Consider the following 57,671-nt stretch of genomic DNA (forward strand, 5'->3'; position numbering starts at 1 on the left):
CTTTCTTACTTTATTTACCAGAAATAATCCTGACAAAAATAAATGGCATCCCTAAGGGGATTCGAACCCCTGTTACCGCCGTGAAAGGGCGGTGTCCTAGGCCTCTAGACGATAGGGACACTAAAATTGTTTAATGAACAAGCTTGAAAAACAAACTCAATTCCAACTTTAAACTATCTATTATTCGTTTATTTAACATAACGTTTTATAAACCAATAACTAAATTTTTTGGTGGAGCTATGCGGGATCGAACCGCAGACCTCTTCGCTGCCAGCGAAGCGCTCTCCCAGCTGAGCTATAGCCCCACATACTCATTAATTTAAGATGGCCTAATACCTTAAATCAACCTGTCTTCAAAAGTGTTTAACACTTGTTGAAAACGAGGCGCATTCTAAGCAGCCCCCCTGTTTGTGTCAACCCTTATTTTAACTAATATTATAATTTTTTCGAAGAAACGTGCTAAGTGCTCACATAACCAACAAGTTGCTTAAATTTTGCATTAAAATGAACAACCTCAATGGTAATGAGCGCCCCCTTACCTATTGTTTCTTTATCTTTAGATAAATTACAGGTACAGTTTACCTATCATTCCTTAGTTAATAATCACATGCAGCTTAAAAAGCTAAACGTAGTAGCAATTGGTGGCGGACATGGCTTAGGTCGCGTTCTCTCAACACTATCCTTTTTAGGACCCCAACTAACGGGTATTGTAAGTACAACAGATAATGGCGGTTCGACAGGACGCTTAAGAAAACGAAGTAGCTCTATTGCATGGGGTGACTTAAGAAATTGTTTAACTCAATTGGTAGATAATGATTCAATAGGGAGTCAGTTATTTAATTTTCGGTTTGACGGACAAGACGAATTAGGCGGGCATAATTTAGGTAACTTGATCCTTTATGGTTTAGGCCAAATACAATCACGCCCACTAGATTCGATTAAATTAATTAGCCGACTTCTTAAAGTGAAAACCTCCGTATTACCTATGTCTGAAACGCCAACAGATTTAATGGCATTTTACCCTGATCGCCGTTGCCGCATTGGGGAACTTTCTGTCGATGATATGCCTGTAATGCCTGAAAAGTTAATGTTGGCTCCACTCGTCAAATCCTTACCTCATTGTATAGAAGCTATCGCTGAAGCAGATTTAATTATTTTGGGGCCTGGAAGCTTCCTAACAAGCATAATCCCTCCGCTGTTAGTACGTGATATTTCTAACGCATTAAACAGCCGTAAAGGGCATTGTGTCTTTTTAGATAATTTGGTTGATGAGCAAAGTCCCGCGGCTCAGTTATCAATTGACGAAAAGCTCATCTGGATTAAAAATAATATTGGTAGTGTGCCCATTGATAGCGTTATTACTCAAAATAAAACAATAACTTCAAATCAGGTAAAGGTTATTCACCATGAACTGGCAAATGCTAAGGTATCGCACCATCATGATGAAGATAAACTCATTAACGCACTTGAATTATGCATTAATGAGTTAGCGCATATAAACTCAAATAAAGCGACAGGTTAACTTTGGCAGGGCTGTTTATCCCTGCTAGTTATATCATTATTTATTGGCTTTATCTTCACTAATCCTGCTAGCAACCGCCCCTTTCTGGCCTTTATACTTAGCATCTACTCGCATGTTATATGGACGCAATGCAGAACTTGACATCGTTTCAAAATTTAAGGCTGCAATTTTCATTTTAGGGCGTAATGCCAGCGGTAATTTACCACTGTTGTAGAACTCTAAAACAATTTGTCCCGACCATCCTGGGTCAATTCGATGCGCGGTCACATGTACCATTAAACCTAATCGAGCCAATGAAGATCTTCCGTCAAGCCAACCAACAATATTATCGGGTAAAGTTACCGACTCATAAGTTACAGCAAGTGCAAGCTCTCCAGGGTGAAGAAAAAATGCATCTCCGTCTTGAATATATATTTCATCACTCATTACTGCATTCATTGCTTCTTGCATTTCAGATTTAGGTCCACTTAAATCTATATAGGGAGCGGTATGGTCTTGAAAAACACGAAATTCATTGCCTAACCGTATATCAACACTCACACCTGAAATCATTGATTGTTCGGGAGCAGGTTCAATAGTAATTTGCCCTTCTGCTAAAGATTTTTCTATATCTTGATCAGATAATCTCATAATTATTTTTCACTATTATTGTTAATTGTTAGTTGGGTCGTTTTTTTCACAAACCTCAGCTGTTTGCGGACTACGATTATCCAGTTGCAAAAATAACTGCGCTGCAACATTTCGCGCTATATTACGGTACAACAAGGCAATTTCACTAGCGCTATTTTTAATTATTGATGAATTTCCATTATCAGCATCTTCTCGAATAGTAATATTTAAGGGAAGTTGCCCTAATAACTGTGTTTGATGGGCCGTTGCAATACCAACGCCACCACCTTCTCCAAATAAAGAAGAGTGATGCCCACACTTTTCACATTGATGATAGCTCATGTTTTCTATCACCCCAAGCACTGGTACTTGTACTTTATCAAACATGGCAATCCCTTTTACAGCGTCCGCTAAAGCAATATCTTGGGGCGTTGTTATTACTACGGCAGCAGCTACTGGTACTTTCTGCGCTAAAGTTAACTGAATATCTCCAGTACCGGGAGGCATATCAATTAATAAATAATCAAGCTCTGGCCACGCGGTTTCATTTAATAACTGCCCAAAAGCTGAACTTGCCATAGGCCCACGCCATACTGTGGCATCATCTTCTGGTACTAAAAAACCTATCGACATCGCATGAAGTTGGTGTGCAACTAATGGGGTCATTGACTTACCGTCAGCTGAAGAGGGTTTATCACCTTTTATGCCAAGCATTGTTGGAATTGACGGCCCATAAATATCGGCATCTAAAATGCCAACTTTAGCGCCCTCTGCAATCAAAGCATACGCAAGATTCACCGCTGTGGTTGATTTACCAACCCCTCCTTTACCTGATGAAACAGCAATTATATTTTTAACTCCACTAATGGCATGATGCCTAACAGGAGCCACTTGTAATTGAGTCTTAAAGGTAACCGACTTTGTTAAAACACGAGTCAAGCTATCTGCAATAGATTGCAGCTCTCCTTGGCAAGGAAAAGGCATTGTCATCTTAATCACGATATTTTTATTGGTGATTTGAATATCAAGATGACCGCAAACGGCAAATAGTCCATTTGGAAAAGTAGTAGATTGATGATCAACCAGCGTTTTTTCTATAAGATTTTTTGTCTCTTCTTGGGAAATATTGTCAAGTTGAGTGGATGAAGAAGATTCGTTATCTCCACGAGAAGTCGTATTTGAGTTGATACGAGAAAATAATTTTTTAAACATTTGAATAAAGAAGGCAAATTATTAATGAAAATAGGTGTTAAATTCTGTACTATTCGCCTCATTATTACCACCAAAAAAACTGTTAATATCCATGTCATCAGAAAACTCGTCAATTAAAGCAAATAAAAAACGCAAAATCTTAGTGACTTGCGCACTACCCTATGCCAATGGCTCGATTCATTTAGGTCATATGTTAGAACATATCCAAACAGACATTTGGGTGCGATTTCAACGTATGCGTGGTCATGAAACTTATTTTGTTTGTGCTGATGATGCTCACGGCACACCAATCATGCTTAAAGCACAAGAGCTTGGTATTACTCCAGAAGAAATGATTGCTGGAGTGCGTGAAGAGCATATGGCTGACTTTTCAGATTTTCATATCAGCTTTGACAATTACCACTCAACTCATAGTGACGAAAACAAGGCATTTGCAGAAGAAATCTATAATCGCCTTCATGCTAACGGCCATATAAAAACCCGCGTTATTTCTCAGCTTTATGATCCAGAAAAAGGAATGTTTTTACCCGACCGTTTTGTTAAAGGCACTTGCCCTAAATGTAAAAGTGAAGATCAAAACGGCGATAGTTGTGACGACTGTGGTGCTACCTACTCCCCTACAGAGGTTTTAAATCCACGCTCTGTCGTTTCTGGCGCTACTCCGATATTAAAAGATTCTGAACATTACTTCTTCGACTTACCTGCTTTTGAAAGCATGTTGAAAAACTGGACCCGTAGTGGCGCATTGCAAGAAGAAATGGCAAACAAATTAGCAGAATGGTTCGAACAAGGACTCAAGCAATGGGATATTAGCCGAGATGCCCCTTATTTCGGTTTTGAAATACCCAACGCACCCGGTAAATTTTTCTATGTATGGTTAGATGCTCCAATTGGCTACATGGGAAGCTTCAAGCATTTATGTGATAATAACGATCACATAGATTTTGACAGTTTTTGGAATGAAAATTCTGATGCAGAGCTTTATCACTTTATTGGTAAAGACATTATTTATTTCCATAGTTTATTTTGGCCTGCAATGCTCGAAGGCGCAGGTTATCGTAAACCAACCTCTGTTTATGCCCACGGTTTTGTAACCGTAAATGGCGCTAAGATGTCAAAATCTAAAGGTACCTTTATCAAAGGCCGCACTTATTTAGAACATTTAAACCCTGAATACTTACGCTACTACTATGCAGCAAAATTAACGCACCGTATTGATGATTTAGATCTTAACCTTGAAGACTTTGCACAAAGAGTTAATTCTGATTTAGTTGGTAAAGTAGTGAACATCGCTTCACGTTGTGCCAGTTTCATTACCAAACGCTTTGACGGTATGCTATCAACAAATATTGATGATCAAGCGCTTGCTGATGAAGTGATGAATGCCGGTGATTCAATTGCAGCCCACTATGAAGCACGTGACTTTGGTCGTGCAATGCGAGAAATTATGGCGCTTGCTGATAAGGTAAATGAATACATAGCTGTAAAAGAACCTTGGCAGCTAGTTAAAGATGAAACTAAACAGCAAGAAGTTCAAGATATTTGCTCTTTAGGAATTAACATGTTCCGCACCTTAATGATTTATTTAAAACCTGTTCTACCTGTATTAGCCGATAGCACAGCAACTTTTTTAAATGATGAATTAGTTTGGGATGGACACAAAACCTTATTAACAGATCATAAAATCAATAAATTTAAAGCGTTAATGCAACGTGTCGATATGGATAAAATCAATGCAATGGTTGATGCTTCAAAAGAAAATTTAACGACAAAAGAAGTATCGAGTAAAAAGGACAAAAAGAAAGTTGCAACAAAGCCAACGCATAATACGGCTGCGTTAGCTGATCCCTTAGCAAGCGATCCAATTAGTGACGAAATTCAATTTGATGATTTTGCTAAAGTTGACTTACGTATTGTTAAAATTGTAAACGCTGAACACGTTGAAAAAGCGGATAAACTATTAAAGCTAACACTCGCACTCGATTCAAATGAAGAAAACGGTGAAACAAGGCAAGTATTTGCAGGCATTAAGTCTGCCTATCAACCTGAAGATTTAATTGGTAAGCATACTGTTATGGTCGCCAACTTAGCCCCAAGAAAAATGCGTTTTGGTATGTCAGAAGGTATGGTATTAGCCGCAGGACCAGGCGGTAGCGATTTATGGGTGTTAAACCCAGATGATGGGGCTAAACCTGGAATGCGCGTTAAGTAATACTAGATTCACTTCGTTACCTATATAATTTAGTTACTAATAAGTTTATAGCTACCTTGTATAGGTTAACTAAGTTGCCCCCTTATGTATAATCACTAAAATAACGAGTGGAATATAGCGTTAAACTTAAGCCACTCAATTAAACACTAACTAACAAGCACTGGATTTACGTTCCAATTAGCTGAGGAAAAATCAATGTCTACTTATGTAGTAACTGCACTGTATAAATTTGTTCGCCTTGAAAACTTTGAGCAATTACAAAAACCTTTACTTAAAACAATGGAAGATAATGAAGTACGTGGAACTTTATTACTCGCCTTAGAAGGGATTAACGGCACCATTGCTGGTTCAGAAGCTGGAGTTAATACAGTTCTTAACTGGCTAAAAAGTGATGAACGATTGAGTCAACTCTCTTTTAAAAACTCTTATACCCAAACGCCTCCATTTAAGCGCAGTAAAGTAAAACTAAAAAAAGAAATTGTAACGATGGGCGTTGAAGGTATCGACCCACTACAAGTCGTGGGTACCTATGTAAAGCCAAAAGATTGGAATGCCTTAATTTCAGACCCAGAGGTACTAGTAGTTGATACACGTAATGATTATGAAATAGAAATTGGCACTTTTGAAAACGCCTTAGATCCAAATACCAAAACATTTCGTGAATTTCCTCAATACGTGGCTGAAAACTTAGATCCACAAAAGCATAAAAAAGTTGCTATGTATTGTACTGGTGGGATCCGCTGCGAAAAATCAACCGCGTATATGAAAGAACAAGGTTTTGAAGAAGTTTATCATCTTGAAGGGGGTATTTTAAAATATCTTGAAGAAGTTCCTCAAGAAGAAACCATGTGGCAAGGTGAATGTTTTGTTTTTGATGACAGAGTTGCTGTTGATCATCAGCTCAATAAAGGGCAATACGATCAGTGCCACGCATGCCGTATGCCAATAACTGAAGAAGATAAAGCTAAAGACGAGTACCAAAAAGGCATCAGCTGTCATCATTGCATTAATACTGTTACCGACGAGCAACGAGCCCGCTACGCTGAACGTGAAAAGCAAATGACCCTAGCAAGTCAGCGAGGCCATGCACATATAGGTAGTGATGCAGCGATTACCCTGAAAAAACAAAAAGAACTCAAGCAATCTAAAATATTAAGCCAACAAAAAAAAAGCTAAACCTATAGTTGCAACCAAAGATGTATTGTATACTGTATAAATTAATAAATTTTACTTTATTAACATTAACAAATAGCGTATATTTAACAAAATATTTACATTTAAACTGATTTTCTACGCCTCGTTACTAAATCACAATGATTTAAGTATGAGTAACTTCTTTTAGCGTTGTTGCTATAAAAGTTAACAATAAAGAGTAGAAAAGCCGATTAAAATTTGAGATATTTTCATTTCGTTAAAATTATCTGCTAACTTTTAACGAAGAATAGTAGATGAAGAGTCTATAATAAGTTAATGTAGTGTTAGTAAATTTTACAGGGATAGCTTTTTGAACAATTAATAAAGAATTATCACTGGAAAAATTTAACTAATGTAATGATTCACTTGCAAATATTTGAATAATTTATAAATATAGTTAATTGAATCACCGAATTTTACATTTTTTAAGTCACAACAAGATAAGAATTACTATTATGAAAGAATGGTTTTTTTCCAAAGACGGCGAAATTAGCGGACCTTTAGGTTTAGAGAAATCTAATGATTTTATCGCTAAAAACCCTGACGTTTATGCATGGCACCCCTCTTATGCTCAATGGATGCCTGTTAGTGCTGTTGATGAATTCGATGTTTCTGTTCCTTATCCTAAGCCTCCTAATGAAGTACCGAAAGAACTCATTGAAGGTTTTATCTCCAAAGAGCGTGAACTAAGTAAAACCTTAGGGCGAATCGACAACACGCTAAAAGTCACTACTGGCTCAATTTCTGAGTTAGATGACGATATTGATAAATACAAAATGATGACCAAAAAACTCAACGAAGAAGTAAGAAATACGATTCGTGCGATTGAGCAACAGTTTGCGGCACTACAAAAAAATCTTTCCGGTTTTAAAGAAACTGACTAAAGTAGATTAGGTAAAAGTTAATTTCATTACTTTTTAATGTAATGAATAAAGTATTTAACTAACAAATAAGAATGATGATTATGAAAAAATGGTATTTTTCTAAAAATGGTAAAATAAGCGGTCCATTGACTTTAGATGAGTCTTTAAAATTTTTAACTAAAGATCCTGACTTTTATGGCTGGCACCCTTCGTTTAACCAATGGCGTCCTGTTAGTTGTATTGCTGAATTTGATGATGTTGTTCCAACACCGGTGCCACCTGCACAAATACCGCCAGAACTTATTCAAGAATTCGTCGACAAAAAGCAAAGTTTACACGATAAAATAGACATAATTGATGAGAAAATTGATAACTCGTCAACTTCTATGTATGAACTTGAACAAGAAATCAAAATTTATAAAAGAATCACGCAAAACTTAAGTGATGAAGTTAAAGAAAATATTAACAGTATTGAACAGCATTATAGCGGTTTACAGAAAACATTAACTGAACTTAAGAAAGTAACAGATATTGCCAATAATGAAATTGATGAAATTGTTACAGATTTTGACTCTAGAGTTGCTGAAAAGTCGTCTGAGAGTGCTGTACCAGTAAAAAAGAGCAGTAGTAAAGGTAAAAATACTGAGAGTAGCGTAGAAAATAAAATCAAGCTTGCTTCGACTGCCGATAAAAACATTGGTGAATCCAAGCAACAGACCTCAACAGAATCGATGAACGATGGTAAAGGTTTTGGAAGTCGATTAAAGTCTGTATTTAACGAATCAACAGCAAAAAGCAATAAATCAGGTGATGATTTAGATGACGCACTAGCTGATTTAGTTGCGACTGAAGCAGTTAATGGTGATGATGCTTTAGATGAGGCTTCTGAAGAAGAAAATAAAGCCAGCAGAATGAGACGTCGTAGAAGACGTAGATAAGTAAATTAAATACTTATCTTCTCTCGCTAAGTAAATATAGCCCAATGTTTTAATTAAAACATTGGGCTTTTTTTTATCTGTAAATTGTAGTTAATGTATTTTTTTAGTTTGTTTTTATCAATTACTCTGTACACAATATACAATACCTGTATATTGTGTACCTGATAAAACTTATTCCACGATGAATAAAAACATAATACTGGAGCTATATGTAATGTCCGAAACATCACCACTTTCAGAAATGCCCTCTTCTGAAAGGATCACGAACAAAGAGCCGAATGAAGTAACAAGTAAAAAAACAAAACGTTCACCTTTCCCCGCTTCATTTTTTGTCGCAAACACCATGGAAATATTTGAACGGCTTGCCTGGTATGGCTTTTTCACTGTTTCGTCTTTATATATGACCAGTCCAACTATTCAAGGCGGTATGGGTTTTAGTGATACTCAGCGCGGAGCTTTACAAGGCATTGTACCCTTCTTTATATATTTATTACCTGCAATCACAGGGGCGCTAGGCGATCGATACGGTTACCGTAAAATGATGATGCTAGCCTTCGCCATTATGACACCTTCTTATTATATGCTTGGTCAAGTCAGTAGTTATGGTACTTTTTTTGTTGCCTTTATGGGGGTTGCCATAGGGGCAGGTATATTCAAACCACTCATTACTGGTACTGTGAGTCGCTCAACCGATGACAGTAATCGCAGTTTAGGCTTCGGCATATTTTATATGATGGTTAATGTTGGCGGTTTCTTAGGCCCTATCGTTGCTGGTTATATGCGCGACATTAGCTGGGATATGGTGTTTGTGATGGCAGCAGTATGGATTGCTATTAATTTTATTCCTGTGACCTTTTTTTATAAAGACCCAACACAGGCCGATCGAGAAAATTCAACAGGTACAAGCTTTAAACAGACCTTACTTGAAATGCAAGAAGTCCTCGGCAATGGACGTTTAGCATTAACAATACTTCCTATTTTAATCGCCTATATGTTGCCAGGAACAGAGCTAATCACTTTTGATACTGCGATTAACTTTATCATTGCTTGGGCTGCTATCAATCTTGTGTGGAATATTGTCGCTAAAAAAGACAGTCAACACTGGTATGCGAGTAAAATTAAGCTAGGTAATAAACCATTTATAGTGCTTATTTTAATACTCAGTGGTTTTTGGATGGTATATATGCAAATTTTTATCACTTTGCCTTTATTCATTCGTGATTATGTCGATAGTAGTGACTTAGTGCATCTCTTTTACGCAATCCACCCAAGTTTAGGTGAAGCAGTTTCATTTGTTAATGTTGATCAACTCGCAAAAGCAATTCTTGATTTAGCAAGTAAGTTCGACTTAAACCAAACAGATGCTATAAGATTAGCTTATTTAGAACTTAATAATTACAACGTTCGCATTCCACTCGATCAAATTCAATCACTATTACAAAACTCGGCTATTTCAACTACTGATGCGACAACACTTGCGAAAGAATGGGCGACTAACTATCGCCAATTTAAGCCTGAATACATTGCGGCTGTTAATTTTGGTTCAATCGTTTTACTGCAAGTATTAGTCAGTGCTATTTCTGCAAAATTTAAAACTTTTCATGTATTAATTGCTGGCACACTTATGTTAATGGCCAGTTATTTAGTATTAGCTTCTGGTACAAGTGGAGCAATTTTAGGTGGTGCTGTCGCTGTTTTGGGATTATTAATATTCTCAATTGGCGAAATGATGACTTCACCTAAGCAACAAGAATATATTGCCAGCGTAATGCCAAAAGAAAAAGCAGCAATGTACCAAGGCTACTTATTCACTTCATCTGCAATCGGTTTTTTGTTTGCTGGTGATTTGTCTGGTAAAGGTTACAATGCATGGGCGGTACAAAGTAATAGCCCTTCTACTTTCTGGATGTTATGTGCGGCAATTTCCTTAACTACGGCACTGGCATTATATTTATTTAATCGCTTTGCGGCTGATAAATTAGAGTCACAACATAAATAATTTTTCGCACAGGTAACTTAATTTTTATCGCCAATAATTTATCACTATTGGCGATTTTTACTTTTAACAAGGGTTAAAAATGTCAAAAACAGTTTATTTAATTACCGGCGCAGGTAGCGGCATTGGTGCTGCAATAGCGATGAAGCTCGCTCAAAAAAACACGTTATTAATTATTCATACTAAACAAAATAAAGCAGGATTAGGAAATGTCGCTTATGAATGCCAAACTTTAGGCGCTGATGTTATTTGTCAATACGGCGATTTAACACAAAAATCGACAATAGCGCAGTTAGTTGGCACCTTAAAAGAGCGTTGTAACCACCTTGATGGTCTTATTTGCAATGCCGGTTACCCCGACTGGCGTGATTTTGAAGCGCTCGACTCACATGGCCTTCATAAATCTTATGCCATTATTATTGAAGCAACTTTTTCGTTATTAACACAATGCACACCATTATTACTTAATAGTAAAACAGGTAAAGTAGTAGCGGTTAGCTCCTTTTTAGCACATAAATATAAAGTGGGTGAAAGTGTGGTTCCCGCTTCTGCCATGGCAAAATCGGGACTCGAAGCTTTAATTAAATCCTATGCTGCACAATATGCTTCAAAAAATATTAATGCAAACATTATTGCCCCCGGTTATATAAAAAAGAATTCTCCTGACCATCAACCATTAACTCAAGCTTCATTAGATAAAATACTCGCACGTATTCCTTGTGGTCAACTTGGCTTACCTGAAGATGTCGCAAACTTAGCTGAATTTTTATTAAGCGATAAATCCAAGTACATCACCGGTCAATCAATTCAAATCGATGGTGGCTTACTGTTAGGCTAAAATTCACTTTTTCTAGTAAAATCTTATTGAACTAACTTTCTTCTTCTAAAGTTCTATCATGTTATAATCACTGGTTATTAATGGTGCCAAATTCATATAGTGGCAACAACAAAGTTTGATATTCAAAAATGATGAAACATAAAAATAGAAAGCTATCGCTCGTAACTCTTATAATTACTTCATTTTTAATGATGAGCTGTAGTACTAATTACACTGTATCGACCAATGTCGATAGTGATAATTTTAAGAAATATTTTTCTCCCGCTCAAGTCACTATTTATCAAAGTGAACAAGATTTTATATCCTATTATAAATTTATCGGTTTAGTTGAAGGTGAAGACTGCCAATTAAAAGCTCACCATGCTGAGCCTGATGAAATAAACGCAAGAACAAATGCTCGCCGACAAGCATATGAGAAAAAAGCCAATGCAATCATATTCACAGGTTGTGCAGTGATTGATGCTAATAATGTTATTCCCAACCCAGAAAATCAACAATGTTTATCAACAATAGTCTGTTATGGAAAAGCTTATCTGGTAGACAACTCTGAAGTAAACGTTAGCTTGTAATGGACAATATTTCTGAGCTCTCACTTGCCAATATCACTTTAACGCCGATCGGAAAAATTGTTTCCCCTTACCAAGAGAAATTTGCAATTCCACGTCAACCTGGCATCGTAACGGCGGCAAAGGGGAAAATCCTCTTACTATCAGAAGCCAATAATATTGATGCAGTTAGGGGGTTAGAGCAATTTAGTCACCTATGGCTGGTTTTTATTTTTCATGGTACTCAAGATAAACCATGGAACCCTCTTGTTAGGCCGCCACGCCTAGGCGGCAATAAAAAATTAGGTGTTTTAGCAACTCGCTCAACGTTTAGACCTAACCCTATTGGATTGTCAGTGGTAAAACTTGAGGGTATACGACAAGAAAAGTCCAATCATGGCCAACAACAGACTATTATTGATATTTCTGGGTTAGACCTACTTAACAACACACCAATTGTTGATATTAAACCGTATATCCCTTATTGCGATAATATAGCAGATGCTCAAGCAGGTTTTGCACAAAATCAACCATTAGCAACTATAGCGGTGACTTTCAGTGCTAGTGTTGACATTAATTTACAGCACTATAAAAGTGATTTTCCTGAATTAAAACAACTTATTACCCAAGTTCTTGAACAAGATCCTCGCCCGGCTTACAAACAAAATAGCGCAGATAATAAAATATATGGCATGAACTTGTATCACTTTAATATCCAATGGAAAATGACGTCGCTAGCAACTATTGAAGTATTAACTATTGAGCAGTACAAATAATAACCTATATAAGACTAGTCCTTCACTCAACAAATATTTAAAATCAAAGATTGCTTAGAGTTTTAGGCATAAAAAAGGCTAACCACTTTGTTAGCCTTTTAAGTCAAACAATCGATAAATATCTTAGTGTTGATGACCACCAACACCATGAGCATGTCCATGTTCGACTTCCTCATCAGTAGCAGCTCTAACATCAACGACTTCAATATCAAAGGTGAGTACTTTTCCAGCAAGTGGTGAATTCATATCAACCGTGACCATAAATTTACCAGATTTAAGTACAGTCACTTGGCGTTGTCCTTGTTCTGTTTGAACAACAGCGATCATGCCTGCTTTCCACTTAGTTGTGCCAGCACCGTCCTGTAAATGTTTAGCAGGTATGCGTTGAACAGCACCTTCTTGGTATTCACCGTAAGCTTCTTCTGGCTGAAGAGTTACACTAAATTTTTCACCTGCCTCTTTATCTGTAAGCGCTTTTTCTACGCCAACTAACATATTCTTTTGGCCGTGCAAGTAAGCGAGTGGATCGCCACCAAATGATGATTCAAGCACTTCTCCAGCTTCATCTTTTAAAGTGTAATGAAATTGAACAACCGTTTTATCGGTAATTTTCATGGTTTATCCTTTGAAAATAAATTTAAGTAATTGCGTGCAGTGTACCAAATACTTTTATTCTCGCCTATGAGTAAACAATGGCTTTATGCCCAAACGAGTAAAATAACAACGCTTGCAATAATTAAAAACATACCAAAGTATTCAATTAAGCTAATCTTTTCTTTAAAAATGCGGTAAGTCAGTATTAATGTAATAAAAAACTCTACCTGCCCTAACGCTTTAACATAAGCTGCATTTTGATAACTCGCACCTGTAAACCATCCGATAGAGCCAAGTACGCTGGTAACCCCTACAAATACACAGAGTCGCCAATGAGTTATCATTTTAGCTAATTGTGATTTGTCTTGAAGAAAAATCCAGATAAAAGAAATGAGCGATTGCAGTGTGATCATAAAGACTAATGTCACCGCGGCACTGACCATCAAATCGCTATTCAATGCTAAACTCGACTCACGAATTAATAACGTCGTGATAGCTAAGCCTAAACCCGAAGCTAAACCAAAGCCAATCCCTGTAATTGAGCTTGAGTCATTCAATATGGTTTTCAAGTTAAACTTCACTTTTGACACAATAAAAACGCCTACAACACCAATAATGACACTAAACCACCCCATGCCGGTCAAAGGCGCTGAAAATAATAAAGCTCCAAATATAGCAACTTGAATTGCTTCTGTTTTCGCCAAGCTAGTCGCAACAGCAAAATTACGATACCTAAATGCAGCCACCAAACATGCAGTACCAATAATTTGTGCAAAACACGCAATAACCGCATATTGAATAAAACTAGACGTTAATTTAGGCACCTCAACGTCACGAAAATCAACTAACCACAATAAATAAAGCCAAGCAAAAGGCAGCGCATAAAAGTAGCGTACGCCTGTTGTTGCCATTGCATTTAAATGCTGAGATAACTGCTTTTGACCTGCGGTTCTAACAGCCTGCATCGTTGCCGCTAAAAGAGTGAAATAAATCCAAATTTCCACGGAAGAAACGTCCTTCTACTATCCAATAGGTAATTGCGGGCATTATACCTACGCATAGCTATTATTGGCAGATAACTTTCAAAGTCGGCATTTATATGCTGAATCTTTACAATAGTATTTTAATTTAACATCAACATTTAAATAAATTAGCAGCAAACTATTCGATAAATGATAATGCATTCGATAAATCCATAATCAAATCATCTACATTTTCAAGCCCTACAGAAATGCGCATATCAGAGAGAGATATTCCCATTTTTTGAAATTGTTCAGGACTTTGTTCCTGTAAACAACTAATTGCTGGTGCGTAAACCAAGCTTTCGTGGCCTCCCCAACTTACTCCAATTTGAAACAACTTAAGCTGGTTAAAAAATATTTTTATTTTATCGAGATTGTCTGACTTTAAACGAAAGCTCATTAAACCACTAAAACCTGACATTTGCTTTTGGGCAAGCGGTGCTTGAGGAAAATCTGAAAGGCCTGGGTAATTAATATGTGCGATTTGAGGATGTTCAACTAAGAATTCAGCTATTTTAATAGCACTTTGCTGATGTCGAGCCATACGTAAATCTAGTGTTCGAAGACTACGTAAGAGCAGTAATGCTTCAGCTGGTGCCATCTTAGCACCTAAAAGCTCATATTCTCGTACATGAATTGCGTCTATCAACGATTGTTTACCAATTAATACCCCTGAAATAATATCGCTATGCCCACCTAAGTACTTTGAACAAGAATGTATTTCAAGATCGATACCTAACGATAACGGTTTCTGAAACAAAGGAGTAGCCCAAGTATTATCAATAGCTGTTGCAATATTGTGTCGCTTCGCGATGGCAGCTATTTGGGCTAAATCCTGCAAGCTAAAGACAACTGAAGATGGACTTTCTAAATATATTAATTGGGTATTCGGTTTAATCTCAGCAATTATTTCATCGATATTGGTACCTGATACATAACTCACTTGAACATTCATTTTGGGGATTAAAAAGTCATTGATAAGGCTGATAGAAGGCCCATAAATATTTTTTAACGTTATAACATGATCGCCAGCAGATAAAAAATGTAGCATTGCCGCAGACACTGCAGCCATGCCGGAGGCGAATAATTTACTTTTCTCCCCTCCTGCTAAAGTGGCTATTTTTTGTTCTACAAATGCCACTGTAGGGTTATTTCCTCGGCTATAAATTGAGTTGTTAATTTTATCTTCAAATGCCTTTTCTATCGCTTCCCAGCTAGAAAATGTAAAAAGCGAATTTTGATAGAGCGGCGGTACAACGGCGCCAAACTGATCTTGGTATTGATCTTTATCATGTACCATTGATGTGGCTAACTGATGTTTATTTTCCATAACTTAATTCTCTATTTTCTTTGTGTAAAAACAACCAATTCCCATCATTGCACAACCAAATGCAATGGGAATATTAATTAATGATAATAACTGCCAGTGCCAATAATCTTCTATTGCTACGCCAAGTGATGCGTAAATAAAGACTGCTGTAGTGCTCCATGGTACTAGGCTTTCTATCATGGTCCCTGTATCTTCAAGAGAGCGTGATAGTACTTTTCGAGAAACATCCAGTTGATCATATTTATCTCCAAATGCTTCACCCACAATAAAGCTATTGGCGTATTGGCTTGATGTCATTGCATTTGTCATTGCAGAGGAAAATAATGTCGTACAAATAAGTGATGATTTACGTTTAATCCCCTTTAACAATTGATTCACTAACGTTGGCATTGCTGCGATACAATCTAGTGCGCCGACATAAATAAACACTAAAATAGTAATAATAATCGGTTCATTCAGTGCATAAAGACCGCCTCTATTAAATAAGGTATTTATAATTTCAGGTAAAACAATTAACGATCCTTCGCTATTTACCACCGAAGCATTAACCATCGAAATATCAAAGCCTTTATAAAGCGTTTGCACAACATCATCCACTTCTATTGACTGAAATATAAGCGCCAATAAACAAGCCACCAAAGAAGAGAGCATTAAAATGGGTAATGGCGGCTGTTGTTTAATGGAGCCATATAAAATAATGAATGGCGGTAATAATAGTAAAAAATTAAATTTAAATAATGAGTCGATAGCCAAAAGTGTCTGTTCAAACAGCGCAATATCATTTACAGCTGAAGAAGCTAAATCGAGTTGTGCAGGATAAATATAGTCGAGTAAAACAAAACAAATAGCCGCTAACAGAGCTGAAGGTATTGTCGTGTACTGCATTGATTTAATATGTTGATAAAGCTCAACTTTCGCCGCCATTGCGGCAATATTAGTGGTATCAGATAACGGAGACATTTTATCGCCAAAATAAGCACCACCAACAATAGCGCCCGTTACAATACCTAAATTAGCATCAATCACATGAGCAACCGTAATTAATACCAAACCAATAGTGGCAATTGACCCCCACGAAGTTCCTGTACACAGAGAAAAGAAAATAGGTACGATAAAGGCAATAATATAAATATGATCGGGCGACACTATTTTTAACGCATAATAAACCAACATGGGGATTGTGCCCGAAATTAGCCAACTGCCAATTAATAACCCTATAGCGAAAAGGAGAAGAATCGTCGGCAACGCTTGGCTTAATTTATTGGTGATCGCTTGTTGGATACTCAACCAACTAAAGCCTAAATAGAACAATTGCGATATAGCAATAACCGCCGCTGCTATAAAAACGATTTCAAGAGGAAATGCAGCCTGACCAAACAGTAACGGGCGTAGCATCAATCCATAAACCACCAGTATAAGTAAGCTGCCAACAGCAAATAATGCCTGCATTAATGTGGGTTGATTCATTTTTTCCATTTAACATCTCTTTTGCATTAGGAGTTTCATATTATTTTTATTGAACCTGAGACAACCTTGCCGCCCAACCACCACTTGGCGAAAGTTTAATGTTAACTTGAGTTAAACGATTAACAACTTGCTGCTTTATTTGATAATCGCTGGCATATTTTCCAGCATTAACTCCATCAGCAAAGCTTTCAAGTTGATAATCACCAACGGGTAAAAATGATAAATCGATGGTGAACTCGCAAGCGTTACTATTTCCCATCGCGCCAATAAACCATTCGTCGCCTGAGCGTCTCGCGGTAATGATATGATCACTGAGCTTAGCTGATATTATGCGAGTTTCATCCCACACCGTTGGAATTTTACTAATAAATTGCGTTGTTTGATGCTCTTTTAAGTAATTAGAAGGACTATCGGCAAGCATTTGTAATGGACTTTCAAAAACAACATACATAGCCACTTGATGCGCTCTAGTGGTTTTACTCATAGGTCTGTCAAAGACAATACTAAAGTTTTTAGCTTGTGCATTGACCATTGCACCAGGCGTATAATCCATAGGACCTGCTAACATACGTATAAAGGGCAAAGTAAGATTATGCTCAGCGGTAATGTAATCAGCCCATTTGTTGTGCTCTAAGCCTCTTACACCCTCTCTGGTGATAACATTTGGGTATGCTCTGCGCAAACCTGCCGGCTTATAGGAACCATGAAAATTTACCAGTAAATGATGTTTGGCCGCTTGTTTGGCAACTTTCCAATAATAATTAACCATGGCTTGATCATCGCGTTGCATAAAATCCACTTTAATGCCAGCCGCGCCCCACTGCTCGTAGGTTTTTAGCGCTAATTCTAATTGTTGCTCTAAACTTTCCCAAATAACCCAGAGAATAACATCAACATTTTTTGATTTTCCATAAGCAATTATTGTTTGTACATCTATCTCTGGTACAACATCTAACACATTACCTAAATGATACCAACCTTCATCCATCACAATATATTCAAGTCCATATTGTGCAGCAAAATCAATATAATATTTATACGTTTGGGTATTTATTCCCGAACTAAAGTCAACACCATGAATATTATTGGCATTCCACCAATCCCACGCGACTTTACCTGGCTTTATCCAAGAAGGATCAGCTATTGCTAACTCATCCGCTAATAAATAAGTCAGTTGATTAGTTAATAGCTCAGCATCTGTTTTGCCGATAGCAATAATGCGCCATGGAAAGTTTCTTTCAGCTTGTTGGCTAGTGACTTCTATTTTTGCTAAATAATTAGCACGTTCAGTAATATTTTCATTTCTGTCTGACTGTTTTTTCAGCTCACTTTTTAGCACTTTTTTAGGAAAGATAGCTGTTAACGAGTTTTTTGCACTTCCCTGTAGCCACATCCCAGGGTAATCACGTAAACCTGACTCTGTTATCACCACTTTGATGCTTTTTTCGTTAGCATTATCTACACCCACTAACAGCGGTAAACTACCAAAGTTATCCCTAGATATATCTGCTAAAGTTTTAGGTAAATATAAACGTTCGTTGTGTGAAATAAAGCTTGTTTCTTCAGGAAATAATACTTGATAATTATCATCAAAATTAAAATTTGCTAACTCTGCATTTATTGTTAACTCACCACTTTTTTGAGTACTAAATCGATACGCCATCCCTTGATCAAACATACGAAAGGTTAAGCTTTGCTGATTATCAAATGCCAATACAATTTCATTATAATGTTCAGCTACTTCTTTAGATTTTTGTTTAACATGTGGCTGTAACACGCGATTAACGCTGTTACGCGTTACGTTGATTATTTGTTGTGAACCTGTTATTCCATTAATAGTTAAGTTAGCCTCGGCCTTTGATATGACAGTACTTTCCAACACTTTTAATGTATAAGTTAGGCTCTTATTTAACGGAGTCTTGCTTTGAATAGTTAATGCCAACTTTCCATCCGGAGAATTAAGATGATATTGCTCAGCATAACAGGTAACAATGATAAAATTACACAGAAAAAGTGTAAATCCGGTAAGGCGTTTACTCGTAGAATTCATGATGAAATATTCTCTATAATAAGCAAGTAAGGGTGAAATTTTAGAGCAGAAAATACAAAATTATTCTGCTCACTACTTTAAAGGACAGACTAATTAATCAGACGAGAAACTGACACTAACAGGTGCATTTCCATCCCAGTTAATTTTCTGTATTTCACCTTTATTATCGCTTACTGTTATTTCAAAGTTTGACGCTTGTCGAGTAACACATAAGTTAAAGTTATTATCAAAGGCACGTATATGATTTAAACACATAGTGTTCCATTCACTCGGAAGATAAGGGGCGACATTAAAGCGATTAAACCCTGTTGGTTCAATACCAAATAAGCCTTCAGTAACTGTACGAGCATATAATGCGCTTTCTGCTGACAAGTGACGTTGATTACCTTCTGGCCAAGCTTCTACCGCATATGGGACATGCTCCCCTAATAATCTTTTACGCGAGTAATATTTAAAGTAGCGCATTGCCGTATCGGTTTCTTGAGCAGTAAATATGCCTCTAAATGCATATAAAGTAGCTCTATCCCAAAAAGTTTTATTACCGGCTTCACTATAAATACCATCAGCGCTCCATAGATGTTCAGACAAGAGTGCGTTTAGGGTTGCTTCTTTACGTTCAAAAAGCCCAAAAGTTAAGGGTAATGCAATCCAAGCGCGTAATTTATCATTACCTTGATAATACTGATAAGTATCAAAACCTTGAACATTGGCGCCAAAATAGTTTTCTATAGCTACTCTTAACGCTTTAGCTTTTTCTTGGTAATCTTGAGCAATCGTATTGCGACCTAATTCACTGTTTAAATGATTTGCCGATATTAATGCACCATAGGTAAGCATATTAGTACTTAAATTAATATCGCCAGCAGGAAAGCGCCCTTCTAATTCATCACTGTCAGATGCAATAACGCCTTCTACACTCATTTTGTTATAGCTATAATCAATACACCAATCAATCAAGGATAATAATTCAGTAGCTTGTGGTTTATCTGCCATGGCTAATGCATAACGACTCGCTCCATAGGCAATCATCGCACAATCACCACGATCTCCTGCGCCATCCCAAATATCATCACCCTCAGCAATAATTGAAGAAGGAATATGCTTACCTTCATCGTTGATAAAGCGAGCAAAGTGGCGGAAGCTATTGATTGCCGATTCGTTACCTGTTTGATTACCTAAAAAAGGAAAGAAAGGATTAATGTATTCTGCTTGATCATTTGCCCAAATAGCCGCGTAATAACGCCCGCCGCCTGGTGCATGCATTAAACCGCCTTTAGTTCGAAAGATACTTTCTGCAGCGCGTAATTTAGCAAAATCGAACATTTTATTTAAAATAGGATCAGGGGTGACCAGTTGCAGATCATTTTTTAAACTGGCCACGTACGAGCGACGCTTTTCAATTTCAATTGCGCTATTAAATACACTACTTTGACCGTGTTTAGTTGCGCTGTAATTGACAAAAACATCAACTGACTCACCTTGTGCTAAATTAATTTCGCCAGAGTTATTACTTTGCGCCTTAATGCTATATACACCATAAACACCTTTGTCTTCAGCCGTTTTTACTTGATAATTTAGTGCATCGGTAGAAAGGGTTACCGCATTGTTACTGTTATTGGTAAAGTGTAACTGTTCTACCATTACCGCAGCTGTTGTGCTTGGAGATAAAGTGCGAGTAAGTGTGACACCATTATCCAATAAGCTAGTTAAAGACAGTATGCCGTCAATACGCACTTGCTTTAATTGCTCTTGCGTTGCTAGTTGACCATTCACTGTTATTTTCGGTGAAATTGAAAGTGGAAAATCGTGTATTAAGCTAGCATGTGTATCGTTAGGTATCGTTCTGAGCATTGGCCAAACAAGTTTACGGTTTAAAGATAAATTGCCTTGTTGATCACTTCCATAATAAATAATAGCGGAAATTTGCTCGCCACTCATTTCAATATGGTCTTCATGGCTATCGGTAACCTGCCACTCGATACCCTGTTGCGTTAATGTCCATCGATCTTTTAGTGTATTGGCTAAATCATTAATGGGGCTTTCTGGCTGGCTAAAACCTTTAGATTGCTTAGTCACTTTTGATTCTTCAATACTGTTGCACGCAGCAACACAGGTAACAAGACTAGGTAGTAAAATAAGCGTAGAAATAAACTTAAGCAAAATAATTGCCTCCGATAATTAACTGTTGGCACCCAAGCATGAGTGCATATTTAGTATTATTGAAACACCAAAAAGGATAAATAACTTATCGAAATTCAACTAAAACTTCTCATTAACCACACTTCCTACAAAATAAACCAAAACTAAAATTTGGATCTTTTCTTTATAAAGCAAAAAGTTAACTTTAATAAACGATTAAAACTAGAGAAAGTAAAATTCACGAAGCAAAGTGTTATTAAGCAAGATTAACTTCGTTAATATTTTTATTGGTAAGCGAATTAAAAGCGTCTTGGCGAAACTGTAATGGTGTCATGTTAAATTCGCGATGAAAAATGTCATAAAAACGGCTAATAGAACCAAATCCTGCTTCTAATGCGATATTTAACACCGCATTATTGGTGTCTATTAATAACGCTTGAGCATGTTGCAACCTGAGTTTATTAATGTATTGTTTTATTGATATTTTCATCACTTGATTAAATATTTTCATTGCATAATTAGGGTGTAACCCTGTGTATTTAGCGACATCATCAATGGTAATTTTTTGATCGTAATTATCAGCAATAAACCGAAGAATAGTATATATATGGGGCAAACCAGAAATAAGCGCCTTTTGATCAGGTTTTCTTTCACTACTCGATAAATTAAACGTGCTGTATGGCTCTAATGACATTCTCCGAATACGGTTTCTAATTTCATCAATTACTTGTAGCATTAACGCGCTTTGTCTTTTTTCTAAATTTTCTTCCCACATTAAAGTTAAAGGCTGATCAGTAGGATGAAGGCTATCAGCAATGAGCACTTCACCATGTAAAATATGGTCGATAAATGTATTAGGAAACTTCCAACTTAAAAATGCTTGCAGTGGAATATAAATATTTACCATATAACCGTCACCTTCGGTTGCAATCATTTGATGAGGAATAGATGCCCAAAACAAAATCATTCTTCCCTCAGGCACACAAATCTTTTTACCGTTAATCAAGTAGTCCGCAGAACAATTAAATAAGTAGTTAATTTCAATATGTCCATGCCAATGACTCGACTCCATCACTTCTGGCTGATGGGTTTGAAAACCAAATTTATTTTCATGCCCTTGTATTTCTAAAGGACTGCTTTCATCAAAACTAATTCTATTGATCCAATCAAACATTTCATCCCCTTAGTAATTACTCATATTACGAATTAGGAAAAAATACCTGACAATCAGGAATAAAACAAACGAATGTGAGTAAACGGGAATACTTTACGGTTTTTCAATACGCTTAAATATCCCCTTTAAAAGGTGATTATCTTAATAAACTCGCATCAAAATAATAGTTTTTAGTAATAACAGAAAGTTTTATAGGAAGTATTTGACCTGTTCATGCCGCTATATATTGTCATGTCGTTTTAATAGGCAGCTTTGTTGAAATCCAAATTACGACAAATCACAACATGATAATAATTAAAATATAGGTCGGAGAAATTTATGAAGATCAAACATATAGCACTAACCATAAGTACTATCTTAGCAACCTCCTTGTCAGCAGTTTCCGCTCAAGAAAGTACTCTTAATAAAGAAGAAAGTGACATAGAAGTCATTGAAGTTAGAGGTTTATTAAGCAGTTTGAAAGAAGCACAAGAGATAAAAAAACTCTCAACCAATGTAGTCGATGCACTTGTTGCAGAAGATATTGGAAAATTCCCGGATTCAAATGTTGCTGAAGCACTACAGCGTATTCCAGGTATTAGCGTTTCTCGCGTGCATGGCGAGGGCCAAAGCGTTACCGTGCGTGGTTTAACGGGAGATTATAATGTTACCACTTTAAATGGTCGTAAAATTGCTTCAGAAACTGTCGGTCGAGATTTTAATTATGATTTGATAGCGTCTGAACTTATTGGTGGTGTTCAAATTAACAAAACACAACAAGCTAAACTGCCTGAGGGAGGTATTGGCGCAATTATTAATATAGACACGCTGAAACCTTTAAATGTCGGTAGCATGATTGCTGGTACGTTAGAAGGGTATTATAACGAGCGTTCAGAAGAAACTAGTCCTCAAGCCTCGTTTTTAATCAGTGAAGCGTCTGATGATGAATCATTCGGCGTATTGTTTTCAATGAATCATACAGAATCAAAAACTCGCTTTGATAGCCACTCAGCTCAATGGGGATGGGGTCAATGGGAAATGAATACATTATTGCCCAACCAAGGTTATACCGATGAAACTGTTCGATTTCCAAATTGGCCTAATATAACGGTAAGTACCGATGATCGTGAACGTACAGGCGGTACATTAGCGCTGCAATGGCGGCCTACTGATAATTTAGATATTAACTTGGACGCACTTTATACCAAGTATGAAATCGTTTCTACAGGGAATATGGTCTCATTAGCACTGTTTGAAGGGACTAATTTAGATAATATTCAAGAGATTACCTACGGTGATGATGGTCGTGGCGACAGTATTACTATTGGTGAGCCTGGTAATATGAACTCCCCTGTTATTGCTGAATTACTAGAAGAGCAACATCCTCGCAAAAGTGATGCATTTCAGCTGGGTTTAAATGTTAATTATATCTTTGATAACTTTAACTTTAATCTTGATGCTTCATATTCCGAAGCTGAAGATGCATCAGCAGAAGAAAGTTGGATAGTAGTTCGTACTGCTATAGATACTTTAACCATGAATTGGGATAACGGTCATGATGTTCCAGACATTACTTTTGGCGATACGGTACTAGATGAAAACATTGACTACGGTGCTTGGTACGCTCGATTACAGGGCGACAAAGTAAAAGATAAAACAGCACGTTTTGTTTTCGATGGCGAGTATGAGCCTAACAATGGCTTGATCACGCAAGTATTGTTTGGTGCAGGTTATAACATGCAAGATAAAGGCAAAACTTTTTGGAATCAAAAAAATGCCAGTGCTTATACGTCTGACGATATGAGCATTATTAATGCACCAGCAAGCGAACAAATTGTTATTAACGGCAATACAATGTGGGGTCCATTACCCACATCGGCTTTAAATCCAAGTTCATTTGATCATTTTATGGGAAATTCTGGTGCCAATTTACCTGATGGCTGGGCGGGTATCAATGTTAATGGTCTATTTGATTACTATCGCTCATTAGATAACGCGGCATTTGAAGAATACCTAGTGCCTCGCCCATCTTTAGAAGGTGGCAATACCTATGGCGTAAAAGAAGAAACCATTCATGCCTACGCTGAAATGATTATTGAAGATGAACTGTTAAATATGCCTTATATGCTTGATTTAGGTATTCGTTATATTAATACCAATGTAGAATCATGGGGCTACTCGCAAAATCCAGCCAATATAGCATTTGATGCTAATGGTAAAATAACTGATAGCCACAAACAAACGGGTTATGTGGCGTTTGATGGCAGTTACGATAAAGTGTTGCCAAGCATGAACTTTAAACTTTCAGTCACAGACGAAGTCGTGTTTCGCATCGCACTTTCTCAAGCCATGTCTCGCCCGCCATTGACTAACCTATCTCCTGTAACGTCAATTTCGCAAAATGAGACGACCTTACAAAACTCTATGTATGAAAACGATCCTAGCTTAGAGCCTTATTATGCAGACCAATTCGATACCGCAATTGAATGGTATTATAGTGATACGGGTAACCTGAACTTTGCCACTTTCTATAAAAAGTTACACGGTTTTGTGGTCTATGAGCCTCATCAAGAAACGATTGCAGGAAAGCCTTTTGAGGTTACCAGCCCGTTTAACGATAATGATAACGCCTCATTAATTCGTGGTTACGAGGTTAACTGGTTACAAACCTTTGATGACTTTTTACCTGCTTCACTGGCTGGTTTTGGGGTATCAGCTAACTATACCTTTAACAATAGTACCTCTGGACAATATGATGATGACGGTAATGAATTACCCTTTAAAGGCTTATCAAAGAATCAATACAATGTTGTTGGCTTTTACGAACAAAATGGCTTAATGGTTAATCTTGCCTATAACTATCGCTCTCAATACAGTTTAGGCACAGTGTGGAGCCCATTAATGCCAAGTTGGGGCGAAGCGGCAGTTGAAACATTAGAAGTAGATGAATGGGGCGCATTAGATTTAAGTGCCAGTTATGCAATTAATGACAATGTCACTGTGACTTTTGACGCGAACAATCTGTTAGATCCTGACTTTAAACAATACATTGATAATGATAAAGGCTTTATAGATTACATTTCGAGTTGGGGAAGCAGCTACCGCGTTGGGGTAAGATTGAAGTTTTAACTCAATTTAAAGTCTCACTAACAGTAAAAAACCGACAAAGGTAGTAACTACCCTTATCGGTTTTTTTATTCGCGTATTATTTAAAAGCGAAACGTTTACTTTTTACGAATATTCACTAACAAGAGTAAAAATAATGACAACCATGCCATGCTGCCACCATTAGAACGAGCATTGGGATTTTTAGGTGGAGTAACTTCTGGTGGTGTTGGGGTGACAACAACCGTTGAGTTAAATACAACATTCTTTAATGAAGCATTATCATCAAATTCTGAAGCCGCAGGATCTTTTTTATAAATCCAAGTCACTTTGTGACTACCAGCTTCTAATTCAATAACTTCTTGAGTAAATGCAACTTCACCAGAAATGTAGTTATGCAATACATTATTAACATATACATACAGAGCATCATAAGGATCTTCAGGATCATCAACATTTTCTTCTGATGACACCGCCCATTCAAAGCTTAATTCACCTTCACCTTCAAAGGTGACCATAGCAATGCTTTCTTGATTATGATCTATTTTTCCGCTTTGAATCTCAGTAACACCTGCAGGAGTTAACCAAGCATTATCGCCACCTGAATACCACTGCATTACTGTATCATCAGTGCCTAAATGCGCAGACAAATTGGTTGCTGGAGCAATTGTCGTCGCTTTAACTTTCGAATTACCTGTCGCTATTTGATCATTATCACTTTCAATTACAATGGTCGCAATGTCAGCACCGACTTCACTGGCACTATAATTTACCGTCAGTTTGCATGACTCGCCTGCGCTAATTTGTAGGCAATCATCACTGACAAGGGTAAATTTATCATCCCCGTCTACCCGATAAGTTAAATTCGCAGCCAATGCGCTATTATTAACAATTTCTAATTCAGCGGTTTGTGCAACTCCTTGAGGTGAAATACCAAAATCCTGTAATTGCTCAATAGCAATGCCAGACCTGATCTCATTTATCCAATCTATAAAAGTTGCTGTTCGTGCATAAACACCAGGATATCCATCAGCAGCACAGCCTATTCCCCAGCTTACAACCCCTATTTGTTGCCAACCTTCATTGGTATTTATCACTAACGGTCCACCACTGTCACCTTGACAAGAACCCTTTCCGCCTCCGTCATAATTAGCACATATCATTGCACCAGTAATATCATAACCACCACCTAGAATTCTCTCGCATTGGGCGTTAGTCATTAGTTGTAAATCAACTTGGTGTAATACATCAGGGAAATTAGATGTTGGCCCTGCACCCGGTGCATAACCTGTGCGTCCACCCCACCCCATAACAGTAACGGTACGGTTATCAATAGCAAATTGCTCTGTCTCATCAGAAGCTACCAATCGGATAGCTTCATTATCAACGCTTTCAACCAGCTCTAATAAAGCCACATCGTTATCAATCGTTACTTTTTCATAATCAGAATGCATATAAATACGTTTAACTGCAATGGCATTTTCTGCACCATTACTTAAATCATATTCACCAACATTGATTTTAATTTGCGAAGCTTTTACATCTTCAACACAATGCGATGCCGTTAGTACCCAGCGGTCGCCTAAAAATGATGAGCCACAACTTGACGATTGCGATATTTTGTCGTTAACAATATTAATCTTAGCTATTGAACCTAACTTATCTTTAAGTAAAACACCGTCAACTTGATTAACTGCAACGACAGGAATAGTACCTGTAAAGTCTTCTCCGAGTGTGCCGCTAATTTCTCCTATATCATTATTATAAATAATAGCGCCAATGCCGCCACCAGCTTCACAGTTGTTAACTTTTTCAGAAAAGTTAACCTCTCCGCGCTCAATTAGACAAACTTTATTAGTTGCGTCACTACAAACTGCATCACCAATGCCGCAAGAAACTAATTCGCCAGACGCTGTCCCTATTGGACTAAAAGTAAAAGAGTTAGTTTGGTAAGTTATATTATCTACGGTTAAATCAGTAGCAACATCTTCAAAGGTATATACTAAAGCAGACATCCAAGGCCAATCGCCTTGTTGTGCTACTTCACCACCAACAATTTTAGGCTGTATCTTAATGGTATCTGTATTGGCTAAACTATTTGCGGAAAATGCAGATAGTAGCAAAGCAGCAGGAAGTGCTGATCTTAAAAGGTAATTCATGTGTAATCCTCTTAATTTCTGCTCTATTGTTAATCACTCAAACAGAAATATCATTATTTTGTTAACCATCTGTTAACATTGCGCGCTAATTTATCCTATTTTATTAAACAACTGCAAGATAAACTCTTTAATAAATAGTAAACTTTTGCTCAAAAAAAGAAAGACTAAAAGAAATCATTACATTCTATACACAAAAAGAAAAAGTAACGTTATAAATATTGGCATATTATTATGCTAACCGTATAACTGTGCGTATAATCACCGAGCTTAAAATTACCAACAAGAATTTAACTATGAGCTACATTCCGCTAGAGCAATTAAAAAATGCTTGGATTTTTAAACATAAAAGTCTTCCTATTGAGGCCTCAGATCTTAACAAAATAAAGCCGATGAGTCAGTCACGAGCAAATGTTGTTTGGGATACCTTTATTAGCAGACAAGTTGATCACCCTGATTTTTTCAAAAAAGGTGATTGGCCATTTGATAAAAGTTCATGGACAGATCAGGGCAAGTGGGAATCAATTTGGGATAGTGATGAGAGTCTATTACCTACTTTAATTACTGAACATTTACAGTGGGATAACAACACCGTTGTGTATTTTTGCAGTAGCCGAAACAATGTAATTGAAACCACTTGGTTAGTATTTCAACGTTGTTGGAAAAATTTCTTATTTATTGATGATGGCCCTATTCTTATCGGGAAAAAACGTAAAGAAACTGTACAATTTAATGCCAATGGTTTATTTAAGTTAGGCTTGAAAAAATAAATGACCAAAGTCGTCAATTTACATCATAATAACCGTCATAAAAACGGGTATGATTTTACCTTACTGTGTCAAACATATCCTGCACTACAAAAATTTATACGTAGGAATAAGTTTAATAACCAGCCTACGATTGATTTTAGTAATAGCGATGCTGTACTCGCATTAAATGCGGCAATATTAGCGAAAGACTACCAAATAAAATATTGGCAAATCCCCAAAGGTTACTTATGCCCTCCAATTCCTGGACGTGTCGATTATATTCATTATTTGGCTGATTTATTAAAACACAGTCTTGATAACAACAAGGTCAAACAACATTTACATCAACTCGATTTGATGGACTCTCCAATATCAGTAGTCGATATAGGGACTGGCGCAAGTTGTATTTATCCTGTTTTAGGCCAACGCGAATATAATTGGCGTTTTGTTGCTTCTGATATCGACCCTACCTCAGTACAAGCAGCGTCCGATATCATTAAAAAGAATAAAGGTTTATCTCAAGCTATTACTTGCCGCTTACAACCAAATGTAGAAAGCATATTTAAGGATATTATTCAAAAAGATGAATTTTATCATTTAACGCTATGTAACCCTCCTTTTCATAAATCATTAGCTGAGGCGCAACAAGGTAGCCAGCGTAAATGGAAAAATTTAAATAATTCATCGGCAGCAAAACATAAAGCACTAAATTTTGGGGGCCAAAAGGCGGAACTATGGTGTAAAGGGGGTGAACTCGCTTTTATTAAAAAAATGATAAAAGAAAGTATGAGTTATAAAAAACAGGTTTTATGGTTTACTACATTGGTTTCTAAAAAAGATAACGTTGGCGCAATAAAACTAGCCCTTAAAAAAGCTCAAGCAAGTAACATCGAGTTAATTAAAATGGCACAAGGTAATAAAAACAGTCGTTTTATCGCTTGGTCTTTTTTTGCCTCTTAAACACATTATAATACTAAAAAAACACTAAAAAATAGCAGGAAATATTATGTACAAACTACTACCCATTATCCTAATTTCTTTAGTCTGCTTGACTTTATCAGGTTGTTTTGGACCAGATAAAGCAATAAAACAAGCAGATAACTTTATTGACTCACAAAATATTGATGTAACTAAGCCACAATGGAAAACACAATTACCACAACCAGAATTATTCAGCTTTAGTGAAGATAAAAGCTACTATTGGGATCTTAACACCACTGAAGGTAATATAAGTATTGAACTATTTTATCAATCAGCACCAATGCACGTAAGTAGCACAATTTACTTAACACGCTTAGGTTTTTACAACGATTTAATTTTTCATCGTGTTATACCTGGTTTTATGGCACAAGGTGGCGATCCTGTTGGCAATGGTACAGGTAACCCAGGTTATAAATATGCAGGTGAATTTGACGGTAAAACAGGCCATAGCCAAGCAGGAGTTTTGAGTATGGCGAATTCGGGACCTAATACCGATGGCAGTCAATTTTTCATTACGTTTAAAGCAACGCCATTTTTAAATAATCGTCATACGGTTTTCGGCCAAGTCATCACTGGTTTAGATGACACATTACCTGCCATTGAAAAATTAGGTCAACGCAGTGGTCAAACAACACAAGAAATAAAAATAATTAAAGCAAGTATCAGAGTAGAAGATAAAGTAGCAGTAAAACAAGCACCTGAAGAAATCAAAGGTTAGTCAATTGGAAATTAATCAACAAAACTTGCTTGAAATATTTGAAGAAGTTATTCAAGCGTTTGGAGAACCATTTATTTGGCGATGGGATGAGAAACATCAAGCATTATTAACTGAGTTTTCTCGGGATAAAAAAGAGTTATGTTTACCTAAGCTTCAACAATTTTTTCCGCACGAATGGAACAAAAAAACCATTAAGCAAGCACCTAAGGAGTTAAAGCTTCCGCTCGAGAACCTAGCTAAATTAACAAAGGAGCAGTTATTATTTAGCAAACCAAGTATTGGAGAATGTCCTGCCATAATGGCACTTTGGTGGCCTTGGGGTCACGGAGGTACTTATTCGGTACGCTTAGTAGTTTTACAAAATAGTTACACGGTTAGTACGCCACAGAATAAAGGTTGGTGGGCCTCTATTAAAGAAAGGTTTACCGCGGATTACCTTTAACGATGCCATTATCCTGTAACATAAGGACAATGGCGTGAGTTATCTTAACGCTTTTAATCCATCTTAAGCGTATCAAAAGTATTTAATATTTAATCAAAGGCGATTATTTATTATTGTCTTTCATCATGTTTTTCATTAAATGCACTTCGTCATTTATATCTCTAAGCACTCGACTTAACCGAACTAGCGATTCGTTACTATGATCTTTTGTCGGCAACGAATCCTCTAGGTTAGATAATAACCTTTGTCGGTAATTTCTGTTGGTATTACGTTTAGAAAGCTTATCCATGCTATTTCTCTTTTTATAATTTTTAACGCGCATTGAATATACTCCCTTTTCATCGATTAGCCAATATTTGAGCTAAAAATAGTTGCATGTCCATAAAAAACCATATACTGTACATCCATACAGCATAATAATTTAAGGTTAAGGATTAAAAAATGATAGTAACAAAAAGCTTAAATATTAATGAGTTAACACCATGCAACTTTACTAATAATAAACCACGCACTTGGCTTAATATTCAAAATGCTGATAATGACCAACAACTTTCTCAACTTTATAGAAAGCTTTGTCAGCAACATAAGCACGAAAAAAAATGGATCTTGGTCATAAACCCTGAAGATCATTCATTAGAAAAACTAGCGAGTATTCATGGGATTGACGCATCTAAAATATTAAGAGTTAATATTAGTCAGCAAGCTTTTGATTTAGCGACTATCAATAATGTGTTATCAACAGGAAATTGTTCTGCTGTTATTCTTTCTAATACCACATTAAAAGAAAGTGAAATATCGCAATTAACTTATAGTGCTCAACAAGGTCAAACACAGTGCATTATGTTAAAAAGCAGATTTACCATCCACTAAAAAATTTCAAGGTATGATAAACTTACTATTTTTAACAACATCTTCTTAGTAGTGTTTGTATATGTTATGTCCGTGTGGAACAGGTAAAAAATTTGCAGTTTGTTGCTCAGCAATTATTGAAGGAAAAAAACAAGCAATATCTCCCGAGCAGTTAATGCGCTCTCGTTATAGTGCTTATGCAACGAAAAATGCACAATACCTTTTTGATACCTATGCAAATGCGACACAACAAAGTCAATCTGTGGAAGAAATTAAGCATTGGGCCAACTCATGCCAATGGATCAAATTGAATATTATCAATAGTTCATCAATTAACGATTCGAGCCTTTCTAAAGACTCATCTTTACCAACGGTTGAGTTTGAAGCGTTTTATTTAATTGGCAATAAAATGTACCTGTTAAGAGAAAAGTCACGCTTTACCCTTGAAAATACACTTCATACGGCTAGTAGTTCTAACAATAGTAAGCTAAATAACCAAATGAGATGGGTATACCTTGATGGTAATATTGTTGCTCATAACGAGATTAGCACAATAAAAAGAAACGCTCCCTGCCCTTGTAGTATTAATCAAAACAAAACCGTGAAAAAGAAGTTTAAACATTGTTGTGCAAAACACTAAAATATTGTTAAGAAATGGCTCCGATGATTTAAATTTAACAATCAACAACTAAAAGGCACGAATAAGTGAGTTAACAACACTTAGTTAATCAAAGGTGCTTTTACAATAGAAGATTCAATACCGTCTAACCATCCTTTAACATTATACGTTAATCGTTGCGCAAGATCCGTTACATTAGTGCTATGCTTTTTTTGACAATATAAGGTCGTGTTATTCATGATGTCGGTAGCAATATGCTTTTTATCATCGTAGAAAGATATAGGCTTAGGATTTAACGCATTTTCAAGACGAATGCTGGCAAGTTGACCATCAACAACATTTTGAGCTTGATTAAACTGGGAGAGTTCTTCAATATTTTTAATGCTTAAAGGCGCTTTTTGGGGGAGCTGTAAGTCTTTTCTTAATTGGATTTCTATATCTTGCTCGCATGGCGCCTGTGCAATTGGCAATGAAAATTGACTATGCTCTCTAACATCATCACATAACATTGCTAACATTAATGAAAAGTCTGATCTCCGTTTACTTTGAATGCATTCACCAAGCTTTACACCGAGCTGCAATTCGTTGATCAGAATGTTATTTTCTACTGCTACTTGCACTTATAGATGCTCATTTACATTACCTATACATGCTATCGGCAGATAAAATAAAATAATGAGCATATTTAAAAATTAAATTAATAAACTAACTTAACTGCCTTACTCCTTTTAACATTAAAAGAATAATTGGTGTTTTTAATAAACAACGGGCCAAGTTAAAGTAAATGCCGCTCCGCCTAGCTCACTGTCACCCACTGTAGCACTGCCATGGTGCCATTCCATGATCCTAGCAACGATCGCTAAACCTAAACCAAAACCGCCAGTTTCACGATTTCGACTTTGATCCCCACGTGAAAAAGCATCAAAGATCACTTGTTTAAAATCATCAGAAACGCCCTCTCCATTATCTTCAATACAAATAACACATTCGCGATTGCTTTTTGAAATCACGTTTTCAGATAAAGTGATACGCACTTTACCTCCGCCATATTTTATCGCATTAGTGATAAAGTTATTTAAGGCACGTCCAATAAAGTGTTCGTCATAATCAACGACTAAATGATTAGTATTATTAACAAACTCTATTTCACCGTTAAATTGATTATGACTAGCAATATGGTGCTCGACTAAATAAGAAATTTGAGACGTGGAAATATTTAAATCCGGCTTATCACTATCAAATGCCGCATAAACTAACATTTCATTAATGAGTTCTTCTAGCTCAACAATATCTCCTGTAATTTGATCGATATATTTTGTTTTTTTATCTTGATCATTAGTAGATGCTAACATTTGCAATGCAAATTTAGAGCGCGCTAATGGGGTTCTTAATTCATGTGAAACAGCGCTAGAAAGCTCTTTATGTGCTTCAATTAAACGCTTAATACTACCCGCCATCATATTAAATGACTTCATCATAGAACTCATCATTGTCGATTTAGCACTTGGCGCTCTGCTGGTAAAATCACCTTGACCAAAGTTAGCCGCTGTTTTTTGCAGTTCGTCTAAATCTCTTGATACCGGCCATAGCCATATAAAAATTAACACTCCAAAAACAGCTAATATTAATACTCGTATCAGTGCTTCAACTCTCGGCCTGGTAGGCATTTGTGCAGGTCCTAAATTGATCATCATGTCACTGTCATTTAATTCGTGATGGATTGTAACTTCATCATTATGGTAGCAAACGTGAGTTCTGTCCTTCTTTATGTATTGATGATCAAAGTGCTCTATCGCTTCAAACTCTTTTAAAGGCACTAAACTTAAAGTGAGTTGGTAACGCTCACTCGCTTCTTTAATTATCTCTTCCCATTCCTCTTTAGGGTGTTTTTCAACATAATCACCTACAGCAAGTAGCATTGTTTTATAACCAGTATAAGACTCTATATCTTGTTCTAAATAAGAGCTCCACGCTTCATCTAATAACCATGAAAAGATTATAAAAGTTGTTATAACAATGAAATAAAGACTAAAAAATGAGCGATGAAGCTTCATATAACATGTACCTGAAATGAGAGAAAATTAACGATAGTTAGATTTATTTACCGATGAAACTAAAAAAGACGAAGTATATCTATCAATATATTTCGTCTTTTAACCTTTATTGATTAACTCCATGCATCAGGAACAAATAAATAACCTTGTCCCCAAATGGTTTTTATTCTAAAAGGGGTTTCGTTAGAGTCATGCAATTTTTTACGTAATCTTGAAATTCTAACATCAACACTTCTGTCTAAACCGTCATATTCACGACCAACTACCGCCTTATAGATGTAATCACGGTTCTGAACCTCACCCGCACGGCTAGATAGCAACCAAAGTAAATCAAATTCTTGACTGGTAAGGTCAATTATTTCACCATTTAATACTACTTGTCTTGAGGCTCTATTAATATGTAATTGACCACAATTAACTTCAGCAACTTCTTTACCACCTACAGGTAAATTTCCTCGACGTAATAAGGCATTGATTCTTGCAGATAATACCCTCGGCTCTACTGGTTTAATGACATAATCATCGGCACCAATTTCTAACCCCAATACCTGATCAAAGTCAGTAGCTTTGGCTGTTAACATTAAAACGGGTCCAGAATAAGCTGGGCGTAATTCTTTACATACGGTAAAACCGTCTTTACCTGGCAACATTATATCTAAAATAATAAGATCGGGAGTAAACAACTCTACGCGTTTAGCAACAGTGTCACCTCTAAACTCTTGCTTTACGTGGAAGCCTTCTCCTGTTAAGAATTCAGTGACTAAGTCAGACAGCTGACGATCGTCTTCTACTAATAATATTTTTTTACTGACGAATTAGAATCCGACATAATGATACTCCCTATGTTAAATATGCAAAGGCCAGAGGCGCTTATATTTAATAACATACTTAAACGGTTTAATTAACTGAAATAACAATGTTTATATACTTTAAGCTAGATTAAACAAGTTACAGGACATTAACAATATGATGTACAAGATGCTGTTCAACTTTTACATTATGTAACAAATCACTGTAAGCACATTTAAATAGTAGACTTATTACTGCCTTTGAAACTATTTTTAACTCTACTCTATATGAATTTTCTGCTAGCATTTAGCCAAATTTTTTTAATAGTAAAGACTCTCCATGAAAATCATCTCTTTTAACATAAACGGTTTACGCGCTCGCCTTCATCAATTACAAGCGATTATCGATAAACATCAACCTGATATCATTGGATTGCAAGAAATTAAAGTACATAACGATGCATTCCCTGTTGCCGATGTTGAAGCCATGGGTTACCACGTTTATTTTCATGGACAAAAAGCACATTACGGTGTGGCCATGTTATGTAAGAAGAAACCTGAACATGTACAAATGGGTTTCCCAAGTGATGACGAAGATGCTCAAAAAAGAATGATAATGGTCAGCACGCTTAACGAAAAAGGTGAGAAAATAACTGTACTCAATGGTTATTTTCCTCAAGGTGAAAGTATTCACCACGAAACTAAATACCCTTATAAGCGTCAATTTTATCTTGATTTAATGCAATACCTTAATGAAAACCACAGCCCAGAAGATAATGTGGTGGTTATGGGCGATATTAACATTTCTCCTATCGATTTAGATATTGGCATTGGCGAGCCAAATAAAAAGCGTTGGTTAAAAACAGGTAAATGCAGCTTTCAACCAGAAGAGCGCCAATGGTTAAAAACGTTAATGGATTGGGGATTTACTGATACTTTCAGAGCAGAATTCCCTGACGTTGATGATAAGTTCTCATGGTTTGATTATCGCTCAAAAGGCTTTTTAGATAACCGTGGTTTGAGAATTGATGTGGTGCTAGCGACCCCTTCTTTAGCTCAAAACTGTATTGAAACAGGCATAGATTATGAATTACGCGGTATAGAGAAGCCTTCTGATCATGCGCCAATTTGGTCAACATTTAAGTAATGAACATACAAGATACACAATATCAATGCCCTCTGTGCCAGCAATTATTAGTGTTGGTAGACAAAAGCTTTAGGTGTCAAAACAATCATAGTTTTGATCAAGCTAAGGAGGGCTACGTCAACCTACTACCTGTTCAACATAAACATTCTAAAGATCCTGGCGACAACAAAGCAATGGTTAATGCCCGTCGCGCTTTTTTAACACTGGGGTTTTACCAACCCCTTGTTGATGAAATCACCGGGTTATATAAAGCGTTAAGCCATGAGAATTCAGTCGTTCTTGATGCAGGTTGTGGTGAAGGTTTTTATACCCACCAACACAAGACTGATAAAAATACAGTTTATGGAATTGATATTGCTAAAACTGCAGTAAAAATTGCAGCAAAGCGATATAAAGACTGTTCATTTAGTGTCGGTACCTTATCTAAACTTCCCTTTAATGATAATTATATTGATTGGATGTACTCAGTGTATGCACCGATTTTAGAAGAAGAGTTTAGTCGCGTATTAAAAAAACAAGGTTATTTACTGACAGTCACCCCTGCTGATAATCATTTATTAGAATTAAAGTCACTCATCTATCGTCAAGCAAATAAGCATGACACCCAAAAAGATCCTATTCAAAATTTAGCACTAGTTAAAGAGCAAAGGCTGAATTACAAGATGAACTTTACTCAAGGTGAAGATATTATTAATTTACTATCAATGACACCTTTTGCTTTTAAAACCACACCAGAGTTGTTAGATACGTTAAAAAATAAAACGTCATTTACTTGCCAGGCAGATTTTTTAATTCGTTTATATCAAAAAAATTAGGGACTGTTGATTGTGCGAGTTGAATATTGTTCAAGATAAAAATAAAAAAATTATGCAACGCCCTAGTTTTTTATTGTAATGCTTATTGGTGTGATAGTTTGTTATAGGAAATATTAAGTAATTTAGCTAAATCTAAATAACGAGGCTTACTGACTGATAATTTAATACTGCCACCCTGCTCATTTATTTTAGCAACACCTTCTTTGTACCAAGATGATAAAGAAGGTGGTAAAAACTTATCCGCTTTTAACCCTAACATTACCAAAGCCTGAAGCGGCATGCTTAAAATAAAAATACCATAGGTTAACGCTTGCGGCAAAATGGCAATAGAGCCAAAGTATAACTGCCCAATAACACTTAACAAGGCTACAGTTGGAAAATAGCGATAAACAAAACGGCTTATTTGTATCGCTTTATATTCGGAAAAATATACACTTAACTCAGCTTTTTCAGGCCAAAGCTTCATATATTTTTGACCAAGTTTAATCACTTGAAAAACATTCATACTCATAGATAAGCCTTAACTCACAACAATGAACAACAAGACACGTCGTCTTTAACTGTAAAGATAGCATAAATTTACTCATTTATTTTACTGTTCGAGCACACTATTTTAGATTTTATTATAATAGATCATTATTTATTGTGTTAAATACCGCTATATTGAGTTTATTAACTTATTCAATACAACTTATACAGATATCAATATGCCAAACGATTGTCATCAACAAAATGTACTTGTTATTAACTGTGGTAGCTCATCAGTAAAATTTTCTTTAATCAATCCCAATTCAGGACATTCACTGCTTTTCGCTATAGCTGAACGACTGAACACTGAAAGTGCAGTTCTGAAAATAACACCCCTAACAAATAATCAAAATAAGCCTAACACTGAAATAATACAGTGCATTTCTTCTCCTTATGCTCATAAAGAAGCAATAAACTTGCTAGTTAACTACTTAAGCCAACAACAACTTATTCAGCAGATTCAAGCAATAGGTCATCGTGTGGTACATGGTGGTGAACACTATAGTCAACCAACCTTAATTACCCCAAGTGTCATTAATCGTATTGAAGAATTAAGCCAATTAGCACCTTTACATAACCCTGCTAATGTTGTCGGCATAAAAGCAGCACAGCAAGCCTTTAAATCGCTGCCTCAAGTCGCAATATTTGATACTGCATTTCATCAAACAATGCCAGATAAAGCCTACTTATATGCCATTCCATATAAATTTTATCAAGATAATGGTATTAGACGATACGGATTTCACGGAACCAGCCATTACTATGTTGCAAAAACCACCGCCGAATTAATCAATAAGCCTTTAGAGACGTGCTCTTTTATTAGCGCTCATTTAGGCAATGGCTGTAGTATTACAGCTATTAAAAATGGGCAAAGTGTCGATACAAGCTTAGGATTTACTCCACTTGAAGGGGTCATGATGGGCACTCGCAGTGGTGATATAGACCCCGGAGTTATATTTTATTTAATAGACCAACTCAATTACAGCACAGAAGAAGTTAATCACTTATTGAATAAGCAAAGCGGCCTGTTAGGTGTCTCTGGCATTAGTAACGATTGCCGCAGTTTAGAACAAGCTATGATTGAAAATAACGATAAACAAGCGAAACTTGCGTTAACTATTTTTTGCTACCGAATAGCAAAAACCATCGCATCATTTTCAGCAAGCTTACAACAATTAGATGGTTTAATTTTCACCGGAGGTATTGGCGAAAACTCAAGCTATGTTAGAGCAGAAATATTAAAACAACTCACGTTACTTAACTTTGCAGTGGATGAAGTAAACAATCAAAAAACAAAAGGCGGTCAATCAGGCCCTATTCATCAATCAAATAGTCGATCTTGCTGGGTAATACCTACTAATGAAGAGTGGGTAATTGCCCAGCAAGCTCATCATTTATTAGCTAATCCTGATACGAATGCAATTAATCAAAAATAATAAGGCCAAATTATGTCACATCGAATAATGTTAATTCCCGTAGGGTTTGGCGTTGGGCTCACTAGTGTTTCTATGGGTTTACTACACGCTTGCCAACAAAAAGGGATAAAAGTCGCTCATTTTAAGCCCATTTCTCAGACCACACGCAATGTTATTGCGAACCAAGAGAGTGTGGTAGCAAGCATTAGTTTATCTGAAAACGATAACGCCATCCCTTTAAGTGATATTGAAAAACAAATTGGTGCAGGTTTGCACGATGTTGTCTTAGAAAAAATTGTGGAGAACTTTAATCATTTTGATCAAGGGCAAGATGTAATAATTATTGAAGGTTTAATACCAACAACACGACAACCCTATGCCGGCAGAATTAATCGCGATGTTGCCCAAGCCCTTTCCGCAGATATTGTTCTCGTTGCCGCCCCCGATTATGACACCCCTGAAAATTTTGTAGAACGCATAGAGGTTAGCGCCGACACATATGGCGGAATTAAAAATAAAAGAATGTTAGGTTGCATCATTAATAAACTCAATGCGCCCGACCAAGATAAATATGGCTTACTGCCAGCAGACGATGATATAGAACAAAACTTCGATGCCACTCAGTGGCAATCTCTTACCCTATTTAATAATAAAAATTTTCACTTATTAGGTACGGTTCCTTGGGAGCATGATCTTATTGCCCCACGAGTTATTGATATATGTCACTATTTAAATGCTGATATAATTAATGCAGGCGATATGGCACACAGACGAATAAGAAGTGTCGCTTTTTGTGCCCGAACTGTAGGAAACTTGGTTAGCTATTTAGTGCCTAGTCGCTTAATTGTAACGCCTGGAGATCGTACAGATATCATTATCGCAACCTGCTTATCCGCCTTAAACGGCACAAAAGTGGGTGCATTAATATTAACGAATGGCTTTGTCCCCGACCAACAAGTACTTAATTTATGCCAGCAAGCACTTGATGCCGGTTTACCTGTATTATCTGTTCCTTGGGATACGTGGCAAACTTCTCGACACATCATGAACTTTAATCCAGAAATCCCACAAGATGATGTTCAACGTCACGATAAAGTCAAACAACATGTTGCAGACAATCTCAAGGAGGACTGGTTAGATAAATTGGCAACCAGCTCTAAAGTTATAAATCCTCTTTCCCCACCTGCATTTAGGCATAAATTAACCGAATTGGCTAAGCAAGCCAATAAACTGATCATTTTGCCTGAAGGAACAGATGTAAGAACGATAAAAGCAGCCGCCATTTGCGTTGAAAGGCAAATAGCACGATGCCAATTACTAGGAAATAAAGACGAAATTACTCGAATTGCCGAACAACAAGGAATACAGTTGCCCGAAGGTTTATTAATTACAGACCCTGAAAATATTAGAGAGAATTATGTTAATCCTATGGTTGAGCTTAGAAAGCACAAAGGCTTAACTGATGTAATAGCAATTGAAAGCTTAAAAGATAATGTTACTTTAGCAACAATGATGTTAGCTTTAGGGCAAGTTGACGGCTTAGTATCTGGTGCAGTAAACACAACAGCAAATACCATAAAGCCTGCATTACAGCTTATTAAAACGGCACAAGGCAGCTCTTTAGTTTCCTCTATATTTTTTATGCTGCTACCAGATCAAGTGCTAGTGTATGGTGACTGTGCGATAAACCCTGAGCCTAATGCCGAGCAACTTGCCGATATCGCGATCCAATCTGCTGACTCTGCTAAACGCTTTGGTATTGATCCTAAAGTAGCGATGATAAGTTACAGTACCGGAAGCTCTGGGCGTGGAGCAGATGTTGAGAAAGTAGTTGAAGCAACCAAAATTGCCAAACTTAAACGACCTGACTTGATCATTGATGGTCCACTGCAATACGATGCAGCAATAATGGAAAACGTTGCACGTAAAAAAGCCCCCAATAGCCCTGTTGCAGGTAAAGCAACCGTTTTTATCTTCCCAGATTTAAATACCGGTAATACAACCTATAAAGCGGTTCAACGTTCAGCTGATTTAGTCAGTATTGGTCCAATGCTACAAGGAATGAGGAAACCCGTTAATGATCTCTCTAGAGGAGCATTAGTTGACGATATTATTTATACAATCGCATTAACTGCAATTCAAGCAGAGTCACATCTTTAAGTATCAAAACAACGGTTTATTATAATATAAGCCGTTATTTTAACGATGTTAGACTTGATATAGCTAAACTCATTATTTAATTGTGTTTTATAGAAACAATAAAGTACTCAAAAAACGCACTGCTATTTATACTCATTAAAAACAAACAGTTACTTGCTTACCAATACTTTATCCACAACGATACCCACAGCTATTGTGGATATAATAAATCATCATCCATTGTTATATAACCAACAAATAACACTTATAACATCCAAAAACATTAGCTTGCACACAAAAAACACAAGGAACACTTAAAATCAATACTTTTCTAAATAAATAGCGTTTTAAAAAATATACTCATGTAGAAGATAAAGAAAACATTAAGTAAATTCTTTCCGCTGTCATTCTAGAGTTAATGGTTAATTCTAGGTATAGTAAGAGGATAAATTTCTATTTAAAAGTATGGTCTATGTCTAAGTTAACTTTAAAATTAATTTCAGAAAACTTCTCTATACATAGCTTAGCTGTTAACAGTCAAATTCCTTCAGAGGTTTTCAAGGCACCTATCTATTTTATTGCTAAAACGTTTGAAGAAATCTCAATTGTATTACCTAGTCATTATCAATTGCCAAGCGATGATGTTGAGTCAGGTTGGTCTGCTCTTGAAGTTGTAGGGCCATTAGATTTTTCTCTTACAGGTATTTTGTCAAATATATCATCGGTGCTAGCTGCAGAAAAAATTAGTATTTTTGCTATATCTACTTTTGATACTGATTATATCTTAGTAAAAAATGAAACCGTTAAAGCCGCAATTTCAGCATTACGCTTGAATCACTATCAAGTAATAACTGCATAGTTTTATTCTCAATTTAAATACGACAAATTATAAAAAGTAAGGAAAAACATGATCACTCTTTATGGTATTAATAACTGCGACACCGTAAAAAAAGCTCAGAAATGGTTACAGCAACAAAACATAGAATACACATTTCATGATTTCAAAAAGCAAGGACTATCAGCAAATTTATTAACTGAGTTAGTCGAGCAAAGTGAATGGTCTGTTCTTTTAAACAAGCGCAGCACCACGTTTCGTCAGTTACCCGATGAAATTAAAAACAACTTAACCGATGACAATATGTTTAATGCCGCTCTCGAACAACCAACATTGCTTAAAAGACCATTACTTCAACTTAATAACCAACTACATTTAGGGTTTAAAGACAGTCAATATCAGGAGTTATTTTAAGTGAATAACTTTAATAACACGCAATACCTTAAATCAGCCGAGCTTGATGTTATTGAACTGGCGTGCGAATTAATATCTCGCCCTTCTATTACCCCCAAAGATGAAGGCTGCCAAGAACTAATCGCACAAATTTTATCTCAATCAGACTTTAATCATGAAAGCATGGTATTTGAAGACACAACAAACTTGTGGTCCAGACGTGGGCATCAAGCACCCGTGTTTTGTTTTGCTGGTCATACCGATGTTGTACCGCCAGGCGATTTAGCTCAATGGTTTACCCCGCCATTTGACCCAACGATTCATAATGGTAAATTATTCGGTCGCGGTGCAGCAGATATGAAAGGCTCATTAGCGGCAATGTTGGTAGCAACGTCGAGGTTTGTTAAAGATTATCCCGATCATAAAGGATCTATCGCGTATTTAATTACCAGTGATGAAGAAGGCCCCTTTATTAATGGCACCACAAGAGTCATTGACGCCTTAGAAGCACGCAATGAAAAAATCACCTACTGTATTGTTGGCGAACCCTCAAGTAGCAACGCTGTTGGTGATGTAATTAAAAATGGCCGTCGAGGCTCTATCTCAGGTGATTTAATAGTTAAGGGAAAACAAGGACATGTCGCTTACCCTGAACATGTTGTCAACCCTATCCATCAAGCAATGCCTGCGTTAAGTGAGCTTAGCCAAGTTCATTGGGACAATGGAAACGCATTTTTTCCTCCAACAAGCTTTCAATTATCTAATATTAACTCAGGCACTGGCGCAACAAATGTTGTTCCTGGGCAGTTAACAGCGCAGTTTAACTTGCGATTTAGCACCGAATTAACCAATGAAATTATCGTCAATAAAGTGACTGACTTACTCGACAAACACCAACTCGATTATCAGTTAACTTGGACTTTTAATGGTAAACCTTTCATCACAGAGCCAGGGAAGTTTTTAAACGCTGTCAGCCAAGCTGTTATTGATACCATGGGAGTAGCTCCTGAAATTTCCACATCCGGCGGTACCTCTGATGGTCGATTTATCGCACCAACAGGCGCAGAGGTTATAGAACTAGGTCCATGTAATAGCACCATTCATCAAATTAATGAATGTGTTGGTTGTGACGAACTTATTAAACTCGTTGATATTTACTACAAAAGCCTTGTAAAGGTTTTATGCTAGGATTAATAAACGATGCTTAATAATGTTGATAACCAACTAACTCACAAACAACTAGTCGGCATGAACAGCAGCCATATACATTGGTATACCCCAAAAATGGGAGTGCACCAAAAGATGTATCATGCCTTTGAAAAAATGCAAGCAGCAGCAAAACAAGATCAAATAGATTTGCAAATTGCTAGCGGCTTTAGAAGCTTTGAGCGTCAGTTACAGCTTTGGAATAATAAATTCACTGCTAAGACTCCTATTAAAAATATTGCAGGCAAAACTGTCGAAATTAATAATTTGACTGAACAAGAGAAAATTCATGCTATTTTAACTTATTCTGCTTTACCGGGTGCGAGTCGTCATCACTGGGGAACAGATATTGATGTCTATGCCCCTAACCTCTTACCTAACAATGCTCAGCTACAATTAGAGCCTTGGGAATATGAACCAACCGGCCCTATGGGGTTATTAAGTCATTGGTTAGAGAAAAATTGCCACAACTTTGATTTTTACTTTCCCTATGATCGCTATCGAGGCGGTATAGCACATGAGCCTTGGCACATGTCGTATGCACCATTAGCTGATAATTTTGAGCAGCAATTGACTGTCGAAATTTTAATTAAGGTTTTACATTCATCAGAAGTTGCAGGGAAAAGTGCTATTATTGAAAATATTGATGGCATTTATCATAACTTCATTAACAACATTAATAAGCGGTAACGAGATCATTATGGATAACTGGTTAACTATTACAATTATTGTTATTGTTTGTGCGATATTCATTGGTAATTTAAGCACTTTTCAAAAAAATGCAAAAACACCATTACGTAAAAAAGGCCTAAATGATTTAAAAGAAACTCTCCCGAGAAATCATAAAAAAGATCATAAAATGGCAACTATAAAAACAAAAAACTCCGATTAACGGAGTTTTTTTTAATTACTAGCTTTTATTAAATGGCTTTAATAAATATCTCTAAATGACAATCCTGGCTCCATCACCGGAAAGATTCGCTCTAATGTCTCGGCAGGAACAACATTTCCATCAGCATCATAAATCGTCACAGCAGTTTGGTTTGCTATTTTGGTTAACTTTATTTGATATTTAGCATCAGCTATATCAACTACAGGTGGCTCGTCGCCCCAAATAGAGTCCCAAATGCCAATATCAGGACGTGTAAAATCAACATAATATATTTTTTCAGATTCATTTAAATCACTGATAACAAAACCGTGTTTTTCAAAGAAAACAGGCATATTAGTCCACAGGTAGTCAGCTTCCATCTCTACGATATAAGCTGGCTCTTCTTCAGGGTTTTCACCAATAGCGACCATTTGCTTATTCGCTCTCATTAAACGAATTTCTCTTTGCTCTAAGCGATACATATAATCAACTTGCGCAATAATCTCATTGATCATCGCCATTTCTTGGCGTTGTTTATCAATAGGATCTATCTTCGTCTCGCCGGTAACATTGTCTTTGAACTCAATCAATGACACTTGCAGTGATACACTACGACCATGAGGTTTAGTCACTAAAGTATATTTAAATCGTGAGCTTTTTGACAATTCGATGCTTTTAAAAAGCCAACCGGTTTCTGCTTCTTCATGAAACCAACCCGACTCATAGGTTGTAGTTTCACCTGCGACAGGCGTTAACTCAACATTGGCAGCTGACAAATCGTTTTCTAAAGCGGTTTGTATAAACTCAAGCATGCCTTTAGTTTCTAACACTTGATCAAACCAAATAATTGACTCTTCAGAATCAGCAATAACACGAGAAGAAGCTGCAACAGGTAATACTAAAGAAGGCGCTCTTACATCTACCGCTTTTCCTACAGGTCCATTGTGATTAATATCATTGGAAACTTGAAAATCACGGTGCTCTTTAGGCTTATCCATATTTTGAGGAATAACTAATGGTTTTGCTTCTGGTGTTTGTGCGTATTTAAAATCGCCTACGGCACGCTTGTTATCAACATTGCTACTACATGCCGAAACGGTTAAAGCTAATAAAGAGAAAACTGCTATACAACGACTCATCGTTACTCCTGAAAATAGAAATCTAAATCTATACCTATTTACTAAATTTATTAGCGATGAGCTAAAATAAACCCGTAAATATTCGCAACTTTGATAAGCACAAAGTGACTTAGTTCCAAAAAGTTTTAATTGGTAACTATTTAACACATTTAAATAGGTAAAAAATTAATTAGAGGGACCACTAATTTTATTGCGCTCCATGGTACTTGCCTGTATTTACAAACACAAGAAGTCAATGAGCTTTTATTGACTTTTTCGCTAAAATTACAACCAACATAGTTAATTGAGCATTTCTTTTTTGAGCAAAGAAGGTACAATAGCGCGTCAAAAATTCACATAGGACATTTAATGTCACAATATTTAGTATTAACTGCTATGGGAGCTGACAGAACAGGGAGTGTTAGTGAGTTAACTAAATTAGCAAGTGAGTGTGGTTGTAATATAACAGACAGCAGAATGGCTGTTTTTGGATTAGAGTTTACATTTATCATGTTGCTTAAAGGTGATGCCAAAGCCATTAATCAAATTGAAGCTAAACTTCCTGCTATCGCTGTAGAGTTAGAGCTCATCACTATGATGAAGCGTACCTCTGGTTATAAATCACAAGAATTAACCCATCATTATCAAGCAGAATATGCGGGTATTGACCAACCGGGGTTACTAAAAGCAACGACTGCTTTTTTTGCAAACCGAAGTATTGATATTTCATCTTTGAAATCAGATATTAACCAAAATAATAATACCATGACAGCGAATGTATTGTTTTCACTCACCAAAAATACCAGTATTGATGAGTTAGAAAATGAATTTTTAGCGTTGTGCGAACAAATAGGTGTGCAAGGTTGCATTAAAAATGCAGACTCAAATTTATTATAAAAAAAGGAGTAACTATGAACACTTTAACTGTAGGTGATGAAGCACCACTTTTTACTTTACTTGATGAAAATAACCACTCGATTGCCCTGACTGACTTTATCGGTAAAAAACAAGTGTTAGTATATTTTTACCCTAAAGCTATGACACCGGGTTGTACGGTGCAAGCTCAAGGTTTACGTGATAGTAAATCAGAACTTGAAGCTGCTAATACCGTGGTTTTTGGTATTAGTCCTGATGAACCTAAACGCTTAGCTAAATTTTGCCAACGTGATGAATTAAATTTTACTTTACTATCAGACGTTGATCATAAAGTTGCCGACGCATTTGGTGTTTGGGGCTTGAAAAAATTTATGGGAAAAGAATACGATGGCATTCATCGTTTAAGCTTTTTAATTGGCTTAGACGGAAAAATCGCACATGTTTTCAATAAATTTAAAACCAAAGATCATCACGAAGTTGTTTTAGCTACCTTACAAGGCTAAATACAAGCAACCGATAATAAAAAACCACGAAGTATCGTGGTTTTTTATTCTTTAAATTATATTATTTATTTCATTACAATAGAGTGTTTTTAAATCACTTCTTCTAGCTGAGTAGACGACCACGCATTAAGTACTGCTTTAACAAGTGTCGCTAATGGAATCGCAAAGAATACGCCCCAAAATCCCCAAAGACCGCCAAATAATATAACCGCAACAATAATGGTAACTGGATGAAGGTTCACCGCCTCAGAAAATAATAAAGGTACTAATAAATTACCATCAAGTGCCTGAATAATACCGTAAGCAAGCATCACATATCCAAACTCACTCGTAGCTCCCCATTGAAACAGCGCCACAAGAACCACAGGAATAGTTACAATAGTTGCTCCCACATAAGGCACAAGTACAGATAGCCCGACTAATACGCCTAACAGCACAGCATAATTAAGGCCAAGAATTACAAAAGCGATGGTTGACGCTATACCAATCACTAATATTTCTATGAGTTTTCCGCGGATATAGTTCAGTATTTGCTGATACATTTCATTACTCACCTGAACAGCCATTCTGCGTTCATTAGGCAAGTATTGCTTAAAACTCTCAAGTAAATCTTTTTTATCTTTCAAAAAGAAAAACACCATTAAAGGCACAAGAATAAAGTAAATCATTAGCGCAACAAGATCGGAAATAGAGTTTAAGGAAGCTTGTAAAATAACTTGTCCCCACTCGATAATTTTATCGTTAACTAATTCGATAAATGTTTCAATTTGCTCAGCTTTTATTAACTCAGGGTATTGCTTAGGAAGTGTTAATAAATAAGACTTCCCTTCGGTAATCATATGCGGAATTTCTTGTAATAAACTACTGCTTTGTCGCCACACGATAGGAAACAGTCCCAAGATAGCGATAAGGGAAAGTCCAATAAAAGCACTAACAACCACGACAACAGAACTTAACCTAGAAAAGCCAACATGAATGAGTCTGTTTACCGGTAGGTCTAATAAAAAAGCAATAGCGACAGCAACAAATACTGGCATTAGCAAGTCGCTAAACAAATAAACAAATAAAACTGAACAAACTAAAATAAACACTAGCGTAACCGCATGAGGATCTGAAAACTTCCTCTGATACCATTGGCTAAAATATTTGACCATACAATTAACTTACCTATTCTTTAATGAACACATGGAATACAAAACGTATTAACTTTCTATTTGTACTTGTAAAACATTTGAATTAATCACTTTTTCAGTAAACAAGTACCCTTGTTTTTTTAACAATTTAGGAATGTCTGTAATTGACCCTTTATCACTAATTTGAATAATACAAGTATCGCCACGCTTCATTTTTTTTAAAATAACGCGCATTTTCACTAACGGCAATGGACACTTTTCTTTCGTTGCATCATATTCATATAACATAACAAAAACTTTGAAAATAACTTTTGTTTAATTATCTATTTTGCGACAATTGATTACAATCAATACATCGCTTATTTTTATAAATCTTTTATGATAACTAATAATTGGGTCGTAAACATTAAGGAAATCATTCATCTATGAACAATTTACCTGACACCCCATCACTAAAAGAGATAACCGCGTTAAAAAAGAAAATTACCTGGGGTGATGTGCCGGCAATCTATCATATGGTTTCATCATCTATTGGCGATCTTGATGGTATTTTAACTCATGGCTTTGACAGTGCTTATAAACGTTTGCTCAATAAAAGCACCTGGAACCTTGATTTACTTGATGGATATAAAGATACGCAAGGTAATATTCACGTCAAAAATAAAGCACAACTGATTTTACGCCATAATTATAGTGATATGGGCTATGAACTGCATTGCTACCCTATTATCAATGGTGAAGTAATCTCTAGAACCGTAAAAGACGACGCCCGATGTCCCTTTCTTTGTTGGTACCCTGAAAGCATGCAGATGTTATTTCGCATAAATAGCTTTGTTGCCTTTAGTATTTTTGCCTTCCAAAGTGGTGACGAAGCAGATATGCAGCTCATCAAACACGCTTATGTACGCGTTGAAAATTTAATTGATATTCTTAGGGAATCTTTTGATATTATTGACGTCAAAGGAAGGAACATTGCTGAGTTTTATCAAGAAATTAATAACCGTCAAGGCAATATACTCTCTGCAGACTCTCTTAATCACCCATCAGAATAATTGGATCAAACTTGTTTAAACTAAAACCTTTAATTTTAGCGACAACCTTAACGTCTATGCTACTTTCTCCCATGTCACTAGCATCTAAAAGCAATAAAAATAAACTCCCTGAAATTGGTGCAGCGGGCTTTAGTATTTTGTCCATTGATAAAGAACGTTTAATTGGCGTTGCTATGATGAAACAACTTAGAGCTTCGCAACCGCTGATAAACGACCCCGTACTTATTGAGTATATCAACCACTTAGGTAATCAGTTAGTCAAAAATGCCCAAGATGTTAATTACGGTTTCGAATTCTTTTTAATCCGCAATCAAGAACTTAACGCTTTTGCTTTTTTTGGCGGTCATGTTGGTATTCACAGTGGCTTAATTACCGAAGCTGATACTGAAAGTGAACTAGCTTCTGTTATTGCCCATGAAATATCTCACGTTACTCAGCGACACCTTGCGAGACGCCTTGAAAGTCAAAGCCAAACGCAAGCCCTGTCAATGGCGGGATTAGTATCAGGCATATTACTCACTTTAGTAAACCCAACAGTGGGTATGGCAACATTAATGGGCAGCATGGCATTGACACAACAAGCTAGCATCAATTATACCCGTGGTAATGAAAAAGAAGCCGATCGTGTTGGCATTGCTCTGCTGTCTAGCAGCGGATTTGACCCACAAGGTGCGCCTGACTTTTTTGCTAAAATGTCTGAAAAATACCGTTATAGAAGCACGCCACCTGCGATGCTATTAACACACCCTATTCCAGCTTCTCGAATAACTGATGCTAGACAAAGAGCTCATAGCTTACCAGCGCGTACCATTCCGCCAAGCTTAAGTTTTGAATTAGCAAAAGCCAGAATTATTGCTCGGTATGAGTCTAATCCCAAAAGCAATATTACACGTTATAAACAACAACTTTATAAAAAAACTTATGCTTTAAAAGCAGGTGCTGAATATGGGCTTGCATTGTCTTATTTTGAAAATAAACAATATCAAGAAGCTAAAAGTATACTTGAGCCATTATTTGCTCAAGACCCACACAACTTGTTTTATGCTGATGTTTTAAGCGATGTATATATCGGCCTTAAACAGTTTGACAAAGGGGTTGAAATGCTTAGTCGTCTAGACTTATTCATGCCTTACAATCAGGTAGTCACACTCAATTACGCCAGTGTATTACAAGCGGCAGAGCAATATGATAAAGCAACGCAAATGCTACAAGACTTTCTCATTAAAAAACCAGGAAACTTTATTGCATACGACATATTAACCGAACTTTATAAAAAACAAGGTGACATGGCATTAATGCATACCAGTAAAGCTGAGTTACTGGCATTATTAGGCGCATATTCTCCTGCTATTGATGAATTGCACACAGGATTTAATTTTGCAAAAGAAAATCCATTACTCAAGAAAAGAATCAAGGCTAGAATATTACAATTTCAAGCAGAAGAAGATAAACTTAAACGCTTGTAGCATCTACTTCAAAATTAATTGTTTTAATAATTTTATCATTCAAATTTATCACCACTAAAAGAGATACTCATGTTAACTATTTACCATAATCCTCGCTGTTCAAAAAGCAGACAAACACTACAACTTATTGAACAAGCTAATAAAGAAGTAACAATTGTTGAATATTTAAAAACGCCGTTAGATGTAAGCCAAATTAAACAATTATTATCTCTATTAAATGTTTCGCCCATTGATATGATGCGGACCAAAGAAGAAACATTTAAAGCGCTCAGCCTTAAACAAGCCAATGATGAGCAGTTAATTCTAGCTATGGCAGCTCACCCTAAGCTAATTGAACGCCCAATTGTTACCAACGATACAGCGGCAATTATTGGTAGACCTCCTGAAAATGTTTTAACAATACTATAAACCTTGTTTTATTAATATTTTACAAAGAGCTAAATGAGTCAATGAGTAAAAAACAAAGAATATCGACCCCTAACTTAAAAAAACTCACATTAATCAGTTACTTTTCTTTACTGATTTTTATGCCGTTATGGCTACTTGTGTTAAATCCTAGTAGTGGTCTTTCTCCTGCATTATCGGTAGCCATGTTTACACTGCCGTTGTTATTTCCATTAAAAGGATTAGTACAAGGCAACCCGTATACTTATGCATGGTCTAGCTTTATTGTAATGATATATTTTCTTCACAGCTTAACGACATTGTGGGTATCGCCTGAAGACTTTATTTGGGCATCTATCGAATTAGTCTTAGCAACAGTGATGTTTTTAGCTGGCACCTATTATGCGAAATATAAAGGCCAAGAACTTGGTTTAAGTATTAGAAAGAAAAAAGAAGAGCAAGAATAAGCCCTGTTAACAATCTAAATTGTTATTGAGCTAAAATATCTTTAATAAATGGAATGGTGATTTTTCGTTGTTCTCGTATTGAAGCTTTATCTAATACATCAAGTGATTGAATTAAACTGCTCATATCACGACTTAAACGATTAAATAAAAATTTCACGACATCGTCAGACAAATGCAAACCACGTTGTTGCGCTCTAAATTGTAGCGCAACTACTTTTTCTTCATCATTCAAAAGTTTAACTTGCTCTACAAAGCCCCAACTTAACCGTGAAACTAAATCAGGTAAAGAGATCCCTAATTGGGTTGTACTCTGATTACCCGTAATAATCAGTAACTTATTTTGCTCAACAAGCCGATTATATAAGTCGAAAATAGCTTGTTGCCATTGTTTGTTGCCAGCAATAACATCTATATCATCTAAACACACTAAGTCGATATGCTCTAAGCCATCAAGCACTTCAACGGATAAATCTTTTAGTTCAGTAAACGATAAACACAAAGACGTTTTATTTAGTGTTTCTGCGTAAGCACTGCTGGCATGTAATAAATGAGATTTACCCACCCCATTAACACCAAACAAATAAAAACAATTTGAAGCATTAACGGCTGAAGCACATCCTTTCACAAATTGCTTAAGCTGATCGACAATGGTTTGGTTAGTAGTCGATTGATAACTCTCAAATGTTTCATCATCAGGCAACTGCACCGACAATGCTAATTGAGCAACCTTGCTCATGGTTTTCCCCAATAAAACACAGGCACAGCATCTTGAATAATTTCACCAAGTGGGTCGACGTATTGCTTTAGTTTATTATCTAACTTTAATGACGATAATAAAGCCGCTTTTGATCCTAATAAGTTCAGATTAAAACGACGATTATTGCCTTGTGCACTCACTAAGGTGATTGCATTAACCGAGGAAAGATCTTCTAAAAACTGCACAAGTTCAACATAAGCTTGCATTGAATCAATATTTGCCACATCAATTAACATCTCATTGTCGGTATTGGACGACAGCGCATATCCCTGATAAATAGCATCAGTAATATCCTCTAATGCTTGCGTTAACATTCCATCACTGCTTGAGCCTTGATATTGTTTTTTCGACGATTTAAGTACACTAGAGTTAAACAATGTCCAATCTAAGACATATTTTTCTGTGTTATTTTGCGTATCACAAAGGGGTTGGCAATCATCCAAAATATCGCCGTCTGCCAGCAAACTACTATTTGAAATGCGTACAACAACAATAATATCTGCACCATAGCGCTCAGACGCATCACTCACCGGAGACACAAACCTCCCCCACACATCGGTTTTAGAAAGCGTGGTCGAGTCAGTAAAGTCCATTAATGGCATAATTACAGGCAAACCACGCTCTTTAGCCACTTTATTAACAATAAATGGATAATTTGAGTGGCTCGATTCAGACAATATTTTGCGAGATAATCTATCTTCTTCGATGACCCATAATATGACTTGAGGTCTCAAACTGCCCCATAAAGGTAATTCGGCTTCTTGAAGCAAGGCATTAATTTTATCTTCATCAAAGCTTGCTTGTAATAACAAGACATTCTCATTTTGCTTTATTTTGTTAGATTGAGATAACGGAAGTTGTTTAATATTTTCACGAGAATAACTAAATTGAGTCACGTATAGACGATGGTTATTTACAGCTTTTCTCACCGTGCTATTAGTTAATACACTCTCTTGCCCACCTACTTTCACCAACACTGCTTGCATTGCTTTTTTTAACGCATTGTTTCGCTTCGCTGATGATTGAGAGGCTACAGGTACTTTTGCTTGATATAAGTCATTAACTTCAACGGCATTAATAGATGTTGATAAAGATAAAATAAAGAAACTACAAACAATAAAACAGGTTTTAATCATAGTTAATAAAAACAAGCCGAATAATCAATTTCATAGCCGTGATGTTACTTGTTTTTAACCCAGATTAAAAATAATTTCTTATAAAGATTTTATCCTTGGCTCAGCGCTGTTAGAATACGCACCTTTAAATACTGTCGGTAATTTTTGAGGTTTCCCGTGAGCGAACAAAAACAGTCCTTAAGCTATAAAGACGCTGGTGTTGATATTGATGCTGGTAATGCCCTTGTTGAAAACATTAAAGGTGCAGTAAAACGCACAACTCGTCCCGAAGTAATGGGTGGCTTAGGTGGTTTTGGCTCTGTATGCCAACTACCAACTGGTTATAAAGAGCCAGTTTTAGTAGCAGGTACTGATGGTGTAGGTACTAAATTGCGCTTAGCTATCGATTTAGCAAAACATGATACCGTTGGTATTGACTTGGTTGCGATGTGCGTTAACGATTTAATCGTTCAAGGTGCTGAACCATTATTCTTCCTTGACTATTATGCAACAGCTAAACTTGACGTTGATGTTGCTTCAGCGGTTGTTGAAGGCATTGCTGAAGGTTGTGTACGTTCTGGTTGTGCATTAGTAGGCGGCGAAACAGCTGAAATGCCAGGAATGTATCACAAAGGCGATTATGATATTGCAGGCTTTTGTGTAGGTGTTGCTGAAAAATCACGTTTACTTGACGGTAGTGAAGTAACCGCTGGTGATCAACTTATTGCTTTAGGTTCATCTGGTCCTCATTCAAACGGTTATTCTTTAATTCGTAAAGTACTAGAAGTAAATAGCACAGATACCAATGAATTGCTTAATGGTAAAAGCATTGGCGATCATTTAATTGAACCAACAAAAATTTACGTGAAATCAACATTAGCTTTACTTAAAGAGATTAATGTTCATGCACTATGTCACATTACCGGTGGTGGTTTTTGGGAAAATATTCCTCGTGTTTTACCTGAAGGCGCTAAAGCCGTTATTGATGGTAGCTCTTGGCAATGGCCTGAAATTTTCAACTGGTTACAAGAAAAAGGCAACATTACCACCCACGAAATGTACCGTACATTTAACTGTGGTGTAGGCATGGTTATCGCTGTACCTGCAGATAAACTTGAGCAAAGCATTGAACTGTTAAAAGCTAATGGTGAAGATGCTTGGCATATTGGCGCTATCGATAATGCGCAAGACAATGAAGAACAAGTTATCATTAATAATACAGTTGGAGCTTAGTTAAGCAATGCCAGAACTTCTTGCAAAACCTTGTAGAATTATTGTTTTAATTTCTGGTGGCGGAACGAATTTGCAGGCAATTATCGATGCCTGCAAACAAAAAAACTTTCCCGCTGAAATTGTTGGTGTCCTTTCTAATAAGGCCGATGCTTACGGGCTAACTCGTGCAAGTGAAGCCAATATTGAAACCATAGCCTTATCTCATAAAGCCTTTGATTCAAGAGAAAGCTACGATAAAGCGATGATGGCTGAAATAGATCAATTAGCCCCTGACCTTATCGTTTTAGCTGGCTTCATGCGTATTTTAACCGCAGATTTTGTCAGTCACTACCAAGGAAAATTACTCAATATTCATCCTTCATTATTACCTAAGTATCAAGGCTTGAATACCCATCAACGTGCTATTGATGCAGGTGATAATGTTCATGGCGTAAGTGTTCATTTTGTTACTGAAGAACTCGACGGCGGTCCAGTAATATTACAAGCAAAAGTGCCTGTTTTCCCTGAAGATTCCGCCGATGACTTAGCAAAACGTGTGCATGAGCAAGAGCATCGAATTTACCCATTAGTGGTTAAATGGTTTGCTTTAAAACGCTTAACAATGAACAATGAAAAAGCAGTACTAGATGGTAACAATTTACCGCTTGACGGTTATGCCAATGAAGAAGAATATAACTAATACTTAGTCTGAGTAATAATTCGTATTTTAGATAAAACAAGAGAATAGCAATGATTAATACCTTTAACCGTTTTACTTTATTAACTTGTTTTATCGCTCCTTTGTCATTAGCTCAAAGCCAAGAAATCGCTTCAGATACACCAGTTCAACCTTTTACTTCTACTTACAGCGTCATTCATAAATCAGATCCGGTGGGTACTGCCACTCGCCAACTTAAAAAACTAGCCGATGGTACCTTCGAGTACAGTTACCATAATCATATTGAGTGGTTAATATTTTCTGACGATCGACGGGAAACTTCAATTTTAACGGTTGATAACAATAAAGTTACCCCTTTAAGCTATCAGTATAATCGTTCAGGGACAGGTCGAGATAAGTTATATCACTGGACTTACAACCATACAGCGTCAACTGCTAAGAATATAAAAGATGAACGCACAATAAATGTTGATTTTACTAACGGTCTACAAGACAAGTTAAGCTACCATTTACAAAACAGAATCAACTTAATTAACGCCTATAAAGCACATACTGCTAATGAAACAGCAAAATTAGATAAGCAAACAACATTTACTTATCCCGTCATCAGTACCTCTGGCTCAATTAAAGATTATGTTTACCAGTATGATGGTGAAGAAGAGATTATTCTGCCTTACGGTTTAGTTAAAACCGTAAAATTTAAGCGTGAGGTACTCGATAAAAAAAGAGTGACCTATGCTTGGTTTGCACCAGAGCTCGACTTTTTACTAGTAAAACTTTATCAAGTGAAAGCCGGTGTTGAGCAATTTGAAGCTCAACTTACCTCAGTGACTATTGATAACAACTCAACGGTAAAATAACACACTCTACTTAGCGACTTTCTTGGCCACCAGTTGCAACAGACTCACCTAAACAAAACAAATGCCATTGCCCTGCTTCCATTTTATGCCAAGCTTCATTATCTGTTAGTGGACGTGTGGCGATAATAGTAACAACATCATTTAAAGTAGTGACTTCTTTAAAGTTAACCTGCATTTCAGCATCAATTAAATTTGCACTCCCAAAAGGTGCACGTCGGGTTATCCAATGTAAGTTATTAGAACAAAAAACAAATAAGCTTTCCCCGTCGGTTAACGTTAAATTAAAAACGCCTAAGTGATTAATTTTTTTACTGAGCTGAGCAACAAAAGCAAATAACACTTCTTTTTCAGGCTCTTTTTCAGCAAATTCCCCATGTATTTGATCTAATATCCAACAAAATGCATGTTCACTGTCTGTACTGCCAATAGGTAAATGCAGCTTAATAGGAAGTTCATCTTTGAAGTTTTTTAACTGTCCGTTATGTGCGTAAGTCCAATTTTTTCCCCACATTTGGCGAATAAAAGGATGAGTATTTTCTAAACACACTGCGCCAGAATTAGCTTGGCGAATATGGCAAATTACCGCTTCGCTTTTAATAGGATACTCTGTAACCAAGTGCGCAATAGGTGAATGTGCACTGGGCATAGGATCTTTAAAACTTCTACACCCCTTTCCTTCATAAAAAGTAATTCCCCAGCCATCTTTATGAGGACCAGTATTGCCACCTCTTTGCATTAATCCACTAAAGCTAAAACAAATATCGGTTGGCACATTAGCGCTCATTGCCAGGAGTTCACACATAAAAACATCTCTAAAAAAGTATTATCGATAAAAATACACAGTTAAAACGAATAAATAATTATATACTTAAAACGAACGTAAATACTGTTTGATCATAAAAGGTTTACAAATTAAGCTATTCAAACAGACCATCAACAAGGAATATTATGGATTTTTTCACCTGGTTAATTTGTGCCTTCGCATTATGCTGGTTCATGTCTTATCACAAAGCGTCTTTATCAACTTTCACTTTTTCGTTTATTGCCCTACTTGCTATTGGTAGCTTTGCAAATGCTATTTCTATTATTAGCTGGATAGTGTTCGCACTAATCGCTTTACCCCTCAATGTAAGTGAGTTTAGAAAGCAAAAAATAAGTAAACCGCTTCTATCACTTTTTAAAAGTATTATGCCGCAAATGTCATCAACCGAACAAGAAGCACTTGATGCGGGAACGACTTGGTTTGATGCTGATTTATTTAGAGGAACACCTGATTGGAAAAAGCTTCATACTTTCCCTAAACCACGATTAAGTTCAGAAGAGCAAGCCTTTTTAAATGGACCTGTGGAAGAACTTTGTAGCATGATTAATGATTGGGAAATTACCCATGAAATGGCAGATCTCCCTCCACAAGTATGGCAATTTTTAAAAGATCATAAATTTTTTGCCATGATCATCAAAAAACAATACGGTGGTCTAGAATTTTGTGCCTATGCCCAGTCTCGTGTATTACAGAAATTAACAGGGGTGAGTAGTACCTTAGCAAGTACCGTAGGCGTACCTAACTCTTTAGGCCCTGGTGAGTTATTACAACATTACGGCACTAAAGAACAACAAGATTATTATTTACCCCGTTTAGCACAAGGTGAAGAAATTCCATGTTTTGCGTTAACAAGTCCTGAAGCGGGCTCAGATGCTGGCGCTATTCCAGATACGGGTATCGTTTGTAAAGGCGAGTTTGAAGGTGAAGAAGTTCTTGGCATGATGCTGAACTGGGAT

56 protein-coding genes and 2 tRNA genes (1 of these 58 running past the window's edge) are annotated in these 57,671 nt (G+C 36.5%); 35 read left to right on the forward strand and 23 right to left on the reverse strand.

What is annotated here, in order from left to right:
- Positions 1-43: 43 nt before the first annotated feature.
- Both AC27G3_RS07875 and AC27G3_RS07880 read right to left on the reverse strand, forming a co-directional pair.
- Positions 44-119 (reverse strand) — tRNA-Glu (locus AC27G3_RS07875).
- 110 nt (positions 120-229) lie between these two features.
- Positions 230-305: transfer RNA gene (locus AC27G3_RS07880), tRNA-Ala, on the reverse strand.
- 218 nt (positions 306-523) lie between these two features.
- Here AC27G3_RS07880 and AC27G3_RS07885 point away from each other — a divergent pair.
- A complete protein-coding gene (locus AC27G3_RS07885) occupies positions 524-1,522 on the forward strand; it encodes a gluconeogenesis factor YvcK family protein (protein ID WP_487120423.1) in 999 nt (332 codons plus the stop codon).
- Positions 1,523-1,558: 36 nt separating this feature from the next.
- Here AC27G3_RS07885 and dcd read toward each other — a convergent pair whose 3' ends face one another.
- On the reverse strand, positions 1,559-2,152 hold the full coding sequence (dcd, locus tag AC27G3_RS07890; protein WP_487120425.1) for a dCTP deaminase: 594 nt from the start codon (positions 2,150-2,152) through the stop codon (positions 1,559-1,561).
- 21 nt (positions 2,153-2,173) lie between these two features.
- Positions 2,174-3,343 carry an iron-sulfur cluster carrier protein ApbC gene (apbC, locus tag AC27G3_RS07895; protein ID WP_487120427.1) on the reverse strand — a complete coding sequence of 390 codons (1,170 nt, stop codon included), beginning with the start codon at positions 3,341-3,343 and terminating at the stop codon, positions 2,174-2,176.
- A gap of 91 nt (positions 3,344-3,434) precedes the next feature.
- On the opposite strand from apbC, the gene metG reads away from it, so the two are divergent.
- The 8 genes from metG to tsaA all read left to right on the forward strand — a co-directional run bounded on the left by metG (position 3,435) and on the right by tsaA (position 12,705).
- Positions 3,435-5,555: a methionine--tRNA ligase gene (gene metG / locus AC27G3_RS07900; protein ID WP_487120429.1), complete on the forward strand. Its 2,121-nt coding sequence runs from the start codon at positions 3,435-3,437 to the stop codon at positions 5,553-5,555.
- A 195-nt stretch (positions 5,556-5,750) separates the two neighbouring features.
- Positions 5,751-6,731, forward strand: a complete 981-nt coding sequence (gene trhO, locus AC27G3_RS07905; protein WP_487120431.1) for an oxygen-dependent tRNA uridine(34) hydroxylase TrhO — start codon at positions 5,751-5,753, stop codon at positions 6,729-6,731.
- Between the two features lie 473 nt (positions 6,732-7,204).
- Positions 7,205-7,633: a GYF domain-containing protein gene (locus AC27G3_RS07910; protein ID WP_487120432.1), complete on the forward strand. Its 429-nt coding sequence runs from the start codon at positions 7,205-7,207 to the stop codon at positions 7,631-7,633.
- An 80-nt stretch (positions 7,634-7,713) separates the two neighbouring features.
- Positions 7,714-8,550 carry a DUF4339 domain-containing protein gene (locus tag AC27G3_RS07915; RefSeq protein WP_487120434.1) on the forward strand — a complete coding sequence of 279 codons (837 nt, stop codon included), beginning with the start codon at positions 7,714-7,716 and terminating at the stop codon, positions 8,548-8,550.
- Positions 8,551-8,764: 214 nt separating this feature from the next.
- Complete coding sequence (locus AC27G3_RS07920; RefSeq protein WP_487120436.1) at positions 8,765-10,549, forward strand: MFS transporter; 1,785 nt, start codon at positions 8,765-8,767, stop codon at positions 10,547-10,549.
- Positions 10,550-10,628: 79 nt separating this feature from the next.
- Entirely contained in the window at positions 10,629-11,384 is a 756-nt protein-coding gene (locus tag AC27G3_RS07925; RefSeq protein WP_487120437.1) for an SDR family NAD(P)-dependent oxidoreductase, read from the forward strand.
- Positions 11,385-11,512: 128 nt separating this feature from the next.
- A complete protein-coding gene (gene rcsF / locus AC27G3_RS07930) occupies positions 11,513-11,953 on the forward strand; it encodes an Rcs stress response system protein RcsF (protein WP_487120438.1) in 441 nt (146 codons plus the stop codon).
- On the forward strand, positions 11,953-12,705 hold the full coding sequence (gene tsaA / locus AC27G3_RS07935; protein ID WP_487120439.1) for a tRNA (N6-threonylcarbamoyladenosine(37)-N6)-methyltransferase TrmO: 753 nt from the start codon (positions 11,953-11,955) through the stop codon (positions 12,703-12,705). Before rcsF ends, tsaA begins: the two co-directional genes overlap by 1 nt.
- A gap of 123 nt (positions 12,706-12,828) precedes the next feature.
- On the opposite strand, the gene AC27G3_RS07940 is transcribed toward tsaA, so the two are convergent.
- From AC27G3_RS07940 to melR, 7 genes are all read right to left on the reverse strand, one after another.
- Positions 12,829-13,320 carry an FKBP-type peptidyl-prolyl cis-trans isomerase gene (locus AC27G3_RS07940; RefSeq protein WP_487120440.1) on the reverse strand — a complete coding sequence of 164 codons (492 nt, stop codon included), beginning with the start codon at positions 13,318-13,320 and terminating at the stop codon, positions 12,829-12,831.
- A gap of 83 nt (positions 13,321-13,403) precedes the next feature.
- Positions 13,404-14,303: a DMT family transporter gene (locus AC27G3_RS07945; RefSeq protein WP_487120441.1), complete on the reverse strand. Its 900-nt coding sequence runs from the start codon at positions 14,301-14,303 to the stop codon at positions 13,404-13,406.
- A 157-nt stretch (positions 14,304-14,460) separates the two neighbouring features.
- Positions 14,461-15,651 carry a trans-sulfuration enzyme family protein gene (locus AC27G3_RS07950; RefSeq protein ID WP_487120442.1) on the reverse strand — a complete coding sequence of 397 codons (1,191 nt, stop codon included), beginning with the start codon at positions 15,649-15,651 and terminating at the stop codon, positions 14,461-14,463.
- 3 nt (positions 15,652-15,654) lie between these two features.
- Entirely contained in the window at positions 15,655-17,127 is a 1,473-nt protein-coding gene (locus AC27G3_RS07955) for a Na+/H+ antiporter NhaC family protein (RefSeq protein ID WP_487120444.1), read from the reverse strand.
- A gap of 37 nt (positions 17,128-17,164) precedes the next feature.
- Positions 17,165-19,168, reverse strand: a complete 2,004-nt coding sequence (locus AC27G3_RS07960; protein WP_487120446.1) for a glycoside hydrolase family 97 protein — start codon at positions 19,166-19,168, stop codon at positions 17,165-17,167.
- A 93-nt stretch (positions 19,169-19,261) separates the two neighbouring features.
- Positions 19,262-21,328, reverse strand: a complete 2,067-nt coding sequence (locus AC27G3_RS07965; protein ID WP_487120448.1) for a hypothetical protein — start codon at positions 21,326-21,328, stop codon at positions 19,262-19,264.
- Positions 21,329-21,563: 235 nt separating this feature from the next.
- A complete protein-coding gene (gene melR / locus AC27G3_RS07970; protein ID WP_487120449.1) occupies positions 21,564-22,481 on the reverse strand; it encodes a transcriptional regulator MelR in 918 nt (305 codons plus the stop codon).
- Between the two features lie 318 nt (positions 22,482-22,799).
- Here melR and AC27G3_RS07975 point away from each other — a divergent pair, with 318 nt between their 5' ends.
- Complete coding sequence (locus AC27G3_RS07975; protein WP_487120450.1) at positions 22,800-25,589, forward strand: TonB-dependent receptor; 2,790 nt, start codon at positions 22,800-22,802, stop codon at positions 25,587-25,589.
- Between the two features lie 95 nt (positions 25,590-25,684).
- On the opposite strand, the gene AC27G3_RS07980 is transcribed toward AC27G3_RS07975, so the two are convergent.
- Positions 25,685-27,724, reverse strand: a complete 2,040-nt coding sequence (locus AC27G3_RS07980) for a trypsin-like serine protease (protein ID WP_487120451.1) — start codon at positions 27,722-27,724, stop codon at positions 25,685-25,687.
- Between the two features lie 293 nt (positions 27,725-28,017).
- Between AC27G3_RS07980 and AC27G3_RS07985 the strand changes: the two genes are divergently transcribed.
- The 4 genes from AC27G3_RS07985 to AC27G3_RS08000 are packed head-to-tail and all read left to right on the forward strand — an operon-like array spanning position 28,018 to position 30,611.
- Positions 28,018-28,491 (forward strand): DUF2947 domain-containing protein, encoded by a 474-nt coding sequence (locus AC27G3_RS07985; protein ID WP_487120452.1) that lies wholly within the window; start codon positions 28,018-28,020, stop codon positions 28,489-28,491.
- On the forward strand, positions 28,492-29,430 hold the full coding sequence (rlmF, locus tag AC27G3_RS07990) for a 23S rRNA (adenine(1618)-N(6))-methyltransferase RlmF (protein ID WP_487120454.1): 939 nt from the start codon (positions 28,492-28,494) through the stop codon (positions 29,428-29,430). It abuts the gene before it with no gap.
- Positions 29,431-29,476: 46 nt separating this feature from the next.
- Entirely contained in the window at positions 29,477-30,169 is a 693-nt protein-coding gene (locus AC27G3_RS07995; protein ID WP_487120456.1) for a peptidylprolyl isomerase, read from the forward strand.
- A 4-nt stretch (positions 30,170-30,173) separates the two neighbouring features.
- Positions 30,174-30,611 (forward strand): hypothetical protein, encoded by a 438-nt coding sequence (locus AC27G3_RS08000; protein WP_487120458.1) that lies wholly within the window; start codon positions 30,174-30,176, stop codon positions 30,609-30,611.
- Between the two features lie 103 nt (positions 30,612-30,714).
- Here the strand turns inward: AC27G3_RS08000 and AC27G3_RS08005 are convergent, their stop codons facing one another.
- Complete coding sequence (locus tag AC27G3_RS08005) at positions 30,715-30,900, reverse strand: hypothetical protein (protein ID WP_487120459.1); 186 nt, start codon at positions 30,898-30,900, stop codon at positions 30,715-30,717.
- Between the two features lie 152 nt (positions 30,901-31,052).
- On the opposite strand from AC27G3_RS08005, the gene AC27G3_RS08010 reads away from it, so the two are divergent.
- Together AC27G3_RS08010 and AC27G3_RS08015 are read left to right on the forward strand one after the other, a co-directional pair.
- Positions 31,053-31,481 (forward strand): hypothetical protein, encoded by a 429-nt coding sequence (locus AC27G3_RS08010; RefSeq protein WP_487120461.1) that lies wholly within the window; start codon positions 31,053-31,055, stop codon positions 31,479-31,481.
- 61 nt (positions 31,482-31,542) lie between these two features.
- Positions 31,543-32,100 (forward strand): YchJ family protein, encoded by a 558-nt coding sequence (locus AC27G3_RS08015; protein ID WP_487120462.1) that lies wholly within the window; start codon positions 31,543-31,545, stop codon positions 32,098-32,100.
- A gap of 80 nt (positions 32,101-32,180) precedes the next feature.
- Here the strand turns inward: AC27G3_RS08015 and AC27G3_RS08020 are convergent, their stop codons facing one another.
- From AC27G3_RS08020 to AC27G3_RS08030, 3 genes are all read right to left on the reverse strand, one after another.
- Complete coding sequence (locus AC27G3_RS08020) at positions 32,181-32,699, reverse strand: VC2046/SO_2500 family protein (RefSeq protein WP_487120464.1); 519 nt, start codon at positions 32,697-32,699, stop codon at positions 32,181-32,183.
- Positions 32,700-32,834: 135 nt separating this feature from the next.
- Positions 32,835-34,133: an ATP-binding protein gene (locus AC27G3_RS08025; protein WP_487120465.1), complete on the reverse strand. Its 1,299-nt coding sequence runs from the start codon at positions 34,131-34,133 to the stop codon at positions 32,835-32,837.
- 113 nt (positions 34,134-34,246) lie between these two features.
- The gene (locus AC27G3_RS08030) at positions 34,247-34,933 is read right to left on the reverse strand and encodes a response regulator (RefSeq protein WP_487120874.1); all 687 of its coding nucleotides are present in this window, start codon (positions 34,931-34,933) and stop codon (positions 34,247-34,249) included.
- A gap of 328 nt (positions 34,934-35,261) precedes the next feature.
- Between AC27G3_RS08030 and xthA the strand changes: the two genes are divergently transcribed.
- Together xthA and rlmA are read left to right on the forward strand one after the other, a co-directional pair.
- Complete coding sequence (gene xthA, locus AC27G3_RS08035; protein ID WP_487120467.1) at positions 35,262-36,068, forward strand: exodeoxyribonuclease III; 807 nt, start codon at positions 35,262-35,264, stop codon at positions 36,066-36,068.
- On the forward strand, positions 36,068-36,883 hold the full coding sequence (gene rlmA, locus AC27G3_RS08040) for a 23S rRNA (guanine(745)-N(1))-methyltransferase (RefSeq protein ID WP_487120469.1): 816 nt from the start codon (positions 36,068-36,070) through the stop codon (positions 36,881-36,883). Before xthA ends, rlmA begins: the two co-directional genes overlap by 1 nt.
- Before the next feature lie 82 nt (positions 36,884-36,965).
- Here the strand turns inward: rlmA and yfbV are convergent, their stop codons facing one another.
- The gene (yfbV, locus tag AC27G3_RS08045; protein ID WP_487120471.1) at positions 36,966-37,394 is read right to left on the reverse strand and encodes a terminus macrodomain insulation protein YfbV; all 429 of its coding nucleotides are present in this window, start codon (positions 37,392-37,394) and stop codon (positions 36,966-36,968) included.
- A 196-nt stretch (positions 37,395-37,590) separates the two neighbouring features.
- Between yfbV and AC27G3_RS08050 the strand changes: the two genes are divergently transcribed.
- The 7 genes from AC27G3_RS08050 to AC27G3_RS08080 all read left to right on the forward strand — a co-directional run bounded on the left by AC27G3_RS08050 (position 37,591) and on the right by AC27G3_RS08080 (position 44,291).
- Complete coding sequence (locus tag AC27G3_RS08050; RefSeq protein ID WP_487120473.1) at positions 37,591-38,847, forward strand: acetate/propionate family kinase; 1,257 nt, start codon at positions 37,591-37,593, stop codon at positions 38,845-38,847.
- Between the two features lie 12 nt (positions 38,848-38,859).
- A complete protein-coding gene (pta, locus tag AC27G3_RS08055; protein WP_487120475.1) occupies positions 38,860-40,986 on the forward strand; it encodes a phosphate acetyltransferase in 2,127 nt (708 codons plus the stop codon).
- A 451-nt stretch (positions 40,987-41,437) separates the two neighbouring features.
- Entirely contained in the window at positions 41,438-41,824 is a 387-nt protein-coding gene (locus AC27G3_RS08060) for an ACT domain-containing protein (RefSeq protein WP_487120477.1), read from the forward strand.
- 48 nt (positions 41,825-41,872) lie between these two features.
- Positions 41,873-42,214, forward strand: a complete 342-nt coding sequence (locus AC27G3_RS08065) for an ArsC family reductase (protein WP_487120479.1) — start codon at positions 41,873-41,875, stop codon at positions 42,212-42,214.
- A complete protein-coding gene (gene dapE / locus AC27G3_RS08070; RefSeq protein ID WP_487120481.1) occupies positions 42,215-43,381 on the forward strand; it encodes a succinyl-diaminopimelate desuccinylase in 1,167 nt (388 codons plus the stop codon). It abuts the gene before it with no gap.
- Between the two features lie 12 nt (positions 43,382-43,393).
- Positions 43,394-44,089, forward strand: a complete 696-nt coding sequence (locus tag AC27G3_RS08075; RefSeq protein WP_487120483.1) for a M15 family metallopeptidase — start codon at positions 43,394-43,396, stop codon at positions 44,087-44,089.
- Between the two features lie 10 nt (positions 44,090-44,099).
- Complete coding sequence (locus AC27G3_RS08080; protein ID WP_487120485.1) at positions 44,100-44,291, forward strand: hypothetical protein; 192 nt, start codon at positions 44,100-44,102, stop codon at positions 44,289-44,291.
- 38 nt (positions 44,292-44,329) lie between these two features.
- On the opposite strand, the gene bamC is transcribed toward AC27G3_RS08080, so the two are convergent.
- On the reverse strand, positions 44,330-45,409 hold the full coding sequence (gene bamC / locus AC27G3_RS08085) for an NlpB/DapX family lipoprotein (protein ID WP_487120487.1): 1,080 nt from the start codon (positions 45,407-45,409) through the stop codon (positions 44,330-44,332).
- Between the two features lie 348 nt (positions 45,410-45,757).
- Between bamC and AC27G3_RS08090 the strand changes: the two genes are divergently transcribed.
- Positions 45,758-46,285, forward strand: coding sequence for a glycine cleavage system transcriptional repressor (locus AC27G3_RS08090; RefSeq protein WP_487120489.1), 528 nt, complete (start codon positions 45,758-45,760; stop codon positions 46,283-46,285).
- A gap of 14 nt (positions 46,286-46,299) precedes the next feature.
- Positions 46,300-46,767, forward strand: a complete 468-nt coding sequence (gene bcp / locus AC27G3_RS08095) for a thioredoxin-dependent thiol peroxidase (RefSeq protein ID WP_487120491.1) — start codon at positions 46,300-46,302, stop codon at positions 46,765-46,767.
- A gap of 89 nt (positions 46,768-46,856) precedes the next feature.
- Here the strand turns inward: bcp and AC27G3_RS08100 are convergent, their stop codons facing one another.
- Complete coding sequence (locus AC27G3_RS08100) at positions 46,857-47,921, reverse strand: AI-2E family transporter (RefSeq protein ID WP_487120493.1); 1,065 nt, start codon at positions 47,919-47,921, stop codon at positions 46,857-46,859.
- A gap of 48 nt (positions 47,922-47,969) precedes the next feature.
- Complete coding sequence (locus AC27G3_RS08105; RefSeq protein WP_487120495.1) at positions 47,970-48,188, reverse strand: sulfurtransferase TusA family protein; 219 nt, start codon at positions 48,186-48,188, stop codon at positions 47,970-47,972.
- A gap of 137 nt (positions 48,189-48,325) precedes the next feature.
- Here AC27G3_RS08105 and AC27G3_RS08110 point away from each other — a divergent pair, with 137 nt between their 5' ends.
- From AC27G3_RS08110 to AC27G3_RS08125, 4 genes are all read left to right on the forward strand, one after another.
- Positions 48,326-48,952 (forward strand): hypothetical protein, encoded by a 627-nt coding sequence (locus AC27G3_RS08110; protein ID WP_487120497.1) that lies wholly within the window; start codon positions 48,326-48,328, stop codon positions 48,950-48,952.
- An 11-nt stretch (positions 48,953-48,963) separates the two neighbouring features.
- Positions 48,964-50,418: a beta-barrel assembly-enhancing protease gene (bepA, locus tag AC27G3_RS08115; protein ID WP_487120499.1), complete on the forward strand. Its 1,455-nt coding sequence runs from the start codon at positions 48,964-48,966 to the stop codon at positions 50,416-50,418.
- Between the two features lie 69 nt (positions 50,419-50,487).
- On the forward strand, positions 50,488-50,826 hold the full coding sequence (arsC, locus tag AC27G3_RS08120; protein WP_487120501.1) for an arsenate reductase (glutaredoxin): 339 nt from the start codon (positions 50,488-50,490) through the stop codon (positions 50,824-50,826).
- A gap of 41 nt (positions 50,827-50,867) precedes the next feature.
- The gene (locus AC27G3_RS08125) at positions 50,868-51,269 is read left to right on the forward strand and encodes a DUF2069 domain-containing protein (protein WP_487120503.1); all 402 of its coding nucleotides are present in this window, start codon (positions 50,868-50,870) and stop codon (positions 51,267-51,269) included.
- A gap of 22 nt (positions 51,270-51,291) precedes the next feature.
- On the opposite strand, the gene hda is transcribed toward AC27G3_RS08125, so the two are convergent.
- Both hda and AC27G3_RS08135 read right to left on the reverse strand, forming a co-directional pair.
- Entirely contained in the window at positions 51,292-52,005 is a 714-nt protein-coding gene (gene hda, locus AC27G3_RS08130; protein ID WP_487120504.1) for a DnaA regulatory inactivator Hda, read from the reverse strand.
- Positions 52,002-53,162, reverse strand: a complete 1,161-nt coding sequence (locus tag AC27G3_RS08135; RefSeq protein WP_487120506.1) for a DUF2066 domain-containing protein — start codon at positions 53,160-53,162, stop codon at positions 52,002-52,004. The genes hda and AC27G3_RS08135 overlap by 4 nt, the downstream gene beginning before the upstream one ends.
- A gap of 156 nt (positions 53,163-53,318) precedes the next feature.
- Between AC27G3_RS08135 and purM the strand changes: the two genes are divergently transcribed.
- Genes purM through AC27G3_RS08150 form a run of 3 tightly spaced genes read left to right on the forward strand, consistent with a single transcriptional unit; the run spans position 53,319 to position 55,892 of the window.
- Positions 53,319-54,374 carry a phosphoribosylformylglycinamidine cyclo-ligase gene (gene purM, locus AC27G3_RS08140; RefSeq protein ID WP_487120508.1) on the forward strand — a complete coding sequence of 352 codons (1,056 nt, stop codon included), beginning with the start codon at positions 53,319-53,321 and terminating at the stop codon, positions 54,372-54,374.
- Positions 54,375-54,381: 7 nt separating this feature from the next.
- Positions 54,382-55,053 (forward strand): phosphoribosylglycinamide formyltransferase, encoded by a 672-nt coding sequence (gene purN, locus AC27G3_RS08145; protein ID WP_487120510.1) that lies wholly within the window; start codon positions 54,382-54,384, stop codon positions 55,051-55,053.
- Positions 55,054-55,103: 50 nt separating this feature from the next.
- Positions 55,104-55,892: a DUF3108 domain-containing protein gene (locus tag AC27G3_RS08150; protein WP_487120512.1), complete on the forward strand. Its 789-nt coding sequence runs from the start codon at positions 55,104-55,106 to the stop codon at positions 55,890-55,892.
- Between the two features lie 10 nt (positions 55,893-55,902).
- Here the strand turns inward: AC27G3_RS08150 and AC27G3_RS08155 are convergent, their stop codons facing one another.
- The gene (locus AC27G3_RS08155) at positions 55,903-56,694 is read right to left on the reverse strand and encodes a class II glutamine amidotransferase (RefSeq protein ID WP_487120514.1); all 792 of its coding nucleotides are present in this window, start codon (positions 56,692-56,694) and stop codon (positions 55,903-55,905) included.
- A gap of 146 nt (positions 56,695-56,840) precedes the next feature.
- Here AC27G3_RS08155 and fadE point away from each other — a divergent pair, with 146 nt between their 5' ends.
- Positions 56,841-57,671, forward strand: the beginning of a protein-coding gene (fadE, locus tag AC27G3_RS08160) for an acyl-CoA dehydrogenase FadE (RefSeq protein WP_487120516.1). 1,599 nt of this gene lie beyond the right edge of the window; the window shows 831 of its 2,430 coding nt (coding positions 1-831); its start codon is at positions 56,841-56,843; its stop codon lies beyond the right edge, outside the window.

Source organism: Colwellia sp. SU-HH01217, from assembly GCF_057543495.1.

Excerpts from the sequence above, each read along its gene's own strand:
- AC27G3_RS07885 (WP_487120423.1), top strand. The coding sequence starts at position 524 with ATGAGCGCCCCCTTACCTATTGTTTCTTTATCTTTAGATAAATTACAG.
- dcd (WP_487120425.1), bottom strand. The coding sequence starts at position 2,152 with ATGAGATTATCTGATCAAGATATAGAAAAATCTTTAGCAGAAGGGCAA.
- apbC (WP_487120427.1), bottom strand. The coding sequence starts at position 3,343 with ATGTTTAAAAAATTATTTTCTCGTATCAACTCAAATACGACTTCTCGT.
- metG (WP_487120429.1), top strand. The coding sequence starts at position 3,435 with ATGTCATCAGAAAACTCGTCAATTAAAGCAAATAAAAAACGCAAAATC.
- trhO (WP_487120431.1), top strand. The coding sequence starts at position 5,751 with ATGTCTACTTATGTAGTAACTGCACTGTATAAATTTGTTCGCCTTGAA.
- AC27G3_RS07910 (WP_487120432.1), top strand. The coding sequence starts at position 7,205 with ATGAAAGAATGGTTTTTTTCCAAAGACGGCGAAATTAGCGGACCTTTA.
- AC27G3_RS07915 (WP_487120434.1), top strand. The coding sequence starts at position 7,714 with ATGAAAAAATGGTATTTTTCTAAAAATGGTAAAATAAGCGGTCCATTG.
- AC27G3_RS07920 (WP_487120436.1), top strand. The coding sequence starts at position 8,765 with ATGTCCGAAACATCACCACTTTCAGAAATGCCCTCTTCTGAAAGGATC.
- AC27G3_RS07925 (WP_487120437.1), top strand. The coding sequence starts at position 10,629 with ATGTCAAAAACAGTTTATTTAATTACCGGCGCAGGTAGCGGCATTGGT.
- rcsF (WP_487120438.1), top strand. The coding sequence starts at position 11,513 with ATGATGAAACATAAAAATAGAAAGCTATCGCTCGTAACTCTTATAATT.
- tsaA (WP_487120439.1), top strand. The coding sequence starts at position 11,953 with ATGGACAATATTTCTGAGCTCTCACTTGCCAATATCACTTTAACGCCG.
- AC27G3_RS07940 (WP_487120440.1), bottom strand. The coding sequence starts at position 13,320 with ATGAAAATTACCGATAAAACGGTTGTTCAATTTCATTACACTTTAAAA.
- AC27G3_RS07950 (WP_487120442.1), bottom strand. The coding sequence starts at position 15,651 with ATGGAAAATAAACATCAGTTAGCCACATCAATGGTACATGATAAAGAT.
- AC27G3_RS07955 (WP_487120444.1), bottom strand. The coding sequence starts at position 17,127 with ATGGAAAAAATGAATCAACCCACATTAATGCAGGCATTATTTGCTGTT.
- AC27G3_RS07960 (WP_487120446.1), bottom strand. The coding sequence starts at position 19,168 with ATGAATTCTACGAGTAAACGCCTTACCGGATTTACACTTTTTCTGTGT.
- melR (WP_487120449.1), bottom strand. The coding sequence starts at position 22,481 with ATGTTTGATTGGATCAATAGAATTAGTTTTGATGAAAGCAGTCCTTTA.
- AC27G3_RS07975 (WP_487120450.1), top strand. The coding sequence starts at position 22,800 with ATGAAGATCAAACATATAGCACTAACCATAAGTACTATCTTAGCAACC.
- AC27G3_RS07980 (WP_487120451.1), bottom strand. The coding sequence starts at position 27,724 with ATGAATTACCTTTTAAGATCAGCACTTCCTGCTGCTTTGCTACTATCT.
- AC27G3_RS07985 (WP_487120452.1), top strand. The coding sequence starts at position 28,018 with ATGAGCTACATTCCGCTAGAGCAATTAAAAAATGCTTGGATTTTTAAA.
- rlmF (WP_487120454.1), top strand. The coding sequence starts at position 28,492 with ATGACCAAAGTCGTCAATTTACATCATAATAACCGTCATAAAAACGGG.
- AC27G3_RS07995 (WP_487120456.1), top strand. The coding sequence starts at position 29,477 with ATGTACAAACTACTACCCATTATCCTAATTTCTTTAGTCTGCTTGACT.
- AC27G3_RS08005 (WP_487120459.1), bottom strand. The coding sequence starts at position 30,900 with ATGGATAAGCTTTCTAAACGTAATACCAACAGAAATTACCGACAAAGG.
- AC27G3_RS08010 (WP_487120461.1), top strand. The coding sequence starts at position 31,053 with ATGATAGTAACAAAAAGCTTAAATATTAATGAGTTAACACCATGCAAC.
- AC27G3_RS08015 (WP_487120462.1), top strand. The coding sequence starts at position 31,543 with ATGTTATGTCCGTGTGGAACAGGTAAAAAATTTGCAGTTTGTTGCTCA.
- AC27G3_RS08025 (WP_487120465.1), bottom strand. The coding sequence starts at position 34,133 with ATGAAGCTTCATCGCTCATTTTTTAGTCTTTATTTCATTGTTATAACA.
- xthA (WP_487120467.1), top strand. The coding sequence starts at position 35,262 with ATGAAAATCATCTCTTTTAACATAAACGGTTTACGCGCTCGCCTTCAT.
- rlmA (WP_487120469.1), top strand. The coding sequence starts at position 36,068 with ATGAACATACAAGATACACAATATCAATGCCCTCTGTGCCAGCAATTA.
- yfbV (WP_487120471.1), bottom strand. The coding sequence starts at position 37,394 with ATGAGTATGAATGTTTTTCAAGTGATTAAACTTGGTCAAAAATATATG.
- AC27G3_RS08050 (WP_487120473.1), top strand. The coding sequence starts at position 37,591 with ATGCCAAACGATTGTCATCAACAAAATGTACTTGTTATTAACTGTGGT.
- pta (WP_487120475.1), top strand. The coding sequence starts at position 38,860 with ATGTCACATCGAATAATGTTAATTCCCGTAGGGTTTGGCGTTGGGCTC.
- AC27G3_RS08060 (WP_487120477.1), top strand. The coding sequence starts at position 41,438 with ATGTCTAAGTTAACTTTAAAATTAATTTCAGAAAACTTCTCTATACAT.
- AC27G3_RS08065 (WP_487120479.1), top strand. The coding sequence starts at position 41,873 with ATGATCACTCTTTATGGTATTAATAACTGCGACACCGTAAAAAAAGCT.
- AC27G3_RS08075 (WP_487120483.1), top strand. The coding sequence starts at position 43,394 with ATGCTTAATAATGTTGATAACCAACTAACTCACAAACAACTAGTCGGC.
- AC27G3_RS08080 (WP_487120485.1), top strand. The coding sequence starts at position 44,100 with ATGGATAACTGGTTAACTATTACAATTATTGTTATTGTTTGTGCGATA.
- bamC (WP_487120487.1), bottom strand. The coding sequence starts at position 45,409 with ATGAGTCGTTGTATAGCAGTTTTCTCTTTATTAGCTTTAACCGTTTCG.
- AC27G3_RS08090 (WP_487120489.1), top strand. The coding sequence starts at position 45,758 with ATGTCACAATATTTAGTATTAACTGCTATGGGAGCTGACAGAACAGGG.
- bcp (WP_487120491.1), top strand. The coding sequence starts at position 46,300 with ATGAACACTTTAACTGTAGGTGATGAAGCACCACTTTTTACTTTACTT.
- AC27G3_RS08100 (WP_487120493.1), bottom strand. The coding sequence starts at position 47,921 with ATGGTCAAATATTTTAGCCAATGGTATCAGAGGAAGTTTTCAGATCCT.
- AC27G3_RS08105 (WP_487120495.1), bottom strand. The coding sequence starts at position 48,188 with ATGTTATATGAATATGATGCAACGAAAGAAAAGTGTCCATTGCCGTTA.
- AC27G3_RS08110 (WP_487120497.1), top strand. The coding sequence starts at position 48,326 with ATGAACAATTTACCTGACACCCCATCACTAAAAGAGATAACCGCGTTA.
- arsC (WP_487120501.1), top strand. The coding sequence starts at position 50,488 with ATGTTAACTATTTACCATAATCCTCGCTGTTCAAAAAGCAGACAAACA.
- AC27G3_RS08125 (WP_487120503.1), top strand. The coding sequence starts at position 50,868 with ATGAGTAAAAAACAAAGAATATCGACCCCTAACTTAAAAAAACTCACA.
- hda (WP_487120504.1), bottom strand. The coding sequence starts at position 52,005 with ATGAGCAAGGTTGCTCAATTAGCATTGTCGGTGCAGTTGCCTGATGAT.
- AC27G3_RS08135 (WP_487120506.1), bottom strand. The coding sequence starts at position 53,162 with ATGATTAAAACCTGTTTTATTGTTTGTAGTTTCTTTATTTTATCTTTA.
- purN (WP_487120510.1), top strand. The coding sequence starts at position 54,382 with ATGCCAGAACTTCTTGCAAAACCTTGTAGAATTATTGTTTTAATTTCT.
- AC27G3_RS08150 (WP_487120512.1), top strand. The coding sequence starts at position 55,104 with ATGATTAATACCTTTAACCGTTTTACTTTATTAACTTGTTTTATCGCT.
- AC27G3_RS08155 (WP_487120514.1), bottom strand. The coding sequence starts at position 56,694 with ATGTGTGAACTCCTGGCAATGAGCGCTAATGTGCCAACCGATATTTGT.